Genomic DNA, 53803 nt, shown 5'->3' with positions numbered 1-53803 from the left:
TCTGCTCCCGCAACCGGCGGTCAATCCCGATACGCGAAATCGCTGTTGGGACGACAAAAAAGTGGATGCGCACCACGCCATCATTCCTACCGCGCGCAGTTCGTCCATCAATCTGAATGACAACGAAGCGAAAATTTACAACCTGATTGCCCGTCAGTATCTGATGCAATTTTGCGCAGATGCGGTATTCAGGAAGTGCGTTATTGAGCTGGATATTGCCAAAGGCAAGTTTGTCGCTAAAGCGCGTTTTCTGGCGGAAGCCGGATGGCGCACGCTGCTCGGCAATAAAGAGCGCGACGAAGATAATGACGGGACGCCGCTGCCGGTGGTGGCAAAAGATGATGAACTGCTGTGCGAAAAAGGCGAAGTGGTTGAACGTCAGACTCAACCACCACGTCACTTTACCGATGCCACGCTGCTGTCAGCGATGACCGGTATTGCGCGATTCGTGCAGGATAAAGATCTGAAAAAGATCCTGCGCGCAACGGATGGCTTAGGTACGGAAGCGACGCGCGCCGGAATTATCGAACTGCTGTTTAAGCGTGGATTCCTGGTGAAAAAAGGGCGGTATATCCATTCGACCGACGCGGGAAAAGCGCTGTTCCACTCGTTGCCAGAAATGGCGACGCGCCCGGACATGACCGCGCACTGGGAATCTATACTGACCCAAATCAGCGAAAAGCAATGTCGCTATCAGGATTTCATGCAGCCGCTGGTGGGGACGCTGTATCAGCTTATCGATCAGGCGCGCAGCACACCGGTACGACGCTTTCGTGGAATTGCTGCACCTGGCGGTAGTGGTGGCGATAAGAAAAAGAGTGCGCCGCGTAAACGTTCGGCGAAAAAAAGCCCGCCATCTGAAGAGGCGGGTCTGTAAGTTTGTAGGCCTGATAAGCATAGCGCATCAGGCTTAGCCGGATACGGCACCCGTGCCTTATCCGGCCTACGGGCCTGCAGAGACAATATTAAATCACACCCTGACCCAACATCGCGTCGGCAACCTTTACGAAGCCTGCGATGTTGGCGCCACGTACGTAGTTGGTCTGCTTGCTTTCGCCGCCGTATTCAACGCAGGCATGGTGAATATCCAGCATGATGTGGTGCAGGCGCGCATCCACTTTCTCCGCTTTCCAGCCCAGACGAGCGGCATTTTGCGCCATTTCCAGACCGGATGTCGCTACACCACCGGCGTTGGCGGCTTTACCCGGTGCGAACAGTACACCTGCCTCGAGGAACAGATCGGTGGCCTCGATAGTGGTCGGCATGTTTGCCCCTTCGGCGACAGCTTTCACGCCGTTGGCGATCAATACGCGTGCTGCATCGACATCCAGCTCGTTCTGCGTGGCACACGGCAGGGCGATATCGACCGGAACCGACCACGGCTGTTTGCCTTCCAGGTAGGTCAGGCCAAACTCACGGGCATAATCTGCTACGCGACCGTCGCGGCTGTCTTTGATTGCGCACAGCCGCGCCAGTTTTTCTTTGGTAAATCCACTTTCGTCAACTACGGTACCGCTGGAATCGGAGGCGGTAACCACCCGCGCGCCAAACTCCATGGCTTTCTCAATGGCGAATTGCGCCACGTTGCCGGAGCCAGAAACCGCTACGCGCATGCCTTCAAAGCCCAGACTATGGCGTTTGAGCATCGCTTCGGTGAAATACACCAGACCGTAGCCGGTGGCTTCCGGGCGGATCAGGCTACCGCCGAAAGAGAGACCTTTACCGGTAAAGACGCAGGCGCTGTTATTGGAGAGTTTTTTCATCATCCCGGCCATAAAGCCGACTTCACGGCCACCTACACCGATATCGCCCGCCGGAACGTCGGTATCGGGACCTAAATGGCGGAACAGTTCGGTCATCAGCGCCTGGCAGAAACGCATGATTTCGCCTTCGCTTTTCCCTTTTGGATCGAAATCGCTCCCGCCTTTACCCCCGCCCATTGGTAGCGTGGTGAGGGCATTTTTAAACGTCTGCTCGAAGCCAAGGAATTTCAGGATCGACAGGTTCACGGAAGGGTGGAAACGCATACCGCCTTTGTATGGGCCAATGGCAGAGCTAAACTGCACGCGCCATGCGCGGTTGACCTGCACCTGATTGCGGTCGTCCAGCCAGACTACGCGGAACTGGATCACGCGCTCCGGTTCAACCAGACGTTCCAGCAATGACATCTGTCGATAACGCGGGTTTTGCTCAAGGAAAGGCCACAGCGTGGTCATTACCTCACGAACGGCTTGCGCGAACTCGGTTTGATTCGGGTCGCGCTTTTGCACATGGTTAAGGAATGACTCCAGAGAACATGTCTGATCCATAGATATAAGAACCTCTTATGTATTGATATGGTTATATTTTTGATTTTTGTGTTAAGTGTTGTGCAGTTTTTGACTATACCATCAGCACTGTGACGCGACGCAAGAAAAAATTAACCCCGCTAAGTAAATTAATATTGCGTCGTGGGTCATAACCAAAAACGATGATCGAAGAGGCTAAAGTTTCTGCCGATTTATACCGTTATACTGAGCATAATTGTCAGTTAAAAAGGAAAGAATATGCGCCGTTTAATCGTGGCAGGCGTGTTGGCCCTGGTGTCCGGCGCGACGCTGGCAAATCAGCCTTATCGCCCGGATGTGCAGGTTAACGTACCGCCGGAAGTGTTCAGTTCCAGCGGTCAGCGGGCGCAGTCCTGTAGCCAGTGCTGTATTTATCAGGATCAAAACTATTCAGAAGGGGCAGTGATTAAAGCTGACGGCGTCTTGCTTCAGTGCCAACGCGATGAGAAAACGATCAGCACAAATCCGCTGGTCTGGCGTCGCGTAAAAGAATAAACGCTTCCAGTAGTGGGATATCGGCAGGCGCCAGCGGATAACGCAGCGCCTCTTCGGGTGAACACCAGACGATATCCTGATGTTCATACGCCTTCAGTTCCCCCTGATATGACGGTACATGCCAGGCATGTAAGTGGATCAGTCTGCCCGAAACCTCGCGCTGATGACTGGCAATGTAGCGCCCCACGACTGCTTCAATGCCCAACTCTTCACGCAGTTCACGGAACAGCGCGTCGGGCTGACTTTCGCCCGGTTCAACCTTACCGCCGGCAAACTCCCACATGCCTGACTGATCCGCATGTAGCGGACGCTGAGCCAGTAAAATTTTGCCATCACGTTCAATGATAGCGGCGACCACGTCGATGGTTTTCATTATATTCATCAAGATCTAACAGCAGAAAATGACATACTATCGTTATCTTTGTTTTATCTAAAGTATTCAGGAGCCACCGTTGAACGAACCTCAGTCGTGGGTAAAGCCGTTAACGCGTATCCCTTCCAGTCTAAAACCGCTCGTTGCTACGCAGAAAAAACATTATGGCGATGTGCTGCATCCCACGCGCTGGTGGGGGCGGATGCCGTTTCTGTTCTGGCTGGTGGCGCTGTTTGTCGGGTTTCTGGAGCGTAAAAAGGCGCGCTTAACGCCGGTGATGCGCGCGCTGTTGATGACCCGCGTTTCTCAGGTGTGCCACTGCGCTTTCTGCGTTGATGCCAACAGTTTACGGCTGGCTGAACGCTGTGGCGCGCTGGATAAAGTCTTACAGGTTGCCAACTGGCAAGAATCGGCGCTATTTAGCGCAGAAGAGCGAGTAGCGCTGGCCTATGCCGATGCGGTGACCGCAACGCCTCCACAGGTTGATGATGCGCTGAAAGCGCAGATGAAGCAGCATTTTACCGATGATGCCATTACGGAAATGACCGCGCTGATTGCGTTTCAAAATCTCTCTGCGCGTTTTAATGCTGCTCTCGATATTCCTTCCCAGGGGCTGTGCGACAGCTTTAAAGGACGCCCGCATGCTTGATCGTCATATTCATCCGCGATTAAAACCGCTTTTGCATCGCTGCGTAAGCATTATTGATAAACCGGCGATTACCCCGGACGGGCTTACGCTGGTCGGTTTTGCCATTGGCGTGTTGGCCTTGCCATTTTTGGCGTTAGGCTGGTATCTGGCAGCGCTGGCGGTCATTGTGCTCAATCGGCTTTTTGATGGGCTGGATGGGGCTCTGGCGCGGCGCAGAGGGCTAACCGACGCAGGCGGATTTCTTGATATCACGCTCGATTTTCTGTTTTACGCCTTAGTGCCATTCGGTTTTATGCTCGCCGATCCGGCGGCTAACTCGCTGGCTGGCGGCTGGCTGCTGTTCGCCTTTATGGGAACCGGCAGCAGCTTTCTGGCCTTTGCCGCGCTGGCGGCGAAACATCAAATTGATAACCCGGGCTACGCGCATAAATCGTTTTATTATCTGGGGGGACTGACCGAAGGTACTGAGACGATTTTGCTATTTGTGTTGGGTTGTCTGTTCCCGGAATATTTTGCCGTGATGGCGTGGGTCTTTGGCGCGCTGTGCTGGATGACGACATTTACCCGGATCTGGAGCGGATACCTGACACTGAAAGCGGTCCAGCGTCAGGAGTAAGATATTGCGTTGCCGGATGCGCTTCGCTTATCCGGCCTACAACGATGGTATATCCAGGCAGAGTAAAGCGTTCTCGCCGCATCCGGCAATAATGACAATCTTACTTACTGGCGTCCGGGCCCCGTTCACCGCTGGCAACCGGATTTTTTGGATTGCTGCTCCACTCATACCAGCCGCCGTCGTAGACGGAGACGTTTTTCCAGCCCATCGCGCGGGCATACATAAACGTTTCTGAAGCGCGCCAGCCGGTACCGCAATAGAAAGAGACCTGTTGATTCGGCAGGATATTCCATTGCTGCCACATGGCGGCGATGTCATCCGCGCTGCGCATGGTGCCATCCGGGTTATGAAAATCTTCCATATGCGTGGAGTCGCTGCCTGCGTGGCCCCAACGTGCACCTGCAATCTCACCTTTTGGCTTAATGTAGCTATAGCCGCTGGTGGTACCGACAAATTCTGGCCATGAACGAATGCTCACCAAAGACGCATCCTGGCGATGCAGCAGACCGCGAGCCTGTTCCATATCGAGCATCAACTGCGGCTGGGCAGGGATTTTCACGCCGAAATCAGGTTCTGGTTTCACCGTTCGCGGAGTGCCGCGTTCGACCGGTAAACCTGAGTCGGACCAGGTTTGCCAACCGCCGTCGAGCAGACGAACATCTTTCACGCCTGCATACAGCATAATTTGCGCCACGCGAGCGGCGGCATAGACATCGCGACCGTATAAAATCACCGTGGTGTCGTGGCGGATACCGTGTTTCGCCAGCATCGCTTTGAGCTGCGCGTCGGAAACTTTATTCCACAGCGGTTCGCTTTCAACTTCGTTGGTATCAATGTAGCCCGCACCAGGGATGTGGCTGAGCAGATACAACTTCGGTGCGCCCCAGGCGGCCTCAATCACTTTCCAGTCACCCGCCGGTTTAGCGGTTACGTTTTTACCCTGCTGCAGGTCGTGCAGCCACTGCGGGTACACCAGCTGTTCGAAGTGCGGCAGACGTTGCAGGCGGGCTGGGTCCGTAAGCGCATCGCTGAGGGTGGAGATATGGTTAAAGCCAACTTTTTGCAGGCGGGCTTTGACAGCCTGTATGTCGTTATCGCTACCATACAGCGCTACTGGCGCATCAGTTTTCAACTGATGTGACTGAACCCAGGCGCTGAGTTGTTCATCATTCATCTTGTCGAGCCAGGCGGCAGACAGGTTCAGTGCGGAAGGTTCGTGTCCTGAAGGACCATTAAGCGACTGCGGCCAGCCGTTGTAAAAAGCGCTCTGACGGGTATCGATCGCCGCGCCTTGCTTTTGCTGTAACTGGTCGAGGGTGAGCGTCTGTGCTGTTTCAACTGCCCAGGAAGAAGCGCAAGCGAGCCCTAAAGCCAGTGCCAGCGCGGTCATTTGAGAAACACGTTTCATCGAATAGCCCGACGTTGAAAAAAAGAGGACGACATTCTGTGCCGCCGGTTAAGTAAAAACCTTGCGTTAACGCAGCATATCGCCACATTCACGCCCAGTTTTCCATCTGAAGTACGCGGCCTGCTGGCGGAACGTCCTGCGCGTCATGGGTCACCTGTACCACCGGGATCCCCAACTTACGCACCTCGGTGAAGACCCATTGGCGAAAGGTGTCGCGTAGCGACGCATCCAGCCGACTAAAGGGTTCATCAAGTAACAGTGCCTGGGGCTGAGCCAGTAGCGCGCGGAGCAGGGCGACACGCGAGCGTTGTCCGCCGGAGAGCGACGCCGGATCGCGCGAATAAAAATCGGTCAGGTCAGCGCGCGCGAGAGCACTTTCCACCGCATGTCGTCTGGCGGAACCCTGCAGGCTGGCAGGTAGGGCCAGCAGTAAATTCTGCCCAACGCTGAAATGGTCAAACAACAACGCATCCTGGAACAGAATGCCAATCTGGCGCTGCGCCGTAGGCAGCGAGTCAACGCGTCGTTCGTTGAGCCACAGCTCGCCTGATGCCTGAAACTGAGGCGACAACGCCCCGACCATCCACGAAAACAACGAAGACTTTCCGCTGCCGGAAGAACCCATAATCGTGACAATGTCACTTTTATCAACCTCAAAGGTAACGTTCTTCAACAGCGCAGTCGCCCCTTGGTACAACGAAACGTTTTGCACAATGAGCATTAGCGGAGTCCTTGTCGAAAGCGGCCAATCCACGCGGCGAGAAAGGCTGCGAGCGCGAAAACGAGCAGTGGTAGAAGAAGCTGCCACAACGCTTGTGTTGCCAGAATCTCGCTGCTACCGCCGCTGCTTAATGCCACCGCTTCGGTGGTCAGCGTGGAATAGCGTCCGGCACCTAGCCACAGCGTCGGCATATACTGGGCGATACTGACCGAGAAGCCAACCGCGAAGGCAATCAATGCCGGACGCACCAGCTGCGGGCATTTCACCAGCCAGAATATCCGCCCCTGCGACCAGCCCAGCGTTTGTGCAATCAAAATTAATCGCGGGTCAATGCGCTGCCAGGCCGGTTTAAGCACAAATAGCATCCAGGGCATTACCCACAGCAGGTGGCCCCAGATAATGGTTGTCATCAGTCCATCCTGTTCGGCATATAACGCCAGCAGATATTGTCCGGTTACCAGTGGTAGCGCAGGCAAAATGAGCGGTAGCCAGACCCAGCGGTGCCCGGTTTGTGGACCCCATTCCAGCCAGACAAAAAGTATCAGTAGCGCTAACACGCTGGAAAGGAGCCCTAGCTGCAGGCTATTGCTGAGCGCCTCGTGGTTTAGTGAGGAATAGCTGGCGATAAGCGCCAGTACAAGCGCGCATACCACACCGCTGACGGGCAAGATCTGTACCAGCGGGCGTGCGATTGTTATAGGTGAAAAATGCAGGCGTTCACCATTTGCTGCCGGGATAGTACGTCGCCAGGCGCGCCACAACAGATAACTCACCAGCGCGATAATGAGGAGTAACAGCACCAGCAACAGGCTGGCGAGTGCGCCTTTCGCCTGCTGTTCGACATCGCCCTGACTGAGCCATTGCCAGCTCAATACGGCCAGTGTTGGCGGATTTCCGGGGCCGAGGACGATTGCCACATCCACAACGGAGAGTGACCAGGCAACAATCGCCAGCATAGCTTTGCCTAATGCCGGGCCGATAGCGGGCAGTACCAGCCAGTTCAGGCATTGCAGTCGGCTGTAACCCAGCGAATCCAGCACGATAACCTGCTGCGAAAGTTGTTTTTCACTCAGTAGAGCCGAGAGGATCCATAACAAAAAAGCGCTCTCTTTCACCGCCAGCGTCACGCCAAGCCCAATGCCGTAACGGTCTGGCTGTGGGCTGAGGAACGGAAGCCATTGCCAGATTTTACCGCCTTCGGCAAAAACCAACAGCACGCTGGTGGCGAAGGCAACATGCGGGATAGCCAGCAGCCACGGAAGACGGGTGCTTAGTCGCGCCCAGCCTGCACCGGGCCATAAAGCGAGGATCGCCAGCAGCGCGATGATCAGTGCACCGCCGGCAGCCAGTACTGTGGAAACAAGTGTCGCCAGTAACGCCTGCGGAAGTTGAGGGTCGGCAAAGAGAGCCAGCCAATGGGGTAGGCTAAGGGCTGGCGCTATCAGAGAGAAAGCCGCTGGCACCAACGGCAGATAAACTGCCGCCATGATGGCCCAGAGTAGCAAAATTAATGCGTACCGTAGCGGCGTAGCCATTCTTGTTCCAGAGCGTTTACCCAGGCAGCATGCGGTTCCGGCAGAACGGCAGGGAGTCCTTGTGGGATCCGCGCCAGCAGCGCATCACGCTGTTCGACAGGTAATTTTTGTGGATCAAGCACCGAAGGATCTCCCCAGACAGTTGAGTCGGCTTTACGCAGTTGTGCTTCGGGCGAAAGCAGGAAGTTTGCCACGACTTTTGCTGCGGCACTGGCGCGGGCATTCGCCGGAATGGCAACAAAGTGCACGTTGCCGAGCATGCCCTGTGAGAAACCAAAACTGTAGCTGCTTTTAGGCAATTCGCCGCTGGCTACTTTTTGCTGCGCGTGGGCTGGGTTAAAGGTCAATGACAAACGCAGGGTGCCGCTATTGAGCAGTACATCCATTCGTGCTGGCGTGGGCGGAAAATCTTTGCCTTCACGCCAAAGTACAGGGTGCAAGGTATCAAGATAATGCCACAATGGCGCGGTAACGTCGGCGAATGTCGCTGCATCTGGCGCAACTTTCAATGCTTGTGGTTTGGTGGTGAGCGAAATTAACAACTGCTCCAGAAACGCCGTGCCGGTAAAGTCTGGCGGGCGCGGATAGGTCACCGTGCCAGGGTGCGCCTGCGCAAATTCAAGCAGTGCCTGCGGAGATTGCGGCGGCTGTGCGGCGAGATCGCGCCGGGCAATAAAGGTGAGTTGGGCACCGCCCCACGGTGATTCAGCCCCCTCCGTTGGAACGGAGAAATCTTCGGTCACCGGTTTCTGGGTATCAACATAGCGCCAGTTAGGCAGCGTTTGCGCCCACTGAGTTTGCAGAAGCCCGGCTTCTTTCAGGGTGCGGAAGTTTTCGCCGTTAACCCACAATAAATCGACAGAACCCCCGGTTTTTCGCCCGGATGCTGCTTCTGTCTGGATACGTTTTACCGCGTCGGCGGCATCTGCGAGACGTACGATTTTCAGGTTAATTGCATAGTGCGTTTTCATCTCGCCGCTAACCCAATCGAGATACTGGTTAACTGCATTGTCGCCACCCCAGGCGTTGAACCACACCGTCTGACCGCGGGCATCATTTTTGATTTGTTGCCAGCCGTCGTCCTGGGCAAACGTCGCCAGCGGACAGAGCATTAAACTCAGGCACAATAAGCAGTAACGCATAGTATCTCCATGGCTAAAAATGGGGGAAGTCTCAGGTTTTTTTTCGCTGATGTTCAAGATAAAGGCTTCTCGCCACTGAAATTATTATGCTCAGAGCGAACAGGATGAACAGGCCGGTTACAAACCAAAATGTACCGCCGGTTAACAGGCTACCCGCCCATGAATAGACGATAGTGGCGGGTAACTGACCGATGCCGGTGGCGATGAAAAAATGGCGAAACCGAATCGAGGTCAGGCCTGCTGCGTAGCTTACCGGATCGAACGGTACAAAAGGTAACAGGCGACAGACCAGAATGGTGTGCTTGCCATAGCGCTCGAAAAAAGCGTCCATGTTGTTCAACACCGTTTTTCCGGTCAGTTTCTCCACCGCGCCACGGCCTAAAACGCGGGCAATAAAAAAGCACAGCGCCGCGCCTGCCATTGCGCTGCACCAGGACAATATGCCGCCCCAAAATGCACCAAACAGCGAGGCGTTGGCAAAGGTGATCACAAAAGCGGGAAGCGGGGCGACGATGGCCTGCAAGATCATCAGGAAGAATGAAACGACCGCCGCCTGAGTTCCGTAAGAACGAATAAAATTCTCAATTGCATGCTGATCGAGCGTGGCAAATGCCGCCAGGCTGGCGTGGAGAAAATCGCTCACGCCAGGTATCCACGCCCACGCTATCAGCGCGAGCAGCAGCAGGATTATCACTCCTGCGCGGTAGTAATGGATGCGTCGTTTTATCATTTATCTGCGCACTCGTGAGGAGCTGATGGATCGACATGCTTATAACGGGCCCAGGCTTTGGTTGCCTGTACGAGGGCGAATAACGCCAGCCCCGCCACGCTGAGCTTACCGATAAATGCCCAGCTAATTCCTTCGCTGGCCAGTTCGTGCGACATCAGCGTATAAATAAAAATGCCTGGTAAAGTGGTTGCCGCAGATATCACGGTAAATGACCAGAACGGAATGGCCGTCAGCCCATAGGCGTAATTTTGAATATTATAAGGGAACAGCGGCACGAGCCGGGTGAGGATCAGAAAGTCAACTCCGCTATGGGCAATACCTTTTTCGATAGTCTGAAACATTGTCGTATGCCCAACGTATTTCAGGAGCAGATCCCGTCCAAGCCAGCGAGCCAGCAAAAACGACAGCGCCGAGGCCACGGTTGCTGCCACTAACGAGATAAGCGTCCCTGCCACGGGGCCAAACAGCACACCGCCGACGATCACCAGGATGCTGCCGGGGATCAGACACAGCGCAGCAACAATAAACAGCAGGATATAAAGCGTATAGCCGAACATACCGCTTTGGCGGATGACGTCTTGCAAATGATGGAAATTGGTTATCAGGTCGGTCAGACCATAATGATGGAAAACTCCCGCCAGAACGCAGAAAAGGACCGCGACAATCAGCAGCCGGTATTCTGCTTTATGCGAACTTCTTTTTCATGGGGGTTCTCCTGTAAAACCGAGTGCAATGGAGCATTTTCATCAGCGAAAAGTGCGCGCGAAGATATAGTAAAATTCCGACTACAACAATGAATTACCGTTGCTTTATTGATTTTGCACCAAATAAACACACTCTCCAGGCCTGGCCCGGAGAGTGCAAAAACGCAAAAGATTAGACGCGGAATTTAGCCCATACCGGCGCATGGTCGGATGGTTTTTCCATACTGCGAATTTCATAGTCGATGCCGGTTTCTTCGCAGCGTTCCGCCAATGGGTTGCTCGCCAGCAACAGATCGATACGCAGGCCACGGTTATCGTCAAAGCCTTTTGAGCGGTAATCAAACCACGAGAACTGGTCATTCTTTTCAGGATTTGCGTGACGGTAGGTATCCACCAGACCCCAGCCCAGCAGGCGTTCCATCCACTCACGCTCCTCCGGCAGGAAGGAACATTTTCCGGTACGCAGCCAGCGTTTACGGTTCTCTTCGCCAATGCCGATATCGAGATCGGTTGGGCTAATATTCATATCGCCCATGATCAATACCGGATTGTCGCGCTTCAACTCTGCCTCAAGATAGTTTTGCAGGTTCTGGTAAAACGCGGCTTTGGCCGGGAATTTAGTTTCATGGTCGCGGCTTTCGCCCTGCGGGAAATAGCCGTTGATCACAGTGATGCTGCCCAGAGGGGACGGAATTTCTGCCATGATGATACGACGCTGCGCTTCTTCGTCATCGCCCGGGAAGCCACGACGTACCGCAATTGGCGTTTCTTTCGTTAACAATGCGACGCCGTAATGGCCTTTCTGGCCGTGATAAAAGACGTTGTAACCGAGCTTTGCTACCTCTTCGAGAGGGAACATATCGTCGTGGACTTTTGTCTCCTGTAAGCCAATAACATCCGGTTGATGTTTTTCGACAATGGCTGCCAGTTGATGGGGACGGGCACGCAGGCCGTTGATATTAAAAGAGACAAATTTCATAGTCACTGCCACTTTGCAAGATGAATAGTGCAAGGATGGTAGCAGAATTTCTGCAGACTGACTGCTTCTTGTCACCTGATTCCAACAATGATTGCTAATGGTGTTAACGATGGAGCAAAAACTGCACTGTTTTGGCGCGAAGCGCGCCGGAATGGAGCAATAATTTCCGAAAAATTTTGTATACGATCACAATTCCAGAATTATATTTGGCGACTGAATAAAACTGCGTTTTTTCCTCTGTTTAGTCACCTGATGCGCAAACATATTCACTTTATATGCACGTATAGTGAATATCGTCACGTTGTAACCTGTTGATATTCCGTCATCGACCTCCGTTTATGCACTTTTTTCGCTGGCTGGCACGAACCCTGCAATCTACATTTACACCGCAAACACTATATTTATTAACATATAAATAACCTTTTATTTACCGTTGAGGTCGCTATGTCTCTGTCAATTACGCGTGAAAATTTTGATGAATGGATGATGCCTGTATACGCTCCGGCCCCTTTTATTCCGGTGCGGGGTGAAGGTTCACGTCTGTGGGATCAGCAGGGTAAAGAGTATATCGATTTCGCGGGAGGCATTGCGGTTAACGCGCTGGGTCACGCCCATCCGGCATTGCGCGAGGCATTAAACGACCAGGCGAGCAAATTCTGGCATACCGGAAATGGCTACACCAACGAGCCGGTATTGCGTCTGGCGAAAAAGCTGATTGACGCCACCTTCGCCGAGCGCATTTTCTTCTGTAACTCCGGCGCAGAAGCCAACGAAGCGGCACTAAAACTGGCGCGTAAATATGCCCACGATCGTTTTGGCAGCCAGAAGAGCGGGATTGTGGCGTTTAAAAATGCCTTCCATGGCCGCACGCTGTTTACCGTCAGCGCCGGCGGTCAGCCCGCCTATTCACAGGATTTCGCGCCGTTGCCGCCGGATATCCGCCATGCCGTGTATAACGATCTCGATTCTGCCAGCCAACTGATTGATGACACGACCTGTGCGGTCATCGTCGAGCCTGTTCAGGGCGAAGGCGGTGTGGTGCCGGCAACAAACACGTTTTTGCAGGGGTTGCGTGAATTATGCGATCGCCATAATGCGCTGCTGATTTTTGATGAGGTTCAGACCGGGGTTGGCCGTACTGGCGAGCTGTATGCCTATATGCATTACGGCGTTACGCCGGACCTGCTGACGACAGCTAAAGCGCTGGGCGGTGGTTTCCCCATCGGCGCACTGCTGGCGACAGAGCATTGCGCCAGTGTGATGACGGTGGGTACGCACGGTACAACGTACGGCGGCAACCCGCTGGCGACGGCGGTGGCGGGTAAACTGCTGGAAATTGTTAACACGCCGGAAGTGCTCAACGGAGTAAAACAGCGCCACGACTGGTTTGTGGAGCGTATTAACGCCATTAACGAACGTTTTGGACTGTTTAGTGAAATTCGTGGACTCGGGCTGCTGATCGGCTGCGTGCTGAACGCGGAATTTGCCGGGAAAGCGAAACTCATCTCGCAAGAAGCGGCTGTTGCCGGGGTGATGGTACTGATTGCTGGCGCTAACGTGGTGCGTTTTGCGCCAGCGCTCAATGTCAGCGAAGAAGAAGTTGCCACCGGACTGGATCGCTTTGCGCTGGCCTGCGAACGCATTAAAGCAGGAGGTTCATCATGATGGTGATTCGTCCCATTGAACGTGCTGATATCACCGCGTTGATGCAGCTTGCCGGTAAGACCGGCGGCGGATTGACCTCGCTACCGGCGAATGAAGCGACGCTAATGGCGCGTATCGAACGTTCGCTACAAACCTGGCGCGGTGAGTTGCCCAAAAGTGAGCAGGGATATGTGTTTGTGCTGGAAGACAGCGCCAGCGGAACTGTGGCCGGGATTTGCGCCATTGAGGTGGCGGTAGGACTTAACGATCCCTGGTACAACTATCGGGTCGGCACACTGGTCCACGCCTCGAAAGAGCTGAATGTGTATAACGCGCTGCCGACGCTGTTTCTGAGTAACGATCACACGGGTAGCAGCGAGCTTTGTACGCTGTTTCTCGATCCGGACTGGCGAAAAGAAGGCAACGGCTATTTGTTGTCAAAATCACGCTTTATGTTTATGGCCGCGTTTCGTGACAAGTTTAATGAGAAGGTCGTGGCTGAGATGCGCGGCGTGATTGATGAACACGGTTACTCGCCGTTTTGGCAAAGCCTCGGCAAACGCTTTTTTTCAATGGAATTCAGCCGGGCGGATTTTCTCTGCGGAACAGGGCAAAAAGCGTTTATTGCTGAATTAATGCCCAAGCATCCTATTTACACCGATTTCCTGTCTGATGAAGCACAAAGCGTGATTGGTCAGGTTCATCCGCAAACGGCGCCCGCGCGGGCGGTGCTGGAGAAAGAGGGCTTTCGCTATCGCAACTATGTCGATATTTTCGACGGCGGGCCGACGCTGGAATGCGATATTGACCGGGTGCGGGCGATTCGTAAAAGCAGGCTGGTGGAAGTGGCGGAAGGTCAGCCAGCAACCGGCGATTATCCGGCCTGTCTGGTTGCCAATGAAAACTATCAAAACTTCCGCGTCATGCTGGTTCGCGCAGACCCGGATACCCAACGTCTGGTACTGACGGCGGCACAACTGGATGCCCTGAAATGCCACGCGGGCGACCATGTACGTTTTGTGCGTCTTTGTGCAGAGGAGAAAACAGCATGACACTATGGATAAACGGTGACTGGGTGACGGGACTGGGCGAGCGCCGGGTGAAAACCAACCCAGTAGGTGGTGATGTGCTGTGGCACGGCATTGATGCCGATGCCACGCAGGTGACGCAAGCGTGCCAGGCTGCGCGTGCAGCTTTTGCCGGTTGGGCTAAACAGCCCTTCAGTGAACGCCAGGCGATTGTTGAAAAGTTTGCTTCATTGCTGGAAAGCAATAAGTCCGAGCTAACCCAGATTATCGCCAAGGAAACCGGCAAACCACGCTGGGAAGCCGCGACTGAACTGACGGCGATGATCAATAAAATCGCCATCTCCGTCAAATCTTACCATGCCCGTACCGGAGAGCAGCACAGCGAACTACCGGATGGCGCGGCAACGTTGCGCCACCGCCCACACGGCGTGCTGGCGGTTTTTGGTCCGTATAACTTCCCTGGTCATTTACCCAATGGCCATATTATTCCGGCATTACTGGCAGGCAATACGTTGATTTTCAAACCCAGCGAGTTGACGCCGTGGACCGGTGAAGCAGTAACAAAGCTGTGGGAACAGGCGGGATTGCCGCCGGGCGTGCTGAACCTGGTGCAGGGCGGACGTGAAACAGGGCAGGCTCTGAGTGCGCTGGAAGACCTCGATGGTCTGCTGTTTACCGGCAGTGCTAATACCGGTTATCAGTTGCATCGGCAGTTATCCGGTCAACCGGAAAAAATCCTCGCCCTCGAGATGGGGGGTAATAACCCGCTGATTATTGAGAATCCGGAGGATACTGATGCCGCGGTACATCTGACCATTCAGTCCGCATTTGTCACCGCCGGACAGCGCTGTACCTGTGCCCGCCGCCTGTTAGTTAAAAAAGGCGCGCAGGGTGATGCGTTCCTGACGCGTCTGGTGGAGGTTAGTCAGCGTTTAATGCCCGGCAACTGGGATGCGGAACCGCAGCCGTTTATGGGCGGACTGATTTCCGAACAGGCCGCGCAGCATGTCTATGATGCCTGGCAGCGTCTGGCGTCGTTGGGGGGACGTACGCTGTTGGCGCCACGTCTGGTGAAAGCGGGAACGTCACTGCTGACCCCTGGAATCATTGAACTGACCGGGGCGGCGAACGTACCTGATGAAGAGGTTTTTGGGCCGCTGCTTGGCGTATGGCGTTATGACAGTTTTGATGAGGCGATTCGTGTGGCGAATAACACCCGCTTTGGACTGTCGTGTGGGTTAGTTTCGCCCGATCGCGGCCAGTTTGAACAGCTACTGCTGGAGGCACGAGCAGGGATCGTCAACTGGAATAAGCCGTTAACCGGCGCAGCGAGTACCGCACCGTTTGGCGGCGTTGGCGCTTCCGGGAACCATCGCGCCAGCGCGTGGTATGCCGCAGATTATTGCGCCTGGCCGATGGCAAGTCTGGAATCACCGGCCTTAACGCTGCCAACGGCGCTTAGCCCCGGGCTGGATTTTTCTCGCGAGGATAATCTATGAAAGCCCGTGAGGTAAATTTTGATGGCCTGGTGGGATTGACTCACCACTATGCTGGATTGTCATTTGGTAATGAGGCCTCAACCAAACATCGATTTCAGGTGTCGAACCCGCGTCTGGCGGCGAAGCAAGGTCTGCTAAAGATGAAAGCGTTGGCGGATGCGGGTTTTCCTCAGGCGGTGATCCCCCCCCACGAGCGGCCTTTTATTCCGGTTCTGCGTCAGTTGGGTTTTAGCGGCAGTGATGAACAGGTGCTGGAGAAAGTGGCGCGTCAGGCACCTCACTGGCTCTCCAGTGCCAGCTCCGCATCGCCTATGTGGGTAGCGAATGCGGCAACGGTTTGCCCTTCAGCAGATTCGCTGGACGGGAAAGTGCATCTGACGGTGGCGAATCTGAATAATAAGTTCCACCGTTCGCTGGAAGCGCCTACTACCGAAGCGTTGCTACGGGCGATTTTCCGTGATGAGAATAGTTTTGCTGTCCACGGTGCGTTACCCCAGGTTGCGCTTTTCGGTGATGAAGGGGCGGCAAACCATAACCGCCTCGGTGGAGATTACGGCGATCCCGGTGTACAGCTATTTGTTTACGGTCGTGAAGAAGGCAATGCATCCCAGCCGAAGCGCTATCCGGCAAGGCAATCCCGTGAGGCCAGTGAGGCGGTCGCACGACTGAATCAGGTTAACCCGCATCAGTGTATTTTTGCTCAGCAAAATCCGGATGTCATCGATCTTGGTGTGTTTCATAACGATGTGATTGCGGTGTCGAATCGCCAGGTGTTGTTTTGTCATCAGCAGGCGTTTGTCAGACAGCAGGCGTTATTAGAGCAGTTGCGTAGTCAGGTGGCAGGTTTTACCCCGCTGGAAGTCCCGACTGCGGAGGTTTCGGTGCAGGATGCGGTGACTACCTATCTGTTTAACAGTCAGTTGCTGAGTCGTGACGACGGTTCGATGATGCTGGTCCTGCCGCAGGAGTGCCGGGAGCATACTGGCGTGTGGCGGTATCTGAACCGTCTTCTCGAGGAAGACAATCCGATCGATGACCTGCGGGTATTCGATCTGCGTGAAAGTATGTCCAACGGCGGCGGTCCGGCATGCTTGCGCCTGAGAGTGGTGCTCACCTTGCAGGAACAGCAGGCGGTGAATCCGGCGGTTATCATGAACGATATGCTGTTTAACACGTTGAATAACTGGGTTGACCGTTACTATCGCGATCGTCTTACCGCTGCCGACCTTGCCGACCCACAGCTGTTGCGCGAGGGGCGTGAAGCGCTGGATACGCTGACGCAATTGCTTAACCTCGGCTCTGTGTATCCTTTCCAGTTGGAGGGGATGCGCCATGGATAACTTTCTGGCTATCACGCTCGCAGGTGCCACTCCGGAGGAAACGCAAGGAACCATTCATGGTTTTGACTGGCAGTGGATCGGTCACGGAATTCTGGAACTGACGCCGCTTGCACCCGTTGAACATTCTCTGGTGCTGTCTGCGGGGATCCATGGCAATGAAACCGCGCCGGTAGAGATACTCGACTCATTGTTGTCCCGGTTATTTAGCGGCGAGCTGGCACTAACATGGCGGCTACTGGTGATTCTGGGAAACCCGCAGGCGCTTGCTGCGGGAAAACGGTATTGTCATAGCGACCTGAATCGTATGTTTGGCGGCCGGTGGCAGATTTTTACCGCGAGTGAAGAAACGCGCCGAGCCCATGAGCTTGAGCTGTGTCTGGAAGATTTTTATTCGCGGGCGAAAGAGCCAGCACGCTGGCATCTGGATCTGCACACCGCGATTCGCGGTTCACTGCATCTGCGCTTTGGCGTGTTGCCACAACGCAACGTTGCCTGGGATGAGGGTTTTCTTGAATGGCTGGGAGATGCGGGACTGGAGGCGCTGGTCTTTCATCAGACGCCTGGCGGCACGTTCACCCATTTTAGCGGGGAACATTTTGGCGCACTGGCCTGTACGCTGGAACTGGGTAAAGCGCTGCCGTTTGGACAAAACGATCTGTCCCAGTTTGCGCAAACGGCAGACGCACTGGCGCAGTTGCTGCGAGGCGAGCGAGTATCGACGGGAGAAACATCTCCGCTGCGCTACCGCGTAGTGTCGCAAATCACGCGACGTAGCGACGATTTCATTCTTCATATGGATAACCAGACGCTCAACTTTACCCCTTTTAAAGAGGGAACCTTGCTGGCGCAGGACGGTGATGAACGTTTTATTGTCACCCATGATGTTGAATACGTTCTCTTTCCGAATCCCAACGTGGCCTGTGGTTTACGTGCCGGGCTGATGCTCCAAAAAATGTGATAAATATATATGCCTTGCAGGTTTATCCTTCAGGGCTTATTTTTGCGTGCTATTTTTATTTATTACGGATTATTCCTGGTGAATTGCTTTCTTAATAATCAGGTTTCAGTTATAGTTCTTCATAATCCTTTCAAAATCATCCTGTTGTAATTTTTTATTGCAACTCTGCGCAATTTATTCTTTTTTTCTTCATAATTGATGAAAATTTGTTTTTTATACTTTCACTGTTTTACCGTTGCTCTGATTAATTGACGCTTAAGCCGGTAAAGTTAATCTCGTCAACACGACATCACATTGCATAAGAGTCGCATGAGTGTCGTAAAAATAACTGAAAGAAAGGATAGAAATTATGCGTAAACTGACTGCTCTGTTTGTTGCCTCTACTCTGGCCCTGGGTGCTGCCAACCTGGCTCACGCCGCTGACACGACAACAGCTGCGCCAGCTGATGCCAAACCGATGATGCACCACAACGGTAAATTCGCCCCGCATCACGACATGATGTTCAAAGACCTGAACCTGACCGATGCTCAGAAACAGCAGATTCGCGAGATCATGAAAGGTCAACGCGACCAGATGAAACGTCCGCCGCTGGAAGAGCGTCGCGCGATGCACGACATTATTGCCAGCGACAGTTTCGATAAAGCGAAAGCCGAAGCGCAGATTGCGAAGATGGAAGAACAGCGCAAAGCCAACATGTTGGCGCATATGGAAACTCAGAACAAGATTTACAACATTCTGACCCCGGAACAGAAAAAGCAGTTTAATGCCAATTTTGAGAAGCGTCTGACAGAACGTGCAGCGCAGAAAGGTAAAATGCCACAAGCTGCCGAGTAATCGATCAGCGTCTACACTAAATCATTCATGCTGTGTTGCACTGATTGCCGCACAGCGTGAAACCAAACTCAAGACCGCCGCTCTTGTCCACAACACGTTTAACGATGTGGGCAGGATCGGCGGTTTTTTCTTTCCTGCCTATTGCACCGGACACACGACACGCTATTCTCCTGAAGCCCGTGAAAATTCTACCTGGATCAGCGCGTTATTCTTTTTTGCAAAACACCGGGTTCATCGCTAAGGCAAATCAACTCTGCTGCCGATAACAATAATCTGCAGGGTGAACATACCAATGATGATTTATGGCTGCCTGTTTACGGCGGGTTGCCGTGCTGCGTCTTTCTGGAGGGATGATGGAATACTTTGATATCCGCAAAATGCCGGTCAATCTGTGGCGAAATGGTGCGGGAGAAACCCGTGAGATTTGCTGTTTTCCGCCAGCAACACGAGATTTTCACTGGCGGGCGAGTATCGCCTCCATTGCAGCCAACGGAGAGTTTTCTCTCTTTCCCGGCGTAGAACGCGTGATTACTCTACTGGAAGGTGGAGAAGTGACCCTGGAAGAGTCAAACACCTTCACACATACTCTGAAACAGCATCAGCCTTTTACCTTTGCCGGTGACAAGGTGGTAAAAGCGAAGCTGACAGAAGGGCAGATGTCGATGGATTTCAATATCATGACCCGACGGGATGTCTGCCAGGCGAAAGTCAGAGTTGCCGACCGCACGTTTACGACTTTTGGTTCGCGCGGCGGCGTGGTATTTGTTATCAGCGGTGCCTGGCAACTGGGCGATAAGCTACTGACTGCCGATCAGGGTGCAAGCTGGCACGACGGTAAACACACCTTACGACTGCTGGAGCGCGAGGGAAAACTGCTGTTCAGCGAGATTAACTGGATGCCGGGCCATTCTCCGGACGCAGTTCAATAATGTCATATTGACCAGACAGAACAGGCCGGCAGAGAATTTTGTAGCCATCATGGTCAAAGCCGGCCGGCATACGCGCCAGGGTAGCCGCTTCATCCAGCGTTGAAACGGCTCCCAGCCACAGCCAGTTGTTGATGATATGGTACTGTGTCATTTCAGCGCGGGTTTCCTGCAGCGCAATGGCATTGCTCCATGGCCAGCAAATCACTCTCACTCTTTCCAGCGCCTCTAACAGACGCAAATGATGGGCTTCATGACTCTCTTTCCCGCAGCACGCTCCGGCGCATCGCTTAAGCGCGGAGCGAAAACAGGCGCGCCCGCGACTCAGGGGTTCCAGCCCCAACAGGCCGTAGCACAGTTGCTGTTCATCCGCGAGGCTTTGCAACGCTTGTAGCGCTGCGCGACGATTGGCAAACAGGCCAAACAGATTGGGGGCATGGGAGAAATCAATATCTCGTGCGTAGACAACCTGAACAGTTCGGTCGGTAAGCTGCAAGGCGCAAAGCTGACGATTGCGCCGCAGTCGTTTATTAAACAACGGCTGCTGTTCTTTGATCAATCGCGCTTCCAGCAGCAGGGCACCAATTTCTCCCGCGGTACAAATCCAGCTAATGCGTTTGGCCTGACGCAGCATTGCTGCTTCGTTTGCGGTACGCAGGTGTGCCATCACGCGGCTGCGAATATTGACGCTTTTACCAATATAGAGCGGCATAGTGTCGCTTTCACTGTGAAACAGATAGACGCCTGGCACGGCGGGAAGCGCACTCAAAAATGGACGCAGGTGCTCAGGATATTCATAGATTGCCGCTGCCTCAAATGCCAGGCGCGGGGCTGATTGACGCCGTACCACTTCTCACTCCGAATGCTGGTTATCCATCCAGTGTAACAGTTTGGAACCGATTAAAAAAGCGGCATCAGATCAGGAAAAGGGACCGGACAGCGGTGATCCCAGTGCTATCCGGCAATATGTGACTAAAAGAATTACGCTTTTTTCCAGAAGTCATCAAACACCGTAATCGGTGTGCGACGTTTGTGCTCGGTCTTCAGATACCAGCCTTCAATTTTTTTCGCGACGTCGGCAGCCAGCGTTTTTCCTTCCAGATAATCGTCGATGTTGTCATAGGTGACGCCTAATGCGGCTTCATCCGGCAGAGAAGGACGATCGTCTTCGAGGTCGGCGGTTGGTGCTTTCTTATATAAATGTTCCGGGCAACCCAGCGCGGCAAGCAACTGCTTACCCTGACGCTTGTTCAAACGGAAAATAGGGTTAATGTCAGTACCGCCATCGCCGTATTTGGTGAAAAATCCGGTGATAGCTTCTGCTGCATGATCGGTTCCCACGACAACGCCGCTGGTCATACCGGCGATACTGTACTGAGCCTTCATACGTTCACGGGCTTTTTCATTGCCACGGACAAAATCGCTCAGTTCAATACCCGCTTCACGCAGGGCCTGTTCACTGGCCAGTACCGCACCCTTAATATTGACGGTGAGTACGCGGTCCGGTTGGATAAAGGCGATGGCATCCTGACAGTCCTGTTCATCAGCCTGAACGCCATATGGCAGACGTACGGCAATAAACTGCAGCGCGTCATTCCCCGTTTCTTCGCGAAGCTCGGAAATAGCCATCTGGCATAGTTTTCCCGCGAGCGTTGAGTCCTGCCCGCCGCTAATCCCTAATACCAGTGATTTCAGAAAGGGGTAGTTCTGCAGATAAGATTTAAGGAAATCCACGCTGCGGCGAATTTCTTCTTCTGCATTGATGTGCGGTTTTGCGCCAAGCGCCTGGATTATCTCTTGCTGCAGAGTCATTTAACCCCCTATGGAAAATAAAATGATCAAAAAAATGATGTGTTAAAATTATCGCGTTGAGGCCCAAACGACAAGGGATGCGAGCATCATTTTGTTTTAATAGAATTTTCCGAAACTGCCTAAGTATCATCTGATTGCTTGAAAAATGCGTTGTTGTGCTCCAGGCTTATATAACACGCTGAAATACAAGAGGACGGAATATGAACAAGAACCTAACAGGAATTCTGAGTGCAGCGGCTGTTTTGACTATGCTGGCAGGGTGTACGGCTTACGATCGTACCAAAGACCAATTTGTTCAGCCCGTGGTGAAAGATGTGAAGAAAGGGATGAGCCGGGCGCAGGTGGCGCAGATTGCCGGTAAACCTTCTTCTGAAGTCAGCATGATTCATGCGCGAGGGACATGCCAGACCTACATCCTGGGTCAACGAGATGGTAAAGCTGAAACCTATTTTGTTGCTTTAGATGACACCGGACATGTGATTAACTCCGGTTACCAGACCTGCGCAGAGTACGACACCGACCCGCAGGCGGCGAAGAAGTAACAACTGCTTATTGCCTGAGCATTCAGACGAACCGGCCATCGTGCCGGTTTTTTTGTGCCGAACGATCTTATTTATTGCCGCGAATTATTTGCCCGAAATGTGAGGGGGGTCATAACGACAGGTCAAGGAGAGACAATTTAGTTGGTCAAGGAAATACCATCCACTGGTGCAATCCCGTATACTCATTTCAGCCACCTAAAAAAGTAATTTAGCTGACGCAAGTTACCCAGAGCATGGATGCAGGTTATGGCTTGCGGAGTGTCTGGTTGACAGATAATCGCATATGAGGATCGTTTTAATGGAAAAGAAACACATTTATCTGTTTTGTTCTGCGGGCATGTCGACTTCATTGTTGGTTTCGAAGATGCGTGCTCAGGCCGAAAAATACGAAGTGCCGGTTATTATTGAAGCGTTTCCTGAAACGCTGGCCGGAGAAAAAGGTCCAACGGCCGATGTCGTGTTATTAGGTCCACAAATTGCTTATATGTTGCCCGAAATTCAGCGTTTGTTACCCAACAAGCCTGTGGAAGTGATTGACTCGCTGCTGTATGGCAAAGTCGATGGTTTAGGCGTGCTTAAGGCTGCTGTTGCAGCAATTAAAAAAGCCGCAGCAAATTAATTATTTTATTTTAATTTTTCCCGTCAAAGAGTTATTTCATTAACATTCACCGCAATTTTTAATTGCGGTATTTAAGGGTATTTTTCTATGAGTAACGCTATTGCTTCACTTGAAAAGGTACTCCTTCCTTTTGCTGTAAAAATTGGAAAGCAGCCACACGTTAATGCAATCAAGAACGGTTTTATTCGTTTAATGCCGTTAACCCTCGCAGGGGCCATGTTTGTATTAATCAATAACGTTTTCCTAAGCTTTGGGGAGGGGTCGTTTTTTTATTCAATGGGCATTCGACTTGATGCTTCAACTATTGAAACGCTGAATAGCTTGAAAGGCATTGGTGGAAACGTCTATAACGGTACGCTGGGTATCATGTCATTGATGGCACCGTTCTTTATCGGCATGGCGCTGGCAGAAGAACGTAAAGTCGACTCACTGGCTGCCGGGCTGTTATCTGTCGCCGCGTTTATGACCGTAACGCCTTATAGCGTGGGTGAAGCCTATGCCGTTGGTGCGAACTGGCTCGGCGGTGCCAATATTATTTCCGGTATCATTATCGGCCTCGCGGTCGCGGAAATGTTCACTTTTGTGGTTCGTCGCAATTGGGTCATTAAATTACCTGATAGCGTACCGACATCTGTATCGCGCTCTTTCTCTGCGCTGATTCCTGGCTTCCTTATCCTCTCCATTATGGGGATCATCGCCTGGGCATTGAACACCTGGGGTACGAACTTCCACCAGATCATTATGGATTCCATTTCAACTCCGCTGGCGTCGTTGGGCAGCGTGGTGGGCTGGGCCTACGTGATTTTTGTTCCGCTGCTGTGGTTCTTTGGTATTCACGGTTCACTGGCGCTGACTGCGCTGGACAGCGGTATTATGACGCCATGGGCGCTGGAAAACATCTCTATCTACCAACAGTTTGGTTCCGTAGATGCCGCGCTGGAAGCCGGTAAGACGTTCCACGTCTGGGCGAAACCGATGCTCGACTCCTATATTTTCCTTGGAGGTAGCGGGGCAACGCTGGGTCTGATTATCGCTATCTTCCTGGCATCGCGTCGTCCTGACTATCGTCAGGTTGCTAAACTGGCACTGCCATCAGGTCTGTTCCAGATTAACGAACCTATCCTGTTCGGTCTGCCGATCATCATGAACCCGGTGATGTTTATCCCGTTCATCCTGGTTCAGCCGATTCTGGCGGCGATTACGCTGGCAGCTTATTACTCAGGCATTATTCCACCGATTACCAACATTGCACCGTGGACCATGCCAACCGGTTTGGGCGCGTTCTTTAACACCAACGGTAGTGTCGCTGCTCTGCTGGTCGCGCTGTTCAACCTCGGTATCGCAACGCTGGTTTACCTGCCATTCGTGGTGGTAGCCAACAAAGCGCAGAATGTTATTGACCAAGAAGAAAGCGAAGAAGATATCGCTAACGCATTGAAATTCTAAATTTAATCCGGCATGGCTTCACGGTCATGCCGGACTGAACCAGAGGAAAAAAGTATGTTGGATATCGAGAATATCGTCGACACGCAGTCCGAAGCAGAAGAACTTGAAGAAGTGGTGATGGGCCTCATCATCAACTCCGGTCAGGCGCGTAGCCTGGCGTACGGCGCACTTAAAATGGCCAAGCAAGGCGATTTCGAGTCGGCCAAGGCGATGATGGACCAGTCTCGTCTGGCGCTGAACGAAGCGCACCTCGTGCAAACGAAACTGATTGAAGGCGATCAGGGTGAAGGTAAAATGAAAGTTAGCCTGGTGCTGGTCCACGCGCAGGACCACCTGATGACATCAATGCTGGCGCGTGAGCTGGTGACTGAACTGATTGAACTTCACGAAAAGCTGAAATAGCGAGGAGTGCATAATGCAGCTACAGATTAACGCACCGGAAATCAAAACTGTTTATGAACAGCAACTGTTTAATGGCAAAAATTTCCATGTGTTCATCTATAACAAAACTGAGAGTATCAGCGGGCTGCATCAGCATGACTACTATGAATTTACCCTGGTTTTAACCGGGCGCTATTATCAGGAAATCAACGGTAAACGCGTACTGCTCGAACGTGGAGACTTTGTCTTTATCCCGTTGGGATCGCACCACCAAAGTTTTTATGATTTTGGTGCGACAAGGATCCTTAACGTCGGCATCAGTAAACGTTTTTTTGAACAGCACTATCACCCGCTACTGCCATTTTGTTTCGTTGCATCGCAGGTCTATCGGGCGAATAACTCGTTTCTTACCTATATTGAAACGGTTATTGCATCACTTAACTTTCGCGAGAGCGGACTAGATGAATTTGTAGAAGTGGTCACCTTCTATATTATTAATCGGTTACGTCATCATCGCGAAGAGCAGGTGTTGGATGATATTCCGCAGTGGCTTAAAACCACCGTTGAGACCATGCATGACAAACGGCAGTTTAGCGAGAATGCGCTGGAAAATATGGTACACCTGTCCGCGAAATCCCAGGAGTACCTGACCCGCGCAACCCAGCGTTATTACAGCAAAACGCCGATGCAGATTATTAATGAAATCCGCATTAACTTTGCTAAAAAACAGCTGGAAATGACGAACTATTCTGTAACGGATATTGCTTACGAGTCTGGCTACAGTAGTCCAAGCCTGTTTATTAAAACGTTTAAAAAGCTGACGTCGTTTACACCGAATAGCTACCGTAAGAAATTAACTGAATTTAATCAGTAGATATTATTTGCCAATAACCCATTTTTTATAGCTTGCCCAAAATAGCGTCGGGACAGCCACGCTATACCTGACATACGGGTTGAGCATAATACACGTCAGTGTTTTGACACTGAAGGGAGAAAGTATGAGCCAGAAATTAAAAGTCGTCACGATTGGTGGCGGGAGCAGCTACACCCCTGAATTACTTGAAGGCTTTATTAAGCGCTATCATGAATTACCGGTTTCTGAGTTGTGGCTGGTTGATGTCGACGGTGGAAAAGAGAAACTGGACATTATTTTTGACCTATGCCAGCGCATGATCGATAAAGCCGGCGTGCCGATGAAGTTGTTTAAAACGCTGGATCGCCGTGAAGCACTGAAAGATGCTGATTTCGTTACCACCCAGCTGCGTGTAGGGCAGCTGCAAGCCCGTGAAAAAGATGAACGCATTCCGCTGAGCCACGGGTATCTGGGGCAGGAAACCAACGGCGCTGGCGGGTTGTTCAAAGGCCTGCGTACCATTCCGGTTATCTTTGATATTGTTAAAGATGTGGAAGAACTGTGCCCGAATGCGTGGGTGATCAACTTCACTAACCCAGCCGGGATGGTGACTGAGGCGGTTTATCGCCATACGAATTTCAAGAAATTCATCGGCGTATGTAATATTCCGATCGGCATGAAAATGTTCATCAGCGACGTGCTGGCGCTGAAAGAGAGCGATGACTTATCTATCGACCTGTTTGGTCTGAACCATATGGTCTTCATTAAGGATGTTCTGGTCAACGGTGTGTCACGCTTTGATGAACTGCTTGACGGCGTTGCTTCGGGTCAGTTGAAAGCCTCTGGCGTGAAGAACATCTTCGACCTGCCGTTCAGCGAAGGATTGATTCGTTCGCTGAAGCTGCTGCCGTGCTCGTATCTGCTGTACTACTTCAAGCCAAAAGAGATGCTGGCGATCGAAATGGGCGAGTACTATAAGGGTGGCGCACGTGCTCAGGTAGTACAAAAAGTTGAAAAACAACTGTTTGAGCTCTACAAAAATCCTGAGCTAAACGTTAAACCGAAAGAGCTGGAGCAGCGCGGCGGGGCCTATTACTCCGATGCGGCCTGTGAAGTGATCAATGCCATCTACAATGACAAACAGACCGAGCACTATGTCAACATTCCTCACCATGGGCATGTTGATAATATTCCTGCCGACTGGGCGGTTGAGATGACCTGTACGCTGGGGCGCAACGGTGCTACGCCGCATCCGCGAATTACCCATTTTGATGAGAAAGTGCTCGGCCTTATCTATACCATTAAAGGTTTTGAAGTGGCGGCGAGCAACGCAGCGTTGAGCGGTGAGCTGAATGATGTGCTGCTGGCGCTGAACCTGAGTCCGCTGGTGCATTCTGACAGCGATGCCGAGATTCTGGCGCATGAGCTAATTCTGGCACATGAAAAATGGCTGCCAAACTTCGCCGGGTGCATTGAGAAACTCAAAAGCGAACAACACTAACTGAGGTCGGCTATGGAACGCGTACTGATTGTAAATGCGGATGATTTTGGCCTGAGTAAAGGACAAAACTACGGCATTGTTGAAGCTTGTCGCAATGGTGTTGTCACCTCGACAACGGCGCTGATTAACGGTGCTGCAATTGACCATGCGGTACAGCTGAGTCGCGACATACCTGAACTTGCCGTCGGAATGCACTTTGTTCTGACGCTGGGCAGGCCGTTGACGGCAATGCCGGCCCTTACTCGTGACGGGGTACTGGGGAAATGGATCTGGCAGATGGCTGAGGAAGACACTTTGCCGCTGGATGAAATTTCTCAGGAACTGGCCGCACAGTATCAGCGTTTTATTGACCTGTTCGGGCGGGAGCCGACGCATCTGGATAGCCATCACCATGTGCATATGTTCCCGCAAATTTTCCCTATCGTAGCAGGGTTTGCTGCCCAGAAGGGGATTGCGTTGCGTATCGATCGTCAGGCGGTATTCCAGGCGTCTGACTTACCGGAAACCTTACGGACTTCCCAGGGATTCAGCAGCGAGTTTTACGGTGAGGCGATTTCTGAAGCTCTGTTTTTGCAGATGCTTGATGCGTCAGCCGATCGCGGAGAATCCTCGCTGGAAGTAATGTGTCATCCGGCTTTTATCGATGACATTATTCGTCAAAGTGCCTACTGTTACCCCCGCTTAACTGAGCTCGACGTGCTGACGTCTTCGTCACTGAAATATGCTATTGCGGAGCGCGGTTATCGTCTTGGCAGTTTTCTAAACGTGTAATTCCTGAGTTTGCGGCGCTTGATGCGCCGCATTTTTTTAGGCCGGAATCGTGTCTATTTTTCCGGCGCGTGACCAGACGCGGTGCGCGGTCATCAGCGTCAGCAGGGTATCCATGAACTGTGTGTCTGCACTGTCCGCTTCCACCACGCCTTCTTCTCCTTCCTTTTTGATATTCAACGTTGCTTTAAACCGACGAGCATCGCCAGCCAGGGCGATAGGTTTTAAGTGTTTATACGCTTCGAGTAAGTAATATCGGGCATCTCCGTTCATTGCGATATCCGCAATATTCCCACATGGAACAATGACTGCATCGACCGTCAGGGATGGCGAACCCGCAAAGGTACCGGCGATTGTCAGAACGGAGCCATCGTCGGCAACCACATTCCCCATTCGGGAATAGAGCAGTTTGGCATGAACACCTTCGGCCTGTAGGGCTTGCATGATGGCGAGCAGATCGGCCGATTTCACCTGGTCATTAAGTAAAATGGCGACCACACGGCCCTTAATCTCACCTTGCGCACCTGCATATAAACTGAGTGACGGCGCATTTTTCAAACCGTTGACGTTGGCCGGCGGTATAATTTTGGTTTGTTCCTCAGTGAGTTCAAAACCGAGATTCCCGGCAACCGCCGTGGCGAGGGCAGTATCAATATGAGCTAACTGTTCGACCACTCTTTCTCTGATATAGGGGCGCGTAACTTTGCTAAGTTCGAAACTGAATCCGCCGATAATATGCTGCTGTTCAATTGGCGTCTGACTTAGCCAGAACAGACGAGGCTGCGCATAGTATTCGCCGAAAGAGGGGCTGCGTTCGCGGATTTTGTTTCCTTCAATCCGTTCCTGGTACGACTCAAATCCACCGCGTTTTGGCCCCGGAGGTGTTTCACGCGGCCAGTTATCATTGATGGAATTCGGTTCATAGTTGGCTGGGTTGGTATCGATGTCCATGCGATGCATGCCGTCACGCTGGAAATTATGATACGGACAGGTTGGGCGATTAATTGGGATTTCATGGAAGTTGGGCCCGCCCAGACGACTGATCTGGGTATCGGTATAGGAGAACAAGCGGCCCTGCAACAAGGGATCGTTAGTAAAATCGATGCCCGGGACGATGTGTCCGGGATGAAAAGCCACTTGCTCATTTTCGGCGAAAAAATTGTCCGGATTGCGGTTTAGCACCATTTTACCGACGAGTTGTACCGGGACCAGTTCTTCAGGTATCAATTTCGTTGGATCGAGCAGGTCAAAATCGAACTTGAATTCGTCCTCTTCAGGAATGAGCTGTAGCCCCAGTTCATATTCCGGATAATCGCCCGCTTCAATCGCCTCCCACAGATCGCGGCGATGAAAGTCGGGATCCCGACCGGTAAGTTTTTGCGCTTCATCCCATACCAGCGAAGCTTTGCCTGCCAGCGGTTTCCAGTGGAAACGGACAAAGGTGGCTTTCCCTTGCGCATTAATCAACCGAAATGTGTGAATACCAAAGCCTTCCATCGTGCGATAGCTGCGCGGAATACCCCGATCGGACATTGCCCATATGACGTTGTGCAACGTTTCAGGCTGTAATGAGACATAATCCCAGAAGGTGTCATGGGCGCTTTGGCCCTGCGGGATAGCCCAATGTGGCTCCGGTTTAACCGCATGGACGAAATCTGGGAATTTATGGGCATCCTGAATAAAGAAGATGGGAGTATTGTTTCCCACCAGGTCGAAAATGCCCTCTTCAGTGTAAAACTTGGTCGCAAATCCCCGTATATCTCTGACCGTATCCGCAGAGCCTGCGCCGCCCTGAACCGTAGAGAATCGGACAAAAACCGGGGTGATTTTATTTTCATCACTCAGAAAGTCCGCTTTCGTCGTCGCGCTGAGACTGGCATAGGGCTGAAAGTAACCGTGAGCGGCAGAACCTCGGGCATGTACGATCCTCTCCGGGATGCGTTCATGATCAAAATGGGTGATTTTTTCCCGCAGGATGAAGTCTTCCAGCAGAGTTGGCCCACGGTTTCCGGCGCGCAGAGAGTTTTGATCGTCCGCAATGCGCACGCCCTGATTGGTGGTCAGGGCAAAATCCTCGCTTCCTTTGCGAAAACTGTCCAGCGCGTTGAGTTTGTCACTTGTGACGTCAGGCGCTTTTAAGCTGCCGGATGTGGTGGGTTGCATGCCTGGTGGCGTGGGTTCAGGCGCTGGCTGATGTGAACCGTCTGCTGGCGCCAGTGAGTCAAGTCCTGGCTGGGATTCGCTGGCATCATGAACCGGCGCTGAGTGATGGAGTGGGTGCTTATCGTTCTGTGACATTAAACTCGTCTCCTGTTTTCATCGCTGAAAGGGTCGTTGTTGCTGTCAAAAACTTTAACTATAGACCACTCATTCAGCGGCGCAGGTACAGGCCGATGACGTAAAGCGCGATGAACCAGGCAAACAGCGCACGCAAGGCAGGACGTCAGGAGGCAAAATCGGCTAAGATAGCGGTTTTCTGATTTTTAGAATTTGTCTTTAGTGAAGCAACTGATTATGAAACCTCTTCGCCAACAAAATCGTCCGGTTATCAGCTATGTTCCTCGCGTGGAGCCCGCTCCACCAGAGCATGCGATTAAAATGGATGCGTTTCGTGACGTATGGATACTGCGCGGAAAATATGTCGCTTTTGTCTTAATGGGGGAGTCGTTTCAACGTTCGCCTGCATTTACTGTCCCGGAATCAGCGCAGCGCTGGGCTAATCAGGTTCGTCAGGAAAATGAACTGAGCGATTAATGGATATAAAAAAACCGCCGGAGCATGATACTCCGGCGTTTTTTTGTTTTTTAGCTGACAGACTTAGCGATGCGCCAGTTCGGCGTTATCGTCGCTGTCCAGAATAGTTTTATCGGTCTGCTTCAGCCATTGACTGGTCAGCGTACCGGCAGTCATGGAACCGCTTACGTTCAACGCAGTACGACCCATGTCGATCAGCGGTTCAACGGAGATCAACAGCGCAACCAGCGTGACCGGCAGACCCATAGCAGGCAGAACGATCAGCGCGGCAAACGTTGCACCGCCACCGACACCCGCAACCCCTGCGGAACTCACGGTCACGATACCAACCAGCGTGGCAATCCACATTGGGTCCAGCGGGTTGATTCCAACGGTCGGCGCGACCATTACTGCCAGCATTGCCGGGTACAGACCCGCACAACCATTCTGGCCAATCGTGGCGCCAAAAGAGGCGGCGAAAGAGGCGATGGATTCAGGCACGCCCAGACGACGGGTTTGCGCTTCAACGTTCAGCGGAATTGAGGCTGCGCTGGAACGGCTGGTGAAGGCGAAAGTCAGCACCGGCCATACCTTACGGAAGTATTTCAGCGGGCTAACGCCGTTAATACCCAAGAGGATCCCGTGAACCACGAACATAATGCCCAGACCGAGATAAGAGGCCACGACGAAGCTACCCAGCTTAATGATGTCCTGCAGGTTGGAACCGGCAACCACTTTGGTCATCAGCGCCAGAACACCGTACGGCGTCAACTGCATCACCAGACGAACCAGCTTCATCACCCAGCTTTGCAGGGTATCGATAGCCACCAGAACGCGCTCGCCTTTTGGTGCATCATCTTTCAGCAGTTTCAGTGCGGCTACACCCAGGAATGCTGCGAAGATAACTACGCTGATAATCGACGTCGGGTTGGCGCCAGTCAGATCGGCAAACGGGTTTTTCGGAATAAACGACAGCACCAGTTGCGGAACGCTGAGATCAGCCACTTTGCCAACATAGTTGGTTTCAATCGCGTTCAGACGGGCCGTCTCGGCACCACCTTGCACCAGACCTTCGGCGGTCAGGCCGAACAGGTTGGTCACCAGAACCCCAACCAGTGCGGCAATCAGCGTGGTAAACAGTAGCGTTCCGATGGTCAGGAAGCTGATTTTACCTAACTGAGAGGCATTGTGCAGACGCGCAACGGCGCTGAGAATAGATGCAAATACCAGCGGCATAACAATCATCTGCAGCAACTGTACATAACCGTTGCCGACAATGTTGAACCACTGTACGGAATCTTTAAGAACCTGGCTGTCGGAACCATAAATGGTATGCAGGGCAAGGCCGAACACGACACCCATGACCAGACCGACCAGTACTTTTTTGGCCAGACTCCACTGTTTGTGCCGGGCTTGCGCCAGCACGAACAGCAGCACTATGAACACGATAATGTTCGCGATTAAAGGAAAGTTCATCCCCGTTCTCCTGATCTTATTATGCGTATCACCGTTTAAAGGTGATTCTGTTGGCGCAAGATTAGCAGAACTGTGACATGCCTCTTATATTCAAATGGAATTGTTTATACCGAAAATGACTTTTTGGCTGATTTATTAGTCAATCTGATGCGTTATGAAACGATTGAACTGCATTTGTAGCGTATTAATCATCTGCGAAGACCAGCGTACAGCGCTGTTCTCTTGTACGGTCTGCGGCATCCAGATTGCCCATGCGAATAGTGCCATGCACAGAAACCGCTCCAGTTGGTTGCCTTTTTGCGGCACGAGAATGGGCAGACGAAAACGCCAGCGGCAGGGCCAAAGCAGGGGAACGCCCGCCGGGGTCAGCATATCGGCCAGAATATGGCTGAGATAACCGAGAACCATACCTTGTAAGGCATCAGCCGGTATTATCCAGGTGTCCGGGACTTTCAGGTAAAACGTGGTCAGCAGGGCAAAGACTGCAAGCAGGCTATGCGTAAACCCGCGATGACCAAATGCCCGGGCAATGGGTTTTGATATCCACTTCAGACGCTGCCCCAGCAGGGATTTGGGATGATCAATATCCGGCAGCAGGCACGTTAAAATGGCGGAAGGAACAATATGCCACCAGTCACCCTGTGCAAGAACGGGCGTTAGCTCGGCATTCTTGGCAAATACCGCACAGGCAATAGAAAAAAGAAGGTGGCCTTCCGCCGTCATGATAAAACCCAATAAACTGTCGATTCATACAGTATAGGGGTTTTATACAGTAGGCGGAAGAGGTGACGTTGTAACCCTTTGTCACAAGTGCGCCATTACCGCGCCAGCCAACCGCCATCCACGGCTAGCGTATAGCCATGAATATAGTCAGAAGCGGAACTTGCGAGGAATACGACCGGGCCTTTCAGATCATTTGGCGTGCCCCAGCGCCCTGCGGGAATACGATCGATAATCTCCTGGTTGCGCTCGCTGTCTGCGCGCAGCTGCTGGGTATTATTGGTCGCCATATAGCCGGGTGCGATAGCATTGACATTAATTCCTTTGGCCGCCCATTCATTGGCGAGCAGGCGAGTGATGCCGAGCACGCCGCTTTTTGATGCTGTATAGGAAGGGACGCGAATTCCGCCCTGAAAAGAGAGCATCGAGGCAATGTTAATAATTTTTCCGCCATTGCCCTGAGCCAGAAACTGGCGCGCCACGGCCTGTGACAGAAAGAAAACAGATTTGAGATTCAGATTCATCACGTCATCCCAATCCTTTTCACTGAAGTCCAGCGCATCCTGACGGCGTATGGTTCCCGCATTGTTGACCAGAATATCGATCCGGCCAAACGCCGACACCGATTGTGTCACGATGCTGGTGAGAGCATCTTGTTGGCTGAGGTCGGCCTGAATAGCCATAAAACGTCGACCGAGGGCGTTAATTTTCTCTGCGGTTTCATGTGGTATTTTACGATTCACGCCGACTACATCGCAGCCCGCTTCAGCCAGCGCCACTGCCATACCCTGCCCAAGGCCGGTGTCACATCCAGTGACGATGGCTACTTTACCTTCGAGACGAAAAGCTTCCTGAATCATGTTTACCTCAACTATTTATGTCATTAACGCTTGCTCTATAGGGCAAGGATAGGAGAGGTTAAACAGAAACACAATTAAAAATGAAACGATGTTTTAAAAATAAAAAAATCTGAGAGGGCGGGCAATACGATCATTGCCCGTTATAGGATTAGCCGCGCAGATGAACGGCAGTAAGTTCGGTGAGCGAGGTTAGTTTGACGTCGGCAAGAACGAAGCGGGGATCGTCCTGATTCTCATGCGCTGGTACGACGATGGAACGCATACGGGCGGCTTTCGAAGCAATCATGCCGTTTACCGAATCTTCCAGTGCTACGCAGTTTAACGGGTCAATGCCCAGTTTTGTGGCGCAATCGAGATAAACCTGCGGGTGCGGTTTGCTGTAGGGCAGTTTTTCTGCGGAAGCCAGCGCGTCGAAGCTGCTGCGCAGATCAAACATGGTCAGCACTTTTTCCAGCATATGCAGCGGCGAGGCGGATGCCAGTCCTACTTTGATTCCCTGAGATTTGCACAACGCCACGGCTTCACGCACACCCGGCATCAGTGGTTTTGTTTCTTCCACTAACGCAATGGCCCGGGTGATGATGCGCTCGGTGACCTCCTGACGTGAGGGACCGTTCCACGGTTGCTGCGCAAACCACAAATCGACCACCATATCGATGCGTAAGCCAAGAGTATCGGGAAGTTCATGGCGGCGGGAGATATCAACGCCTAAACTTGCTATCACATCCAGTTCAGCCTGATCCCAAAGCGGTTCAGAATCGACCAGTAACCCATCCATATCGAAAATTGCAGCAAGAATTTGACGCGGGGTTGACATTACAACCTCTCCTTTACGGTGATAAAAGGGATTAAGAGCCAGTAATAACAGGCTCTGAGCGTTCATTATGGCTAATTCAGCAGTATACCGCCTTTAAAGATCAGGCGAAAATGGTTATCAGCGGGTAAACTTAGGCCAAAATGACACGTCTTTATCAAGGGGAACTCATGACGTATCAACAAGCTGGACGCATTGCCGTCTTGAAAAGGCTGGCGGGATGGGTAATTTTCATTCCCGCGCTGATTTCAACACTGGTTTCTGTACTGAAGTTTATGTATGCGCACAGCGAAAAGCAGGAGGGAATTAACGCGGTCATGCTCGATTTTGCTCACGTGATGATCGATATGATGCGGGTTAATACACCTTTTCTTAACGTGTTCTGGTATAACTCGCCAACGCCCGATTTTCAAAGTGGACTGAATCTCGTTTTTTGGCTGATATTCATCCTGATTTTTATCGGTCTGGCGTTGCAGGATTCAGGCGCCAGAATGAGCCGCCAGGCACGTTTCTTACGCGAAGGCGTTGAGGATCAGCTGATTCTGGAACAGGCAAAAGGCAGTGAAGGATTATCCCGCGAGCAACTTGAGTCGCGAATTGTGGTACCGCACCATACGATCTTCTTACAAATTTTCCCGCTTTATATTTTGCCGGTGATCGTTATCGTGATCGGCTACTTCTTCTTCTCATTGCTGGGCTTTTTGTAAGTGCCGCTCTATCGGGCCTGCCATGTTGCGAAACGGCAGGCCTGATAAGCAACCCGGAACGTAGTTAAGCAGCGAGTAATCTATCCAGTGCTTTCTGCGCCACAACCAGATGCTGTCCTCCGAACAGAATTGCTCGATTCAGCAGCGTATAGAGCTGGTAGATTGGCTGCCTGTCAAGAAAGTCCAGCGGTAGTGGTGAGACAGACTGGTAACCGTCATAAATTTGCGGCGGCTGATCGATATGTAACGGCAGCATTGCCAGGTCGCACTCTCTGTCCCCCCAGTAGCAGGCAGGGTCAAAGATGTACGGACCGTTAGGACCGAGGGCGCAGTTCCCGGACCACAAATCACCGTGCAGGAGAGACGGCTGCGGCTGATGAGGAGAGAGACGTTGCTGGACATGTTCGACGATGGCATCAATATTGCCAAACGCAATGCCTTTTTCAGCGGCGAGTTCCAGTTGCCAGCCTATACGCTGCTCGGCGAAAAAGGTTGACCAGCGACGTTGCCAGGTATTGGGCTGCGGCGTGGTAGAGAGCGCGTTATCGAAGTCAAGACCAAACTGAGGCTGGTCGCTCCATTCGTGCAAATGCGCAAGCTGTTGACCGAGGATAAACGCGTTATGCGCATCAAGCGGACGGGGAGGGAGGAAATCCATCACCAGAAAGCTGTAATCTCTGTCTGCGCCTACTGCCCAGACTTTCGGTACCGATACAGTTTGACTGCGGGAAAGTAGCTCCAGCTGATCGGCTTCTGCCGTAAAGCCGGTTAACAGCTCTCTTTCATCGCATTTGACGAAAAAATCTCGCCCCGCATAGCGTAAATGCCATGCGGCGTGAATCTCTCCGCCGGGCAGTTCATTACGCAGTTCGATTTCGCCTTCACCTAATTGCTCGCTTAAAAGACGACTGATAGCCTGCCACATGATGTCTCTCCCCATGTTGTCTGCCAGATCATAAGGTTAGCGCAAGAGTGCGGTTAAAAAACACGAACTGACGCACACCACGGACGCGTCATCGCTGGAAAGGCACTTAATGTTTGTCGCTCTTCTTCACCCCGTACCGTTGTGGATACGTCTGACTGCACATGATTCACTTCTTTGTAATAACGTGATTTTTTATCATAGTCGCATAACACCCATGCTGACAGTTTTACGCGAGAATCCCCCTTTCTCTTCAAAAGAGGGACGGTGTCATTACTGAGTGAGATACGAATAAATTTTTTGCGTGTCGTCCAAAGAGCACAGGCGCGTACCCTGATTTAGCGTTGCAGCGCTACCTGCGGCGACGCCGTAACGGACAATATCCTCAAAAGGTGCATTCTCAGCCAGTTTAAGCGTCATGGCCCCGACCATACTGTCGCCCGCGCCTACGGTGCTTTGACTTTTCACCGGTGGCGGAACCACCTGAACGCAGGTATCTCGATCTACGCCCAGCGCCCCTTGCGGCCCAAGCGAGACCACAACGCGGTGCGCTTTTCCACTATGTACGATTTCCTGTGCGGCCTTGCGCACATCATCGGGCTGTGTCAGTTCTCGATTTACCAGCGCACTCAGTTCTTTGAGGTTAGGTTTGACCAGTTCGATATTGCCGATGGCTAACGCCGCCGTCAGTGCTTCACCTGAACTGTCGACAATACAGCGGATCCCCTGTTTTTGTGCGGTGGTAATCAGTCGGGTCAACTTCTCAAGCTGTACGCCGGGCGGCAAACTACCGCTGATGACCAGCAATGCACCAGATTCAATTTCCAGCACCTGATCCTGAAGTTGGTAGAACTCGTCATCGGTCAGCGCAGCGCCAGGCATGACAAAACGATACTGTTCGCCGCTGGACTCAACGTGGACATGAAGATTTTGTCGGGTCCAATCTTTGGCTTCGACAGTGGATACGGGAACATTTTCGTCGGCGAGCAATGCAACAAGATGCTCTCCGGTTGCACCCCCCGCGGGGAAAATCGCCGTTGCGGTTCCGCCAAGATGGGCAATTGCGCGAGCGACGTTGATGCCGCCACCGCCGGGTTCAAAAACTGGCGAGGTACAACGAAGCTTACCTTCCGGGTAAATTTGCGGGGTGATTGTTGCGCTATCGAGAGAGGGCGCAAGTGTTAACGTATAGATACGTACCATCTTTACCTCCTGTTAGGCTGTCCTCAGTCTGGCACTTAACCTCCCGAAAGTGAAGTAATTAACAACATGATTTTTCATATCTTTATTTAAAATTATCGTCATAAAGTTATATAAATAAAATAAAGGTTTAGGAACGCTCTTATTCAAAAAATGAAATAAGAATTTATTGCTATGTTATTCGAGTCTTTTTATAATTTGTTACCTTTCAAGGGTCTTTTGTCATTGATCCATATGAAAGTTTCCGAGACCGTAATGGTCTCTTTTTTTGTTGTACGGACTCTTAATAAATGAAGCTTTTGAAGACAGTGCCCGCAGCATTACTGCTGACGGGAGGCCTGCTTGCGTCAATGCATGCTGCCGCCGATGATTCCGTTTTTACTGTCATGGATGACCCTTCCAGCGCGAAAAAACCCTTTGAAGGTAACCTGAACGCGGGATATCTCGCCCAGTCAGGCAACACAAAAAGTTCTTCTTTAACCGCAGATACCACCATGACCTGGTACGGCCAAACGACCGCATGGTCTCTGTGGGGAAATGCCAGTAATACCTCCTCAAATGATGAGCGTTCATCGGAGAAATATGCCGTAGGTGGCCGTAGTCGTTACAACATGACCGACTATGACTATCTCTTTGGACAGGCCAGCTGGTTGACCGACCGCTACAACGGCTACCGCGAGCGTGACGTGCTGACTGCGGGTTATGGTCGTCAGTTCCTCAACGGGCCTGTGCACAGCTTCCGTTTCGAATTCGGTCCTGGCGTGCGCTATGACGAGCACACGGATGGCACCACCGAAACACAGCCGCTGGGCTATGCGTCCGGGGCCTATGCATGGCAGATGACGGACAATACCAAGTTTACTCAGGGTGTGTCGGTATTCGGCGCTGACGATACCACACTCAACTCTGAAACTGCCCTGAACGTTGCCATCAACGAACACTTTGGGTTAAAGGTGGCTTACAACGTGACCTGGAACTCTGAACCACCGGCAACAGCGCCGGAGCATACCGATCGCCGCACGACAGTTTCCCTCGGCTATCGGATGTAGTGACAAGCCGGGTCAAATAAATGGCCTGGCTTTTCTAAATTAAAGTTAAGTTTATTTAATATTTAATTTGCGTTTTATTTTTCTACCTGGCCATAACGCGTTATTTTCAGACGAATTCGATTAATCGATAAATAAACGAAATCGGAACAGCGGGTGAGCGTCATTTAGCCCCAGATCATCGCAGCCCAGCGCAGCATCAACATGGCCGCACAAATAACGAGCAGAATCACAACCATCTTCCAGTGTTTCTTCGCAAAGCGATTTGTGGGCATTGTTTTTTTCCTGCTCAGGTTAGATGACTTTGTGCAAGTGTAACAAAGATGGTTGGGTGTCAGTGAATTGATTTACATCATAGAGCGCGCGTTGATTGCTGCTTTGATCGACCCGTAATGCCGTGTACACTGTCAAACGGTGTTATCAAAAAGCGGGTGTAGGTCCAGTGTGGTCTTTAAGGCGACCAGTGACATATTTCGCAGAGTGAAGCGGGAATCAGCCCACACCTTTTTGATAATTTTAAATATTGAATCTTTGTATGTGATCTTACGTGTAAGTACCATCCAGAATTTCACCTCATTCCTGTCTGTTCCTACCTGTTTCACCAATTCCGCGCCACTCCTAACTTTCTTCAATTAACCCGTTTCAATTTAGTTCATCTTGTCCGCGTTCGTGTCGTAGAATCTGTGTACCAAATCGTGTACCAATTCCGATAAAGCTGAACAGGGACAAGCATGCCTCTCAACGATACCAAGCTCAGGCGTATAGCTGGCAAGCCATATGATGGACCAGAGGAGATAGCTGACGGAGGTGGACTTTCTGCCAGGATCAGCCCAAAGGGACTTATCACCTTTCAGTACCGCTATCGCTTCAACGGGAAACCGGCCAGACTAAAACTTGGCACCTACGGCAAGATGTCTATCAAAGAAGCGCGTGACGCGATGGAGGAATGCAAGGGCTGGCTGGAAGAGGGGCGCGATCCGGCAATGCAGCGGAAGAAAGCCAGGGACATCGTATCCAGCTCGCCGAGCATCAGCACCCTCGTTGATGAGTGGCTTGAAACACCATCAGTGAAAGAGATGGTTAAGTATGAATACTGGAAGCGGATGCTGAAGCTTCACGTTACTGACAATTACGGTCGACTGATAGCAGATGAGATGAGCCCCGTGGAGTGGGAACAGATATTCCTGCGCATAACGAAAGGTGGTTCTCCAGTTCAGGCAGGTAACGTTCTGGTGAAGATGAAGCAGGTGATCCGCTATGCGCTGCGCCGAAAACGTATAACTTCAAATTCGCTAATGTTACTCGAAATTAATGATGTCGGTAGCCGCCCGGATGATGGGGAGAGATTCCTGAATGATGATGAGATAGGCGTGTTCTGGAATGCCATCGATAAAACCAAGATGTCATGGCAAAACAAAATGCTGATCCGTCTTGTGGCGCTTACCGGTTGCCGCGGTGTTGAGTTGAGATTAGCAAGGAAGGGTGATTTTGATCTGAAGGCGAGGGAGTGGGTTATACCGAAAGAGAACTCTAAAACGCGTAAACGCTTTGTGCGTGGGATTTCTCAGCTGGCAGCCGACTATCTGCAGAAAGTTTTTGATGTGTACCCCGATCAGTCAATCGTGTTTCCACCGGCTAAACTGCAGGTGGACAGGCCTATGTCAGCCAGTACATTGATTTCCATCGCGGGGCAGGTGGAAGAGGTCATGGGTGGGGAGCACTGGTCTCTGCACGACCTGCGCAGAACGTGCAAAACAAAGATGGCTGAGCTTGGCGTTGCGCCTCACGTATCAGAGAAGATACTCGGGCATAAGCTAACGGGGATGCTGGCTGTTTATGACCAGTATGATTACATCCCCGAGCAGCAGGCAGCGGCAGAATTGTGGGCTGATAAGATTCAGGCGTGTGCAGCCAGTAACCCTTTATCTTTGCAGAACTGAATAACTTCTACATAGCGGAAGAGAGCGCCGCCTTTAGGTGGGTGGATTTCTTCCACTTCCTGCGGGAATGGTGTGCCAGATTCTTCCCACTGTTTGCGCTTACGATAAAACGTGGTTCTGGAGATACCACCAAGCATCTCCTGAACGCGCTCACGGTTAACCAGAACCGGCTGAATGCTGATTGTTGTTTGCATGCTTTTCTCCAGGCAAAAAGAAGCCCGGCGAACCGGGCAAATGGGGGATAACGTGGCAGTGCTTTCGCACCCAATAGCCAGCTCATAACTGGCTATAAGTTGCATCATAAGCTGTTGCGTATTCTCTCCAGATAATCAGGGTCAGGCTCAAGAACATCACATACTTCTGGCTCTTCGAGAGCATCCCGGAAAGCAGCGGCAACAATCTTCCCGCCCATAAACGACATGCCGGCGCCAACTGGCGGTTCTTTACCGTCCTCATACTCAAATACAAACGTCATCTTTCCCATAATCTCTCCTCATGCCGCCCGCATAGCGCGGAGGCGTTTTAAGTGTTCTGCTGTTTCGATTTCTTCAGCGATCCGCTCGGCCTGTGCTTTGGTCAGCGGCTCGAATTCATGCTGAAAGCGGCCCATGCTGGCGATGCAGGTGCGGCCGTTGCGGATGTAGTGGATTACTTCGTGGGTAACGCGGAGGATTTTGCAGGGTGCGCCGTGGGGATCGGCGTACCAGGTATTAGGCTGGATTATCCTGAACATTGGGAACCACCTTAAATTCGATTACCCAGACCCATGGGTTGGCTTTCCAACTTTCTTCGCCGTAGATTGATTCCCACAGGTACTTAAATGCGCCTGTTACCGTTGGTCTTCCGGTCATATTGTGGTCAGCAATGCAGTCGTAACAGTCCTGAGAGTCATAAAGTGCCTCCATATCGATGCCTTCCGACTCAGCATCCGTTTCACTGATGCCATTCAATCGCTCAACACGCACGTCGGTAATCTCCAGTGTGATACGGCTGGCCCAGCGCGGCATGTGAATGGATGGACGCCAGCCGCAATGCAGATTATCGTCAGCATCGTAAAACTCTGGCGCAGGATTACCATCAGCCCTGTAGACACAAAATTCTGGCTTCTCAAATTTAGAACTGTCTTCGAGATACGACTCCATGTGTTCGTAATCGAATAGCGGTCCCTGATAGGTCTCGCGCACCCAGATGCGATCGCCAACTTCTCCATAAGGACAGCCGAACACTTTTGAACGCATCTTTAGGCCGCGCGCATCTGACTGCGACCAAAAATACTTCCCGTTATCTCTACCATTTTTGGAGTCAATTACCCGGCGCAATCCCAGCTCTGAATGCTCAGGCTGAATCGCCATAATCCGCCGCGTCTGCGTTTTCCGTCCGTCGAGAATGGCGCGCACCATCTCGCCGTTAAAAATCATTCCGCGCTCTTTCACAGGATCCCCCTCTGCTTATTTCTCAATTCGATTTCTTCCTGGCAACTGGAGCATGTCTGGCAGCCGAGAACGGCAGCGCGCCGCGGCTCGGGAATCGGTTCGTCGCATTCCGCGCAATGCTCAGCTGATACGGCGTTGTGGTCGATGCGGTGAGCGGAGAGGGCAGCGTTACGCTGAAGCTCTTCAATCTCTGCTGCGGTATCGATGATGTCCATGGTCAATGCTCCCGGAACTGTCGGTTAATTCGGTTGAAGGTGAAAGCGAGCAATAAAAAAGGCCGACATAGCGACCTTGTGATTCGTTTGGTTAGCGTCATGATTCGACTCCGTACCGGCCTTGCATTCGACCGATGCTGCTAACGAATGCCACCAGGCTAATACCCAGCGGCGCGATTTTCTGGTGATGCTTCTTGATGATTGGCGGCACTACTGCATTCCATTTCGGCTTAGGCCTGCATTTCATAGCCTGCTGAATCTCTGCCACGCATTTACGTCCCTGTGCGCGTACTGCGTTGTCTTGCTCTGGCGTCATGCGGCCTCCCTGCGGGCGAGAAGTTTCACCCCGAAAGCCATCAACTCGTCCCGGTCCACAGTTGCGAAGTGGCAGTGTGTACGCGGGTACGGTCGCCAGATGATTAGCATCGACCCTTTATTATTTCCCGATACTGGCTTACCGGTGACCGGGTTGATAAATGCCAGCCGTCCGGCGGTGATGAAGCGAACCTCGCTGGCAGTCTGGATAGCCTCCTTAAACCAGCCAACTGAAGTGTCTGCCGGTACCAGCATGACCGTGCCGATCTGATTGATGCTCTCGGCGGCGGCCTTCTTCACAAACGGCGTGATGTCGCTGTAAGGCGGGTTCAGCCAGACGTAGCCGGGAATGATCAGGTAATCAGCCCATGGCGTTTCCAGCGTGTTCTGCTCGGCGGAGATGAATCTCCGGCACAGCGCGTTATGCGGCGCTGCGGCTGCATCAAGCTGGAAGCAGAACTCAGCATCAAGGGCTACAAAAAGGGGAATCGGTGTTTGCCATAGATTTCTTTGCTCGCCTGGCGTGTTGCTTCCGGTGTAATCGCTCATGCCGCCTCCTGCCTTTCCCGATATTCCTCAGCGAGCCGCTGCGCCTTTAATGGATTGCTGACCACTTCACCCAATGGCATTAGCCAGCCGTTACCAATGAATGGAAGACACAGTGTGCCAACCCTAATGTCGTCGTGAGCGTGAGTCATAGGATGGACTCCATTTCGTCGATGTAGAGACCATGAGCAATCAGGCGGCGACGGCGGGCGGCACGAGCTATGCACTCCTGCCGCCTACCTTCCTGCGATTGCTCGATGGCGCGCCGGGTGAAGAGGCGCGATTTGCCTTGAGGCGTGATGACCTTTGGCTTCGTTACCAGGTCGAAAGTGCGGTCACATATGCCGTTCTCGTTGAGCCATTTTTCCGACTCAACGATCTGCGCTATCTGCCCGGTACCGCGGGTGATGCCGTTGGCGACCCGGTTAAACTCGATGAGCGTTACGCCGAACTTCTCAGCGATTTCGCTGCCGGTTACCGGGCGTCCGCGTGTCTGAATCATCCAGATAACACGCTCACGGAGGCCGGAGAATTGCCCGGTGAGACCGGGCCTGCGGTAGAAGGGTGTGCGTTTCATGCTGCACGCTCTGTGATTTTCTGAATTTCAGATTCCAGTTCTGCAAGGAAGCTCTTAACCTCAGACTCGATTTCGCGCGCCAGCTCTTCATCGAAATGAATGCGCTTCTTGAAATAGGCGAGGTCAGGCGGCAGGCGATCATCGAAACTAACGAAATCACACCATTTCCGCCCGGTGCACATCATCTGCGCATGCATTTGCAGCATGTACTGGCGCTTTGGCTCGCCAGTTTTCAGCGTTTCAAGATGGGTCCAGGTGTTGGGGCATTTGATTTCGATAAGCCCGTCGTCGTTAACAAGTCCGTCCGGGCTGGCTGCGAATCCGGGTATGGTTGGGTGATCGATGAGGCCAACTTCAGTGATTTCCGCATCGAACTCATTCAGCGCGTACATTTCGCGCGCCACTGGCTCAAGTTCAGTGCCGCGCATCATCGCGGCATTCGAAAACCCTTCCTCCAGCTTCCCGGTCAGCCGTTGGCAAATGAGCTCGGCCATGTAGTTCTGGCGGCTGGTGGAGTAGCCCGACTTAGTCCGGGCCATGACATCAGCCAGGCGACTTGCTGTGATCTTGCCGCAGCGCGCAGCAAACCATTCAGGGGTGCGTTGCTCCATCATTCAGCCTCCGTCTCTGCGAGATTGACAGGTTCGGCGTTGTCTACAGCAAGACTCATGTCATACATGCGTCGCTTCTCAACTGCGCCGATCACCTGTTTCTCTTCGGCGCTCAGCGCCACCCAGAACTCCTGATACTTAACGGTTCCAAGGCGCGCGGCGGACTCACCTTTTGCGATCAGATCCGGGCGACGGCTATCTGATTCATGGCCCGCATGAACCTCTGCCGTTGTTCCTTCAATAACTCGCTCTGCCTCGTCCTGGTCGAAGATGCCAGCGAAACCAAAGGCCAGACGCGCGCACTGGATAAGCGTCTTGTGGCGAAGCATGCGGGTAGGGTGGGACTGCCATGGCTGAGTGTTGCGCTTGCACTCGCCCATGTACTCGGTGACGATGGTCGGGTGCTTGCGATCTTTGCGGTAAATCTTGCAGGTGCACGCGCCTTCCTCTTTGTCGTATGAGAACTCCATGCCGTCGAACTGAGGATGTTCGTTGATAATGCGAGCCCATCCATCAACGCCGACGACCGGAACAATTCCGCCTTTATCTGGGAATGCGTAAATCTCTTTGGTCCATGGGTTCAGGCCGTACTGGTTGGCGACGATCAGCAGGGCAGTGAATTGTTCATCAGTGACGTTGCCACCTTTGAACGCTGTGTTCTTCAGCGTATTCATCAAGTCTGTACCGGCATCCATGCCGAGGCGTGCGGCCAGTTTCCCGGCCATGGTGGAAAGTGCTGTGCTCATTGCTAAATCCCTCAAAGTTAAAACGGGCAGCCGGTACGATGTTCCCAGTCGTATTCCGCCTGGGCGTAAGCAACTGCCGAAATGAAATCGTTGTAGGCCTCGCCAGCTTTATCGCTGCGAAGTCCTTCGTATGGGCTGGATTCAATCGGGATAGTGAAGTGGAAGAGGCTGGGCGGCTCTTTTGGCATCATGTCGATGATTTGCTGAGCCCGGTCGTCGATCCACTTTTCTTTCTCGTCGGTGAGCTGCTGCTCAACCCAGCGCCGATCTTCTATTCGGTCATAAGTCAGGAATGCGTTCATGGTTGCCTCAATATTTAATGTGCGCGTCCTGCACTTTGCCGCCAGCGATCGCCAGCACTGCTTTCTGCGCGAATTCTTCGGGGATTCCCTGAGTAATCAGGTCTGCGTAGACACGACGGTTGACGGTGCGGCGGTGCTCTTTGTCTGCGGCGCGGCGCGCTTCTTCTTCAGCTTTGCGCTGCTCTTCGGCCAGGCGTTTCTCTTCTGCCTGTTTTGCCTTGAGGCGCTCAGCTTCCACTGCCGCAGCTTTTTCTCTTTCCGTTCGGGCTTCTGTTTCCTGCTTCTCGCGTTCCGCACGCTGTTCCGCTTCGATTCGCTGGCGTTCCGCCAGTTCAGCGCGGGCTTTCTCTTCGGCTTCACGGCGCGCTGCGGCTTCAATCTCTGCTTTGTGCTTCGCTTCGGCATCTCGCCGGGCCTGTTCTGCCGCTTCACGTTTAATGCGCTCTTCGTGATCACGTTGAGCCTGTTCCGCCTGGCGGCGCCGCTCTTCGCGGTCACGGTCAAACTTATCATTCATCAGCAGAGCCATTTCGTGGTCTGCTTCTATCTGCGCGGCACGCTGGCGGTCGAACTCTTCATTCATTTCCAGCGCTTCGGTGTGCAGTGCGTTCATTTCCTCTTCAGCCTTGATGCGTTCCTGCTCGGCTTCCCACTCCTCGCGAGGTTTAAGGATGGCGTCACGAATGGCATCGCACTCTCTGGTGAATACTCGCAGTTCTTCCTCCGCTGGCTTAACCGCCTCTTTCAGCCGCTTAAGGTATTCGCGACCCGGCTTCTCAATAGCTGTTTTGCTGGAGCCAACCATGCGCGCCAGGCTGCCAATGCGGTCACGGCCTTTTTTAGTGGTAACGTCTGGCACTTCTTTAGCCAGTTCACGGATTTGCTCAAGAAAACCGTTAAGTCCACCCGCGCTGTAAAGCGCTGGCGCCTGTTCCGCCTTGATTTCGATGACAGTTAAGTCCGTTACTTCGCTCATGGTTTCTCCTGAAATTTGGATGTGCAGATCCCGCCCGCTTTTAGCCAGGCCGATCGGTTGAATATGGTGGTTAGTGCTGGATAGGGTTGCCGTGACCGTCCAGAAGGACGTCAATCACGCAGTCATTGAGGCGGATGATTTCTGCATCGGTGTGCAGGTACACCCATTTGCGTTCCTGAATTACTGCTGAGACGCGATAGGTTCGGCCTTCATGCATTGCCATCATGCCGGGCGTGACGCACTGGCGAATGAGCGGGGTAGTGCCGTAGTGGTGCATCATACCTTCACCTCAACCTGTTCCAGGAGGCCAGCAATATGCATCTGCCAGCGATTAAGTGTGAGCTTTTCACGCGGGTTCGATAAAGACGTCAGCTGCCACTCGTTATCGTTGAGCTTTTTGGCGGAGTACTGCTTGCCGTTGTGGGTGACTTTCATGGTGCCTCCCGGACGCGGAGCATTGCGTCGGCAATGTAATACGCATCTTCGGCTAATTCTTTGTATTGTGGTGATTCCGGGCCGCCACCAAACGAAAGCCCGTCCCATCTGCGCACAATGGCTGCCATGGCCTTAGCCGCGAAGTAGTCACGAATCGTCATGTCATCTGTAGTGACTGAAATCTCTTCTGGATATGGCTTGTCATCAAACCGGTAAAGCAGGTCGTAATCACCAGCGTCGTCAAAGCTGGTGACTTCGTACGCCCAGCGGTGACCGGCCCATTCAAATGACTGACCCCTTTTGTCGCCACCAAACCGGCTTTTAAGGTAGGCGCCATATTCAGGGGAGTTAGCGTAAACTTTCATGGTGTATTTCATAATCATCTCCGCGCTTAAGGCCGCACCGCCGAACGTTAAACAAGACTTCTGCGCTAATGGGCGGTGGATGGCCGCCGGTTGTCATAAATGGGCAGACTCGAAAATCTGCCTATGTATGGCCGATAAAAAACCCGCCGGAGCGGGTCATGGCACCTTCTGTAGTGCTGATGTGCGTGGGTAGTAAAATTTCGGTTTCGCCGTCGACCCTTCCTTCGGATCAACTTTTACGGTGTAACGCGTTTGTTTTTTGTATTCCCACACTTCCGTAATCACTCCAGTCTTCGTCTTCCAGCTGCCCGCGGCCTGACTTGACCACGTAACAACATCTCCTTTCTTAAACTCCATCGCCTTACCCTCTGTCGTTACCCGCCGATGCGGGAGAAATGCTTTGGCGATTGGATGGCCGGCGCTGATCTCCGGCATTGCCTACGTTAGCGGCCTTCAGACAGTTCATCCGCTCGCTTCCACGTCGCGCATCAGCCTGCGCATTCATCCAATCCCAAAACATTCCAGTTATTGCCGGGGTATTTATCCGCGCCCGGCGCGCGCTTTCCCGCTATTCCCCAACAGCAAGAAATCGCTTACTCTTTAATCTCCCCAACAGTAGAAAGGATATATTCATGCAAACCATGCGGACCGTGTGCCCTGACTGCGGAAGTGAGATGTTCAACCAGCCCGATGATTTTGACTTTGAGACAAATTTCACCGGCGTCAGTTGTGCTGACTGTGGTCGAGAAATCACTAAGGACGATGTTGTCAATCAGGCCACGGACACGGTCAAAAAACAGATCGACGACATGCTCAGGAATTCCCTGAAAGGAACTGGCTGGAAGTTCAAGTAACTTTAAAAGCTCCCCGAACTGAGTGAGAACCTCACTGGCGTCTACGTTAAGCAGTAGTGGCGCCGTTTTTTTATCTGACATATTCACCTCTCTTTGTTTACCGTCAGCCCCTCGCAAAGAGCTGCTGGTAAAGCTTCCCCGATGTTCGGGAACTGAGCAGCAAACCATTCCGGTGCGGAGTCCTCTTCGTGTGCTATACCCGCCACGCGTTACACACCTGCCTCAATCCCATTGGGCGCCATTTCAATTTGCCAGGAGCGCTCCGGATGATTTGCTGCTTGACTGAATTCTTAATGAGCAGGCGACTTGCTGTCCGCCGCTGGCTAACTTCGCTCAGCTGTCGATGTTTCGTTTCGATGGATTGATAATGTACCAATAGTTCATTCATGTAAAGTACCAAAAGTACATTTTATATGAATGGAAAGTTCATATCCGATTATCTTTATGAACTTTAAGGAGAAATATTTTTTTGTTTTTTATTGATTGAGGCGAGAAGGGTTGGGGCTGGTTTGATTTATTAGAGGTTCGTCACATCGACAAGCCTTGTGCGACCATTGAAAGTTGCGAAAAGCCCGCCGTCTGGCTCAACAACTGAAAGTTCAGCGTATCGAAGGAAGTCTGTTTTGATAACGGACATCAACACTTCTCCGGTATCAATGTTTATGACCTCAAGCCGGTTCGCGTAAAAATCATCCTTATTTTTGCTGCCGGCAAACGATAGGGCGATGTAGCGGCCAAATTCAGATATGGCCGAACTGATGAGGTGAGTGGAAGTTTCTACCTTGAATAACTCTTTCCCGGTTTTATCCATGACTATGGTTGCAGCCATGTTGTTGTCTTTGCCGGTATGGACAGAAAATAAAAATCGCCCGTTAACAGCTATGCATTGAGGCTTGGGAGAGAGCTGTCCTCCGAGCTTAACCATAAACATGAATTTTTCATTCTTCAAAACCGCAAGCGTGTCATCTCTCAGGTTACTTTCGTCACGTTTAAAAACCCCTAGCTGCCACTGCCTATCCTGGCTTAATTTGCAGGTGATGAGGTGATCGCCAAGCTCGTACAAGGCGCTTCCATCACTCAGATCAGTAACCTTATTTGCTTCCATGCTTAACTTCCTCAACTATGAAATCTGTATGCCCTTGACTGGCTTACCAGCACTTTCGCGCATATGCGGAGAGAAGAAAAATCACCATCTTCGATGTACCAGGTTTCATATTTTTTATTGTCTGAAATCACAGCTAATTTTTTGTGCTGCTTTTGAAGGCGTTTGATGTAGAGATCATTGTCCAGAACGAAAATGTATATGCCGTCACCGTCAAAGCAGTCGATGCTGACGTCGACGAAGATCTGGTCTCGCGGCTCGAACGTGCCAGACATCGAATCGCCATTAACGGCAATCATTTTTATGTGATCAGCCGGGCGGCCTCCAAAGACGGCGCGAGCCTCTTCAGTTGAATACTCAATGGATCTGATGGTTTCAATGAATTCATCTCGCACGAGAACTCCCTGCCCAGCACTAGCCTGAATGTCAAAAACGTCTACACGGAAAGAATCATCCCTCATCGCCATATGCCCTTCAGATATGCCATCAGCAGCGCTATCGCCCAACAGGAAAGAGGAGGATGTGCCAAGTATAGCCGCCAATTCCTGCAGCTTCCCACGTCTTGGAATAGCCTCCCCATTGAACCACTTGCTTACCGCTTTAGGTGTCAGCTTCATGAGTTTTGCCAACTCAGTCTGACGACCATGTGCAGGTAAACCAGCTTTATCGCAGGCCAGCGCTAGCCGTTGGGAGAACTCTTTACGCGCTCTTTCTTCTTGAACCATGGGTTCAATCATAATATCACTTGCGTGAACTATCAGTTCCGACATAATATGTACTTACAGTTCAATTTGAGGGTTACCAAATGCAACCTAAAAACCTTGGCGACATCATCAAGCAAATCCGTGTACCGGTGGTGGCGAAGGCTTGCGGGCGCACTCCCCGCGCTATCTACAAATGGATTAACAGCGGTTGCCTGCCGCGTACCGATTACACCGGTGAAACAGGCTATGCATCCAAAATCGCAGCTGTATCTGGTGGACAGTTTACCGAGAGCCAGATTCTTGAAATCAGTAAACCAAAAGCCGCTTAACGGCGGCCCTAACCACGAAAGGGAAAGCAATGCATTCACTTGCGTATCAACACAATACCGGAATACACCCGGGAGCGATGATAAACCGCGCTCAACATAAGGCGGCGCCAGACCACGAAAAGATCCGCGATGCGGTCCGGGCATGGTCATCGGAGCTGGACAATCAGGACGTCGTTTCTGCGCTGATCATCAACGAATACCGAGAGCAGGGCGGGACCGCCATCAGCTTTCCGGAAGACATCAGCCGGGCGCGCCAGAAGCTGTTCCGCTTCCTGGATAACCGTTTCGACTCCGAACAGTACCGCGAGAACGTGCGCCAGCTGACACCCGCAATCATGGCGGTCCTGCCGGTTGAGTATCGCACTCGCCTGATCGGTTCCGATTGCAAAATGTCTCGCCTGGCTGAGGCCGAGAAAGAACTCGCAGAGGCTAAACAGGCAGTGCTGCTGGACGCTCCAGAGCATCAGAAGCTCAAAGAGGTAAGCGAGGGTATAGCCTCGCTGTTCCGCCTCATGCCGGAGCAGGTAGGGCCGTTGATGACGATGGTCACTTCGATGCTGGGGGTTATGTGAGAACTACAGAAATGGCGAAAGCCGGTCTGCGCGAACAGAACCGACTTTCAGGTGCAATTACGGCAGTAATTACGAGGTCATTATGACAAAGAGTAATCCAAAACACCAGGCACGGGAGTCATAGCTATGTCTAACGTCGCCTATGCAAACTTTGCGGCGCATTCTGCCGTCAGGAGCAACCGGATGGAGAACCAGAAAACCGGATTCATCCCGTTGTACCGGAGTGTTCTGAAGCAAACCTGGTCGAAGGACGTCTTCCTGCGCACGCTGTGGGAAAACCTGCTGCTGTCTGCCGCACGCCAGCCTTACACAGCAAACTTCAAGGGGCGCCAATGGCCGCTGCAAACCGGACAACTGGTCACCACCTCAGCCGATCTGGGGCTGAATTTATGCGACAGGGAAGGGAAGCCATGCAGTCGCCACGCAGTCGACAGGATGCTTGATGTTTTCGAGCGTGAAGGGATGATTTCTCGCTCCGGAGAGAAGAGAAAAGGCTCTGTGATAACCATCACAAATTACGCTGAATACGCTCAAAAAATGGACAATTTACCCGAGCGTTTCACCGCGCATATTTCCGCGCTTAATGCCGAGCATGGCAAAGCCGGTAATGGCGGGGCTTCGGAAGGTGATGCCGCGCATAACTGCGAGCATTTGACCGAGCGTTTCACCGAGAATCATGAACAACAATGTAATAACAACAATAAAAACATTAAAAGATCTTCGTCCGAGAATTCTGGCGAATCCTCAGACGCACGTCTGAAGAAATTTTTATCAGCTCATCCAGAAGCTGCGGTTTACACCCCATCCGGTGCGAAGTGGGGATCGGCTGAAGACCTCGAGATCGCTAAGTGGATTTCCTCCAGGGTGAAGCTGATTAACCCAACCTGCAAAGACCCGGACTTGACATCATGGTCTAACACCGTTCGCCTGATGCGCCAGATAGACAACCGGTCGCACCAGGACATCTGTGCGCTGTATGACTGGGCCAGCAAACACCACTTCTGGCAGACCAACATCCTGAGCCCGGAAAGCCTGCGTAAGCAGTGGGACAAGCTGACGATGCAGCGCAGCGCTGGTGGTGAGCAGCGCGCCGTCAAGCAGGAACTGGACTTCAACAACACTGACTGGGCCTATGAGGTGATTCGATGAAATCTCTTGCAGAGCAGTTACGTAACCACGACCGCGAGCAGATGAGCCGCATAGCCCATAACCTGCCAGAGCAGTACCAGGAGCGTGCGCCGGTCGAGCAGGTTGCTCAGGTATTCAACGGACTGTTTAACCAGCTGCGTGCCGCGTTCCCGGCCAGCATGGCGAACTTTCGCACCCAGGACGACTTGAACGAATTCCGCCGTCAGTGGCTGCTGGCGTTTCAGGAGAACGGGATCCACTCAATGTCTCAGGTCGATGCCGGTATGCGCATTGCACGCCGCCAGGAACGCCCATTCCTGCCGTCGCCGGGCCAGTTCGTCGCCTGGTGCAAGCAAAGTGGCAGTGCACTGGGCATCACCGTTGACCAGGTGATCGCCGAATACTGGGACTGGCGTAACCGCTCGTTTGAGTTCACCTCCAGCGAGCAATTCCCCTGGTCACAGCCGGTCATGTACCACATCTGCGTCGAACTTCGTCACCGTAGCACAGAGCGCCAGTTAACGCATGGTGAGCTGGCGCGAGAAGCCGGTGATCTGCTGGACATGTGGGAGAAGCGCGTCATAGAGGGAAAACCAATTCCTCCGGTTCGCCGCGCAATCGCAGCGCCTGCTGCAGATCGTGGCCCGACGCCTATCCAACTGCTGCAGGCCAAATACAACCGCAACAAGTCGAACGGGATGGTGTGAGATGAAAGGCAAACAGGCAATTCTGCGTTATCTCGAAACGCACCGGACCTTCACCGCGAAGGATGTGGCTGCCGAGTGTGGCATGACCATCAACTGCATCACGAAGAACGCACTCGAGCTGGAGAAGGTCAACAAGCTAGTGCGCATCAGCAAAGTATGGCGAACAGTTACCTATCGCCTGGCTACTCCGGAAGAACAGGCAGGAACAGCGCGGATTTGCACCAATGGAATATTCAACGAATGTCGAAAAAGCGCGGCGATGAAGAGAATTCTGGCGTTTTACGGGAGAGCATCAGCATGAAACAAATAGCACAAGAAAACATCATTGAGTTAGTGAAGTTAGGACATGAGCGCGCGTCTGAACTGAAAGCATCATGCGGTGCTGTCGACGTGCGCAGTTTGGCGCAACTGATTAGCGATCTGGCTACTCAACTTGAAGTGCAGTATGTGCGTGCCGAAGAGTCACAACGCGAATTCCGCTCTGCTGATATCACAATGCAGAATCTGGAGGCTAAGTGCGCTGCGCTGGCGGCGGAGAATTCGGGGCTGAAGAATCAGGATCCTAAAGCCTGGTATATCAGAATGACCAGCGAGGTAACCATAGACCAGGCTGAGGCGGATAAGTGGCGCGGTGTTCCACTGGTGCTGGCTAACACCGAAACCCCGGCGACCGACGCTTTCCTAGCTGAAGTGCGGGCGCAGGCACGAAACGAGTTAATCGACGAACTCGAATCACGATTTAACGAAATGACCGAAACGTTGCCACCTGAGTTGCGTAGTGGTGCTGCAGGTGCTGCGGCTTTTGTATCAACGCTCCGCAAAGGAGCCGCGCTATGAGCAAACTTTCGAATGAATTTATTCTCCTCGCTATCTGGCACGCAGTTCTGAAGCAACTTCCTGTTCGCGTCACTCACAACTATTTCGGTGATGGAAAAGTAGTGAGTCTATGCAAAAACGACTGGTTCTGGTTGCGCAGCAGTACGCAAATTTGCACGACAGCCCGCAAGAGCTCACTAGGGCTACCGCTAAGCGATAGTCAATCCATGAATCGAATTAAGCGCCTTGCTGAAGAGGGGCTGCTTGGGCGCGAGAAGATGACTGGAGGAGCGTTCTATTTCTGGCTTCCTGACACCATGAATAAACCAGCGTTCGAGCGGTGCCTTGAGCTGATGAGCGCTGAAGGCCTTACGGATAAAGCTACCAACACAGCCAATTATGATGAAATCGTGGAGCGAGTAAGGGCAACGCTCATGCATGAATTTGGCGATATTAATTTGAAGGAGGCAGCCCAATGACAGCACTCAACAAACAGGCATACCGCGCTGATGGCGGTGATATTGGAATTGGTCGTCTCAAAGAGATTGCTGATAACACATATAGTGATGAAGAAAAGCGCTGGCTGGCGCAACGGGTACTGACGCTGCTGGACGAGCTGGAAGCCGCAGAGAAGCGCATAGCAGAACTGGAGAGCAATGAAATTCGAGAAGACGGAAACCAGTTTCTTGTTGTTCGGCACCCTGGAAAAACTCCAGCCATCAAGCACTGCTCTGGTGACCTAGAAGAGTTTCTACGGCAGCTAATCGAACAAGACCCGCTAGTAACCATCGACATCATTACGCATCGCCACTACGGGGTTG

At 52.2% G+C, this 53803-nt stretch carries 69 protein-coding genes (2 of these 69 cut by a window edge); 31 read left to right on the top strand and 38 right to left on the bottom strand.

What is annotated here, in order from left to right; all coding sequences use genetic code 11:
* A protein-coding gene (gene topB / locus GUC46_RS13855; protein WP_044700023.1) for a DNA topoisomerase III crosses the window boundary here: on the top strand, positions 1-877 show its final stretch. 1070 nt of this gene lie to the left of the window's left edge; only the last 877 of its 1947 coding nucleotides appear in the window; its start codon lies off the left edge, out of view; the stop codon is at positions 875-877.
* A gap of 88 nt (positions 878-965) precedes the next feature.
* Here topB and gdhA read toward each other — a convergent pair whose 3' ends face one another.
* Entirely contained in the window at positions 966-2309 is a 1344-nt protein-coding gene (gene gdhA, locus GUC46_RS13850) for an NADP-specific glutamate dehydrogenase (RefSeq protein WP_071684626.1), read from the bottom strand.
* A gap of 237 nt (positions 2310-2546) precedes the next feature.
* Between gdhA and GUC46_RS13845 the strand changes: the two genes are divergently transcribed.
* Positions 2547-2822, top strand: a complete 276-nt coding sequence (locus tag GUC46_RS13845; protein WP_048233576.1) for a YnjH family protein — start codon at positions 2547-2549, stop codon at positions 2820-2822.
* Here the strand turns inward: GUC46_RS13845 and GUC46_RS13840 are convergent.
* On the bottom strand, positions 2782-3195 hold the full coding sequence (locus GUC46_RS13840) for a pyrimidine (deoxy)nucleoside triphosphate diphosphatase (RefSeq protein WP_121571649.1): 414 nt from the start codon (positions 3193-3195) through the stop codon (positions 2782-2784). The two genes, GUC46_RS13845 and GUC46_RS13840, sit on opposite strands and share 41 nt — an antisense overlap.
* A gap of 79 nt (positions 3196-3274) precedes the next feature.
* Between GUC46_RS13840 and GUC46_RS13835 the strand changes: the two genes are divergently transcribed.
* Complete coding sequence (locus tag GUC46_RS13835; RefSeq protein ID WP_003846637.1) at positions 3275-3844, top strand: carboxymuconolactone decarboxylase family protein; 570 nt, start codon at positions 3275-3277, stop codon at positions 3842-3844.
* Positions 3837-4460, top strand: a complete 624-nt coding sequence (locus tag GUC46_RS13830) for a CDP-alcohol phosphatidyltransferase family protein (RefSeq protein ID WP_003030659.1) — start codon at positions 3837-3839, stop codon at positions 4458-4460. Before GUC46_RS13835 ends, GUC46_RS13830 begins: the two co-directional genes overlap by 8 nt.
* A 100-nt stretch (positions 4461-4560) precedes the next feature.
* On the opposite strand, the gene GUC46_RS13825 is transcribed toward GUC46_RS13830, so the two are convergent.
* From GUC46_RS13825 to xthA, 7 genes are all read right to left on the bottom strand, one after another.
* Positions 4561-5868, bottom strand: a complete 1308-nt coding sequence (locus GUC46_RS13825) for a sulfurtransferase (RefSeq protein WP_130714730.1) — start codon at positions 5866-5868, stop codon at positions 4561-4563.
* Between the two features lie 88 nt (positions 5869-5956).
* A complete protein-coding gene (locus GUC46_RS13820) occupies positions 5957-6589 on the bottom strand; it encodes an ATP-binding cassette domain-containing protein (RefSeq protein WP_130714729.1) in 633 nt (210 codons plus the stop codon).
* Positions 6589-8124: a thiamine ABC transporter permease gene (locus GUC46_RS13815; RefSeq protein WP_130714728.1), complete on the bottom strand. Its 1536-nt coding sequence runs from the start codon at positions 8122-8124 to the stop codon at positions 6589-6591. The genes GUC46_RS13820 and GUC46_RS13815 overlap by 1 nt, the downstream gene beginning before the upstream one ends.
* Positions 8097-9266, bottom strand: coding sequence for an ABC transporter substrate-binding protein (locus tag GUC46_RS13810; RefSeq protein ID WP_130714727.1), 1170 nt, complete (start codon positions 9264-9266; stop codon positions 8097-8099). The genes GUC46_RS13815 and GUC46_RS13810 overlap by 28 nt, the downstream gene beginning before the upstream one ends.
* A gap of 31 nt (positions 9267-9297) precedes the next feature.
* Positions 9298-9996, bottom strand: a complete 699-nt coding sequence (locus tag GUC46_RS13805; RefSeq protein ID WP_046670564.1) for a TVP38/TMEM64 family protein — start codon at positions 9994-9996, stop codon at positions 9298-9300.
* A complete protein-coding gene (locus GUC46_RS13800) occupies positions 9993-10667 on the bottom strand; it encodes a TVP38/TMEM64 family protein (protein WP_371729205.1) in 675 nt (224 codons plus the stop codon). Before GUC46_RS13800 ends, GUC46_RS13805 begins: the two co-directional genes overlap by 4 nt.
* Positions 10668-10872: 205 nt before the next feature.
* Positions 10873-11679 carry an exodeoxyribonuclease III gene (gene xthA / locus GUC46_RS13795; protein WP_057101653.1) on the bottom strand — a complete coding sequence of 269 codons (807 nt, stop codon included), beginning with the start codon at positions 11677-11679 and terminating at the stop codon, positions 10873-10875.
* 444 nt (positions 11680-12123) lie between these two features.
* Between xthA and GUC46_RS13790 the strand changes: the two genes are divergently transcribed.
* The 7 genes from GUC46_RS13790 to ves all read left to right on the top strand — a co-directional run bounded on the left by GUC46_RS13790 (position 12124) and on the right by ves (position 19912).
* Positions 12124-13344, top strand: coding sequence for an aspartate aminotransferase family protein (locus GUC46_RS13790; protein ID WP_003030639.1), 1221 nt, complete (start codon positions 12124-12126; stop codon positions 13342-13344).
* Positions 13341-14375, top strand: coding sequence for an arginine N-succinyltransferase (gene astA, locus GUC46_RS13785; protein WP_003030637.1), 1035 nt, complete (start codon positions 13341-13343; stop codon positions 14373-14375). The genes GUC46_RS13790 and astA overlap by 4 nt, the downstream gene beginning before the upstream one ends.
* Positions 14372-15850 (top strand): succinylglutamate-semialdehyde dehydrogenase, encoded by a 1479-nt coding sequence (gene astD / locus GUC46_RS13780; RefSeq protein ID WP_160180375.1) that lies wholly within the window; start codon positions 14372-14374, stop codon positions 15848-15850. Before astA ends, astD begins: the two co-directional genes overlap by 4 nt.
* Positions 15847-17190 (top strand): N-succinylarginine dihydrolase, encoded by a 1344-nt coding sequence (gene astB / locus GUC46_RS13775; protein ID WP_003843447.1) that lies wholly within the window; start codon positions 15847-15849, stop codon positions 17188-17190. The genes astD and astB overlap by 4 nt, the downstream gene beginning before the upstream one ends.
* Positions 17183-18148: a succinylglutamate desuccinylase gene (gene astE, locus GUC46_RS13770; RefSeq protein ID WP_003843448.1), complete on the top strand. Its 966-nt coding sequence runs from the start codon at positions 17183-17185 to the stop codon at positions 18146-18148. Before astB ends, astE begins: the two co-directional genes overlap by 8 nt.
* A gap of 349 nt (positions 18149-18497) precedes the next feature.
* Positions 18498-18983: an ATP-independent periplasmic protein-refolding chaperone Spy gene (gene spy / locus GUC46_RS13765; protein ID WP_003030629.1), complete on the top strand. Its 486-nt coding sequence runs from the start codon at positions 18498-18500 to the stop codon at positions 18981-18983.
* Between the two features lie 353 nt (positions 18984-19336).
* Positions 19337-19912: an environmental stress-induced protein Ves gene (gene ves / locus GUC46_RS13760; protein ID WP_003030626.1), complete on the top strand. Its 576-nt coding sequence runs from the start codon at positions 19337-19339 to the stop codon at positions 19910-19912.
* On the opposite strand, the gene cho is transcribed toward ves, so the two are convergent.
* The gene (cho, locus tag GUC46_RS13755; protein WP_061550011.1) at positions 19872-20759 is read right to left on the bottom strand and encodes an excinuclease Cho; all 888 of its coding nucleotides are present in this window, start codon (positions 20757-20759) and stop codon (positions 19872-19874) included. The two genes, ves and cho, sit on opposite strands and share 41 nt — an antisense overlap.
* Positions 20760-20890: 131 nt before the next feature.
* On the bottom strand, positions 20891-21721 hold the full coding sequence (nadE, locus tag GUC46_RS13750) for an ammonia-dependent NAD(+) synthetase (RefSeq protein WP_130714725.1): 831 nt from the start codon (positions 21719-21721) through the stop codon (positions 20891-20893).
* Between the two features lie 200 nt (positions 21722-21921).
* Between nadE and osmE the strand changes: the two genes are divergently transcribed.
* The 7 genes from osmE to chbG all read left to right on the top strand — a co-directional run bounded on the left by osmE (position 21922) and on the right by chbG (position 27834).
* A complete protein-coding gene (osmE, locus tag GUC46_RS13745; RefSeq protein ID WP_003030621.1) occupies positions 21922-22263 on the top strand; it encodes an osmotically-inducible lipoprotein OsmE in 342 nt (113 codons plus the stop codon).
* A gap of 298 nt (positions 22264-22561) precedes the next feature.
* Complete coding sequence (gene chbB / locus GUC46_RS13740; protein WP_003840900.1) at positions 22562-22882, top strand: PTS N,N'-diacetylchitobiose transporter subunit IIB; 321 nt, start codon at positions 22562-22564, stop codon at positions 22880-22882.
* 87 nt (positions 22883-22969) lie between these two features.
* The gene (chbC, locus tag GUC46_RS13735; RefSeq protein ID WP_003030619.1) at positions 22970-24328 is read left to right on the top strand and encodes a PTS N,N'-diacetylchitobiose transporter subunit IIC; all 1359 of its coding nucleotides are present in this window, start codon (positions 22970-22972) and stop codon (positions 24326-24328) included.
* 54 nt (positions 24329-24382) lie between these two features.
* Positions 24383-24730, top strand: a complete 348-nt coding sequence (chbA, locus tag GUC46_RS13730; RefSeq protein ID WP_003030618.1) for a PTS N,N'-diacetylchitobiose transporter subunit IIA — start codon at positions 24383-24385, stop codon at positions 24728-24730.
* A gap of 10 nt (positions 24731-24740) precedes the next feature.
* Positions 24741-25583, top strand: a complete 843-nt coding sequence (chbR, locus tag GUC46_RS13725; protein WP_085951046.1) for a transcriptional regulator ChbR — start codon at positions 24741-24743, stop codon at positions 25581-25583.
* 124 nt (positions 25584-25707) lie between these two features.
* The gene (locus GUC46_RS13720; RefSeq protein WP_130714724.1) at positions 25708-27063 is read left to right on the top strand and encodes a 6-phospho-beta-glucosidase; all 1356 of its coding nucleotides are present in this window, start codon (positions 25708-25710) and stop codon (positions 27061-27063) included.
* 12 nt (positions 27064-27075) lie between these two features.
* Positions 27076-27834, top strand: a complete 759-nt coding sequence (gene chbG / locus GUC46_RS13715) for a chitin disaccharide deacetylase (RefSeq protein WP_149911450.1) — start codon at positions 27076-27078, stop codon at positions 27832-27834.
* A 36-nt stretch (positions 27835-27870) separates the two neighbouring features.
* On the opposite strand, the gene katE is transcribed toward chbG, so the two are convergent.
* Positions 27871-30129, bottom strand: a complete 2259-nt coding sequence (gene katE / locus GUC46_RS13710; RefSeq protein ID WP_003843454.1) for a catalase HPII — start codon at positions 30127-30129, stop codon at positions 27871-27873.
* Between the two features lie 213 nt (positions 30130-30342).
* Between katE and cedA the strand changes: the two genes are divergently transcribed.
* Positions 30343-30585, top strand: coding sequence for a cell division activator CedA (gene cedA, locus GUC46_RS13705; protein WP_229235686.1), 243 nt, complete (start codon positions 30343-30345; stop codon positions 30583-30585).
* Positions 30586-30648: 63 nt separating this feature from the next.
* Here cedA and tcyP read toward each other — a convergent pair whose 3' ends face one another.
* The 4 genes from tcyP to hxpB all read right to left on the bottom strand — a co-directional run bounded on the left by tcyP (position 30649) and on the right by hxpB (position 34437).
* Positions 30649-32040, bottom strand: coding sequence for a cystine/sulfocysteine:cation symporter (tcyP, locus tag GUC46_RS13700; RefSeq protein WP_003843455.1), 1392 nt, complete (start codon positions 32038-32040; stop codon positions 30649-30651).
* A 135-nt stretch (positions 32041-32175) separates the two neighbouring features.
* A complete protein-coding gene (locus GUC46_RS13695) occupies positions 32176-32775 on the bottom strand; it encodes a metal-dependent hydrolase (RefSeq protein WP_086551139.1) in 600 nt (199 codons plus the stop codon).
* Between the two features lie 83 nt (positions 32776-32858).
* Entirely contained in the window at positions 32859-33620 is a 762-nt protein-coding gene (kduD, locus tag GUC46_RS13690; RefSeq protein ID WP_003840907.1) for a 2-dehydro-3-deoxy-D-gluconate 5-dehydrogenase KduD, read from the bottom strand.
* Between the two features lie 148 nt (positions 33621-33768).
* A complete protein-coding gene (hxpB, locus tag GUC46_RS13685) occupies positions 33769-34437 on the bottom strand; it encodes a hexitol phosphatase HxpB (RefSeq protein ID WP_160180373.1) in 669 nt (222 codons plus the stop codon).
* Positions 34438-34604: 167 nt separating this feature from the next.
* Between hxpB and GUC46_RS13680 the strand changes: the two genes are divergently transcribed.
* Entirely contained in the window at positions 34605-35141 is a 537-nt protein-coding gene (locus GUC46_RS13680; protein WP_003030600.1) for a YniB family protein, read from the top strand.
* Positions 35142-35205: 64 nt separating this feature from the next.
* Here the strand turns inward: GUC46_RS13680 and GUC46_RS13675 are convergent, their stop codons facing one another.
* Together GUC46_RS13675 and pfkB are read right to left on the bottom strand one after the other, a co-directional pair.
* A complete protein-coding gene (locus tag GUC46_RS13675) occupies positions 35206-36066 on the bottom strand; it encodes a fructosamine kinase family protein (protein WP_160180371.1) in 861 nt (286 codons plus the stop codon).
* Between the two features lie 270 nt (positions 36067-36336).
* On the bottom strand, positions 36337-37266 hold the full coding sequence (gene pfkB, locus GUC46_RS13670) for a 6-phosphofructokinase II (RefSeq protein WP_049003630.1): 930 nt from the start codon (positions 37264-37266) through the stop codon (positions 36337-36339).
* A gap of 287 nt (positions 37267-37553) precedes the next feature.
* On the opposite strand from pfkB, the gene GUC46_RS13665 reads away from it, so the two are divergent.
* The gene (locus GUC46_RS13665; RefSeq protein ID WP_003840911.1) at positions 37554-38312 is read left to right on the top strand and encodes a YdiY family protein; all 759 of its coding nucleotides are present in this window, start codon (positions 37554-37556) and stop codon (positions 38310-38312) included.
* A gap of 164 nt (positions 38313-38476) precedes the next feature.
* Here GUC46_RS13665 and yniD read toward each other — a convergent pair whose 3' ends face one another.
* On the bottom strand, positions 38477-38584 hold the full coding sequence (gene yniD / locus GUC46_RS13660; protein ID WP_003030590.1) for a small membrane protein YniD: 108 nt from the start codon (positions 38582-38584) through the stop codon (positions 38477-38479).
* Positions 38585-39040: 456 nt separating this feature from the next.
* Between yniD and GUC46_RS13655 the strand changes: the two genes are divergently transcribed.
* On the top strand, positions 39041-40249 hold the full coding sequence (locus GUC46_RS13655) for a site-specific integrase (RefSeq protein ID WP_160180369.1): 1209 nt from the start codon (positions 39041-39043) through the stop codon (positions 40247-40249).
* Here GUC46_RS13655 and GUC46_RS13650 read toward each other — a convergent pair.
* From GUC46_RS13650 to GUC46_RS13580, 16 genes are all read right to left on the bottom strand, one after another.
* On the bottom strand, positions 40207-40443 hold the full coding sequence (locus tag GUC46_RS13650; RefSeq protein WP_032936075.1) for a hypothetical protein: 237 nt from the start codon (positions 40441-40443) through the stop codon (positions 40207-40209). The two genes, GUC46_RS13655 and GUC46_RS13650, sit on opposite strands and share 43 nt — an antisense overlap.
* Positions 40444-40547: 104 nt before the next feature.
* Entirely contained in the window at positions 40548-40733 is a 186-nt protein-coding gene (locus tag GUC46_RS13645; RefSeq protein WP_103856776.1) for a hypothetical protein, read from the bottom strand.
* A gap of 9 nt (positions 40734-40742) precedes the next feature.
* Positions 40743-40982 carry a DUF4222 domain-containing protein gene (locus tag GUC46_RS13640; RefSeq protein ID WP_160180367.1) on the bottom strand — a complete coding sequence of 80 codons (240 nt, stop codon included), beginning with the start codon at positions 40980-40982 and terminating at the stop codon, positions 40743-40745.
* Positions 40960-41682 (bottom strand): hypothetical protein, encoded by a 723-nt coding sequence (locus GUC46_RS13635; RefSeq protein ID WP_160180365.1) that lies wholly within the window; start codon positions 41680-41682, stop codon positions 40960-40962. The genes GUC46_RS13640 and GUC46_RS13635 overlap by 23 nt, the downstream gene beginning before the upstream one ends.
* On the bottom strand, positions 41679-41897 hold the full coding sequence (locus GUC46_RS13630) for a TraR/DksA family transcriptional regulator (RefSeq protein ID WP_160180363.1): 219 nt from the start codon (positions 41895-41897) through the stop codon (positions 41679-41681). The genes GUC46_RS13635 and GUC46_RS13630 overlap by 4 nt, the downstream gene beginning before the upstream one ends.
* A gap of 97 nt (positions 41898-41994) precedes the next feature.
* Positions 41995-42213 carry a hypothetical protein gene (locus tag GUC46_RS13625; RefSeq protein ID WP_121567097.1) on the bottom strand — a complete coding sequence of 73 codons (219 nt, stop codon included), beginning with the start codon at positions 42211-42213 and terminating at the stop codon, positions 41995-41997.
* Entirely contained in the window at positions 42210-42761 is a 552-nt protein-coding gene (locus GUC46_RS13620) for a phage N-6-adenine-methyltransferase (RefSeq protein WP_160180361.1), read from the bottom strand. The genes GUC46_RS13625 and GUC46_RS13620 overlap by 4 nt, the downstream gene beginning before the upstream one ends.
* Entirely contained in the window at positions 42758-42910 is a 153-nt protein-coding gene (locus tag GUC46_RS13615; RefSeq protein ID WP_160180358.1) for a DUF1317 family protein, read from the bottom strand. Before GUC46_RS13615 ends, GUC46_RS13620 begins: the two co-directional genes overlap by 4 nt.
* Positions 42907-43335: a regulator gene (locus GUC46_RS13610; RefSeq protein WP_160180356.1), complete on the bottom strand. Its 429-nt coding sequence runs from the start codon at positions 43333-43335 to the stop codon at positions 42907-42909. Before GUC46_RS13610 ends, GUC46_RS13615 begins: the two co-directional genes overlap by 4 nt.
* Positions 43332-43949 carry a lambda exonuclease family protein gene (locus GUC46_RS13605; RefSeq protein ID WP_160180354.1) on the bottom strand — a complete coding sequence of 206 codons (618 nt, stop codon included), beginning with the start codon at positions 43947-43949 and terminating at the stop codon, positions 43332-43334. Before GUC46_RS13605 ends, GUC46_RS13610 begins: the two co-directional genes overlap by 4 nt.
* Positions 43946-44692 (bottom strand): phage recombination protein Bet, encoded by a 747-nt coding sequence (gene bet / locus GUC46_RS13600; protein ID WP_160180352.1) that lies wholly within the window; start codon positions 44690-44692, stop codon positions 43946-43948. The genes GUC46_RS13605 and bet overlap by 4 nt, the downstream gene beginning before the upstream one ends.
* A gap of 17 nt (positions 44693-44709) precedes the next feature.
* Positions 44710-44994 (bottom strand): host nuclease inhibitor GamL, encoded by a 285-nt coding sequence (gene gamL / locus GUC46_RS13595; RefSeq protein WP_160180351.1) that lies wholly within the window; start codon positions 44992-44994, stop codon positions 44710-44712.
* A gap of 7 nt (positions 44995-45001) precedes the next feature.
* The gene (locus GUC46_RS13590; RefSeq protein ID WP_160180350.1) at positions 45002-45970 is read right to left on the bottom strand and encodes a hypothetical protein; all 969 of its coding nucleotides are present in this window, start codon (positions 45968-45970) and stop codon (positions 45002-45004) included.
* A 70-nt stretch (positions 45971-46040) separates the two neighbouring features.
* The gene (locus GUC46_RS13585; protein ID WP_160180349.1) at positions 46041-46250 is read right to left on the bottom strand and encodes a cell division protein FtsZ; all 210 of its coding nucleotides are present in this window, start codon (positions 46248-46250) and stop codon (positions 46041-46043) included.
* Complete coding sequence (locus GUC46_RS23950) at positions 46247-46405, bottom strand: hypothetical protein (protein ID WP_192797965.1); 159 nt, start codon at positions 46403-46405, stop codon at positions 46247-46249. Before GUC46_RS23950 ends, GUC46_RS13585 begins: the two co-directional genes overlap by 4 nt.
* Positions 46402-46782 (bottom strand): hypothetical protein, encoded by a 381-nt coding sequence (locus tag GUC46_RS13580; RefSeq protein WP_160180348.1) that lies wholly within the window; start codon positions 46780-46782, stop codon positions 46402-46404. Before GUC46_RS13580 ends, GUC46_RS23950 begins: the two co-directional genes overlap by 4 nt.
* Positions 46783-47170: 388 nt before the next feature.
* Between GUC46_RS13580 and GUC46_RS13575 the strand changes: the two genes are divergently transcribed.
* Positions 47171-47374: a hypothetical protein gene (locus tag GUC46_RS13575; protein WP_160180347.1), complete on the top strand. Its 204-nt coding sequence runs from the start codon at positions 47171-47173 to the stop codon at positions 47372-47374.
* Here the strand turns inward: GUC46_RS13575 and GUC46_RS13570 are convergent.
* From GUC46_RS13570 to GUC46_RS13560, 3 genes are all read right to left on the bottom strand, one after another.
* Positions 47364-47705, bottom strand: coding sequence for a hypothetical protein (locus GUC46_RS13570; RefSeq protein ID WP_160180346.1), 342 nt, complete (start codon positions 47703-47705; stop codon positions 47364-47366). The genes GUC46_RS13575 and GUC46_RS13570 overlap by 11 nt on opposite strands.
* A gap of 436 nt (positions 47706-48141) precedes the next feature.
* Positions 48142-48729: a hypothetical protein gene (locus GUC46_RS13565; RefSeq protein ID WP_160180345.1), complete on the bottom strand. Its 588-nt coding sequence runs from the start codon at positions 48727-48729 to the stop codon at positions 48142-48144.
* An 11-nt stretch (positions 48730-48740) separates the two neighbouring features.
* A complete protein-coding gene (locus GUC46_RS13560) occupies positions 48741-49463 on the bottom strand; it encodes an XRE family transcriptional regulator (protein ID WP_229289426.1) in 723 nt (240 codons plus the stop codon).
* Between the two features lie 68 nt (positions 49464-49531).
* Here GUC46_RS13560 and GUC46_RS13555 point away from each other — a divergent pair, with 68 nt between their 5' ends.
* The 8 genes from GUC46_RS13555 to GUC46_RS24260 all read left to right on the top strand — a co-directional run.
* Positions 49532-49759 carry a hypothetical protein gene (locus tag GUC46_RS13555; RefSeq protein ID WP_045338826.1) on the top strand — a complete coding sequence of 76 codons (228 nt, stop codon included), beginning with the start codon at positions 49532-49534 and terminating at the stop codon, positions 49757-49759.
* Positions 49760-49788: 29 nt separating this feature from the next.
* Entirely contained in the window at positions 49789-50331 is a 543-nt protein-coding gene (locus tag GUC46_RS13550) for a toxin YdaT family protein (protein WP_160180344.1), read from the top strand.
* Positions 50332-50514: 183 nt separating this feature from the next.
* Positions 50515-51480, top strand: a complete 966-nt coding sequence (locus tag GUC46_RS13545; RefSeq protein WP_160180800.1) for a replication protein — start codon at positions 50515-50517, stop codon at positions 51478-51480.
* Positions 51477-52166 carry a replication protein P gene (locus tag GUC46_RS13540; RefSeq protein WP_160180343.1) on the top strand — a complete coding sequence of 230 codons (690 nt, stop codon included), beginning with the start codon at positions 51477-51479 and terminating at the stop codon, positions 52164-52166. The genes GUC46_RS13545 and GUC46_RS13540 overlap by 4 nt, the downstream gene beginning before the upstream one ends.
* 1 nt (position 52167) lies before the next feature.
* Positions 52168-52467 (top strand): protein ren, encoded by a 300-nt coding sequence (locus GUC46_RS13535; protein WP_103856794.1) that lies wholly within the window; start codon positions 52168-52170, stop codon positions 52465-52467.
* Positions 52464-53003 (top strand): hypothetical protein, encoded by a 540-nt coding sequence (locus GUC46_RS13530; RefSeq protein WP_160180341.1) that lies wholly within the window; start codon positions 52464-52466, stop codon positions 53001-53003. Before GUC46_RS13535 ends, GUC46_RS13530 begins: the two co-directional genes overlap by 4 nt.
* On the top strand, positions 53000-53461 hold the full coding sequence (locus tag GUC46_RS13525) for a hypothetical protein (RefSeq protein ID WP_160180339.1): 462 nt from the start codon (positions 53000-53002) through the stop codon (positions 53459-53461). The genes GUC46_RS13530 and GUC46_RS13525 overlap by 4 nt, the downstream gene beginning before the upstream one ends.
* A protein-coding gene (locus GUC46_RS24260) for a DUF5320 domain-containing protein (protein WP_312038875.1) crosses the window boundary here: on the top strand, positions 53458-53803 show its 5' portion. 77 nt of this gene lie beyond the right edge of the window; 346 of the gene's 423 nt are visible here — the first part of the coding sequence; it begins with the start codon at positions 53458-53460; the stop codon falls past the right edge of the window. Before GUC46_RS13525 ends, GUC46_RS24260 begins: the two co-directional genes overlap by 4 nt.

The organism is Citrobacter sp. LUTT5, from assembly GCF_009905315.1.
GTDB lineage: Bacteria > Pseudomonadota > Gammaproteobacteria > Enterobacterales > Enterobacteriaceae > Citrobacter > Citrobacter freundii.
The sequence above is the reverse complement of the archived record's forward strand: the minus strand, read 5'-3'. Positions and strand labels throughout refer to the sequence as shown.

What these genes read in the sequence shown, in the direction of transcription:
- GUC46_RS13590 (WP_160180350.1), bottom strand. Translation starts at nt 45,970, where the DNA reads ATGAGCGAAGTAACGGACTTAACTGTCATCGAAATCAAGGCGGAACAG.
- GUC46_RS13560 (WP_229289426.1), bottom strand. Translation starts at nt 49,463, where the DNA reads ATGATTGAACCCATGGTTCAAGAAGAAAGAGCGCGTAAAGAGTTCTCC.
- GUC46_RS13615 (WP_160180358.1), bottom strand. Translation starts at nt 42,910, where the DNA reads ATGACTCACGCTCACGACGACATTAGGGTTGGCACACTGTGTCTTCCA.
- GUC46_RS13840 (WP_121571649.1), bottom strand. Translation starts at nt 3,195, where the DNA reads ATGAAAACCATCGACGTGGTCGCCGCTATCATTGAACGTGATGGCAAA.
- GUC46_RS13830 (WP_003030659.1), top strand. Translation starts at nt 3,837, where the DNA reads ATGCTTGATCGTCATATTCATCCGCGATTAAAACCGCTTTTGCATCGC.
- GUC46_RS13565 (WP_160180345.1), bottom strand. Translation starts at nt 48,729, where the DNA reads ATGGAAGCAAATAAGGTTACTGATCTGAGTGATGGAAGCGCCTTGTAC.
- GUC46_RS13665 (WP_003840911.1), top strand. Translation starts at nt 37,554, where the DNA reads ATGAAGCTTTTGAAGACAGTGCCCGCAGCATTACTGCTGACGGGAGGC.
- katE (WP_003843454.1), bottom strand. Translation starts at nt 30,129, where the DNA reads ATGTCACAGAACGATAAGCACCCACTCCATCACTCAGCGCCGGTTCAT.
- astB (WP_003843447.1), top strand. Translation starts at nt 15,847, where the DNA reads ATGAAAGCCCGTGAGGTAAATTTTGATGGCCTGGTGGGATTGACTCAC.
- spy (WP_003030629.1), top strand. Translation starts at nt 18,498, where the DNA reads ATGCGTAAACTGACTGCTCTGTTTGTTGCCTCTACTCTGGCCCTGGGT.
- gdhA (WP_071684626.1), bottom strand. Translation starts at nt 2,309, where the DNA reads ATGGATCAGACATGTTCTCTGGAGTCATTCCTTAACCATGTGCAAAAG.
- GUC46_RS13625 (WP_121567097.1), bottom strand. Translation starts at nt 42,213, where the DNA reads ATGACGCCAGAGCAAGACAACGCAGTACGCGCACAGGGACGTAAATGC.
- GUC46_RS13790 (WP_003030639.1), top strand. Translation starts at nt 12,124, where the DNA reads ATGTCTCTGTCAATTACGCGTGAAAATTTTGATGAATGGATGATGCCT.
- tcyP (WP_003843455.1), bottom strand. Translation starts at nt 32,040, where the DNA reads ATGAACTTTCCTTTAATCGCGAACATTATCGTGTTCATAGTGCTGCTG.
- GUC46_RS13640 (WP_160180367.1), bottom strand. Translation starts at nt 40,982, where the DNA reads ATGTTCAGGATAATCCAGCCTAATACCTGGTACGCCGATCCCCACGGC.
- GUC46_RS13655 (WP_160180369.1), top strand. Translation starts at nt 39,041, where the DNA reads ATGCCTCTCAACGATACCAAGCTCAGGCGTATAGCTGGCAAGCCATAT.
- kduD (WP_003840907.1), bottom strand. Translation starts at nt 33,620, where the DNA reads ATGATTCAGGAAGCTTTTCGTCTCGAAGGTAAAGTAGCCATCGTCACT.
- GUC46_RS13605 (WP_160180354.1), bottom strand. Translation starts at nt 43,949, where the DNA reads ATGATGGAGCAACGCACCCCTGAATGGTTTGCTGCGCGCTGCGGCAAG.
- ves (WP_003030626.1), top strand. Translation starts at nt 19,337, where the DNA reads ATGGAATACTTTGATATCCGCAAAATGCCGGTCAATCTGTGGCGAAAT.
- GUC46_RS13610 (WP_160180356.1), bottom strand. Translation starts at nt 43,335, where the DNA reads ATGAAACGCACACCCTTCTACCGCAGGCCCGGTCTCACCGGGCAATTC.
- chbG (WP_149911450.1), top strand. Translation starts at nt 27,076, where the DNA reads ATGGAACGCGTACTGATTGTAAATGCGGATGATTTTGGCCTGAGTAAA.
- GUC46_RS13555 (WP_045338826.1), top strand. Translation starts at nt 49,532, where the DNA reads ATGCAACCTAAAAACCTTGGCGACATCATCAAGCAAATCCGTGTACCG.
- yniD (WP_003030590.1), bottom strand. Translation starts at nt 38,584, where the DNA reads ATGCCCACAAATCGCTTTGCGAAGAAACACTGGAAGATGGTTGTGATT.
- GUC46_RS13815 (WP_130714728.1), bottom strand. Translation starts at nt 8,124, where the DNA reads ATGGCTACGCCGCTACGGTACGCATTAATTTTGCTACTCTGGGCCATC.
- GUC46_RS13650 (WP_032936075.1), bottom strand. Translation starts at nt 40,443, where the DNA reads ATGCAAACAACAATCAGCATTCAGCCGGTTCTGGTTAACCGTGAGCGC.
- osmE (WP_003030621.1), top strand. Translation starts at nt 21,922, where the DNA reads ATGAACAAGAACCTAACAGGAATTCTGAGTGCAGCGGCTGTTTTGACT.
- GUC46_RS13810 (WP_130714727.1), bottom strand. Translation starts at nt 9,266, where the DNA reads ATGCGTTACTGCTTATTGTGCCTGAGTTTAATGCTCTGTCCGCTGGCG.
- hxpB (WP_160180373.1), bottom strand. Translation starts at nt 34,437, where the DNA reads ATGTCAACCCCGCGTCAAATTCTTGCTGCAATTTTCGATATGGATGGG.
- astD (WP_160180375.1), top strand. Translation starts at nt 14,372, where the DNA reads ATGACACTATGGATAAACGGTGACTGGGTGACGGGACTGGGCGAGCGC.
- GUC46_RS13845 (WP_048233576.1), top strand. Translation starts at nt 2,547, where the DNA reads ATGCGCCGTTTAATCGTGGCAGGCGTGTTGGCCCTGGTGTCCGGCGCG.
- GUC46_RS13525 (WP_160180339.1), top strand. Translation starts at nt 53,000, where the DNA reads ATGAGCAAACTTTCGAATGAATTTATTCTCCTCGCTATCTGGCACGCA.
- GUC46_RS13720 (WP_130714724.1), top strand. Translation starts at nt 25,708, where the DNA reads ATGAGCCAGAAATTAAAAGTCGTCACGATTGGTGGCGGGAGCAGCTAC.
- pfkB (WP_049003630.1), bottom strand. Translation starts at nt 37,266, where the DNA reads ATGGTACGTATCTATACGTTAACACTTGCGCCCTCTCTCGATAGCGCA.
- astA (WP_003030637.1), top strand. Translation starts at nt 13,341, where the DNA reads ATGATGGTGATTCGTCCCATTGAACGTGCTGATATCACCGCGTTGATG.
- xthA (WP_057101653.1), bottom strand. Translation starts at nt 11,679, where the DNA reads ATGAAATTTGTCTCTTTTAATATCAACGGCCTGCGTGCCCGTCCCCAT.
- GUC46_RS13530 (WP_160180341.1), top strand. Translation starts at nt 52,464, where the DNA reads ATGAAACAAATAGCACAAGAAAACATCATTGAGTTAGTGAAGTTAGGA.
- nadE (WP_130714725.1), bottom strand. Translation starts at nt 21,721, where the DNA reads ATGACTCTGCAGCAAGAGATAATCCAGGCGCTTGGCGCAAAACCGCAC.
- GUC46_RS23950 (WP_192797965.1), bottom strand. Translation starts at nt 46,405, where the DNA reads ATGAAAGTCACCCACAACGGCAAGCAGTACTCCGCCAAAAAGCTCAAC.
- gamL (WP_160180351.1), bottom strand. Translation starts at nt 44,994, where the DNA reads ATGAACGCATTCCTGACTTATGACCGAATAGAAGATCGGCGCTGGGTT.
- GUC46_RS13675 (WP_160180371.1), bottom strand. Translation starts at nt 36,066, where the DNA reads ATGTGGCAGGCTATCAGTCGTCTTTTAAGCGAGCAATTAGGTGAAGGC.
- chbC (WP_003030619.1), top strand. Translation starts at nt 22,970, where the DNA reads ATGAGTAACGCTATTGCTTCACTTGAAAAGGTACTCCTTCCTTTTGCT.
- GUC46_RS13580 (WP_160180348.1), bottom strand. Translation starts at nt 46,782, where the DNA reads ATGAAATACACCATGAAAGTTTACGCTAACTCCCCTGAATATGGCGCC.
- GUC46_RS13535 (WP_103856794.1), top strand. Translation starts at nt 52,168, where the DNA reads ATGAAAGGCAAACAGGCAATTCTGCGTTATCTCGAAACGCACCGGACC.
- GUC46_RS13540 (WP_160180343.1), top strand. Translation starts at nt 51,477, where the DNA reads ATGAAATCTCTTGCAGAGCAGTTACGTAACCACGACCGCGAGCAGATG.
- GUC46_RS13570 (WP_160180346.1), bottom strand. Translation starts at nt 47,705, where the DNA reads ATGTCAGATAAAAAAACGGCGCCACTACTGCTTAACGTAGACGCCAGT.
- GUC46_RS13805 (WP_046670564.1), bottom strand. Translation starts at nt 9,996, where the DNA reads ATGATAAAACGACGCATCCATTACTACCGCGCAGGAGTGATAATCCTG.
- bet (WP_160180352.1), bottom strand. Translation starts at nt 44,692, where the DNA reads ATGAGCACAGCACTTTCCACCATGGCCGGGAAACTGGCCGCACGCCTC.
- chbB (WP_003840900.1), top strand. Translation starts at nt 22,562, where the DNA reads ATGGAAAAGAAACACATTTATCTGTTTTGTTCTGCGGGCATGTCGACT.
- GUC46_RS13550 (WP_160180344.1), top strand. Translation starts at nt 49,789, where the DNA reads ATGCATTCACTTGCGTATCAACACAATACCGGAATACACCCGGGAGCG.
- GUC46_RS13630 (WP_160180363.1), bottom strand. Translation starts at nt 41,897, where the DNA reads ATGGACATCATCGATACCGCAGCAGAGATTGAAGAGCTTCAGCGTAAC.
- GUC46_RS13645 (WP_103856776.1), bottom strand. Translation starts at nt 40,733, where the DNA reads ATGGGAAAGATGACGTTTGTATTTGAGTATGAGGACGGTAAAGAACCG.
- GUC46_RS13545 (WP_160180800.1), top strand. Translation starts at nt 50,515, where the DNA reads ATGGAGAACCAGAAAACCGGATTCATCCCGTTGTACCGGAGTGTTCTG.
- chbA (WP_003030618.1), top strand. Translation starts at nt 24,383, where the DNA reads ATGTTGGATATCGAGAATATCGTCGACACGCAGTCCGAAGCAGAAGAA.
- GUC46_RS13585 (WP_160180349.1), bottom strand. Translation starts at nt 46,250, where the DNA reads ATGATGCACCACTACGGCACTACCCCGCTCATTCGCCAGTGCGTCACG.
- GUC46_RS13825 (WP_130714730.1), bottom strand. Translation starts at nt 5,868, where the DNA reads ATGAAACGTGTTTCTCAAATGACCGCGCTGGCACTGGCTTTAGGGCTC.
- GUC46_RS13680 (WP_003030600.1), top strand. Translation starts at nt 34,605, where the DNA reads ATGACGTATCAACAAGCTGGACGCATTGCCGTCTTGAAAAGGCTGGCG.
- GUC46_RS13620 (WP_160180361.1), bottom strand. Translation starts at nt 42,761, where the DNA reads ATGAGCGATTACACCGGAAGCAACACGCCAGGCGAGCAAAGAAATCTA.
- astE (WP_003843448.1), top strand. Translation starts at nt 17,183, where the DNA reads ATGGATAACTTTCTGGCTATCACGCTCGCAGGTGCCACTCCGGAGGAA.
- GUC46_RS13820 (WP_130714729.1), bottom strand. Translation starts at nt 6,589, where the DNA reads ATGCTCATTGTGCAAAACGTTTCGTTGTACCAAGGGGCGACTGCGCTG.